Origin of the sequence: Lysinibacillus capsici, from assembly GCF_003367505.1 — a bacterium.
GTDB lineage: Bacteria > Bacillota > Bacilli > Bacillales_A > Planococcaceae > Lysinibacillus > Lysinibacillus capsici.
This window is the reverse complement of record NZ_PXXX01000013.1, coordinates 1-57,671: the sequence shown is the minus strand read 5'-3', so window position 1 is coordinate 57,671 and position 57,671 is coordinate 1. Positions and strand designations below refer to the sequence as shown.

General features: G+C 38.2%; 58 protein-coding genes and 1 other annotated feature (1 of these 59 running past the window's edge). Of the genes, 52 read left to right on the top strand and 6 right to left on the bottom strand.

What is annotated here, in order from left to right; translation table 11 throughout:
- Positions 1 to 27: the final stretch of a YlbF/YmcA family competence regulator gene (locus C7B89_RS11900; protein ID WP_004224800.1), read on the top strand. The gene continues 420 nt to the left of window position 1, outside the view; only the last 27 of its 447 coding nucleotides appear in the window; the start codon falls outside the window, past its left edge; its stop codon occupies positions 25 to 27.
- 104 nt (positions 28 to 131) lie between these two features.
- Positions 132 to 1,184 carry a tartrate dehydrogenase gene (locus C7B89_RS11895; RefSeq protein ID WP_048394686.1) on the top strand — a complete coding sequence of 351 codons (1,053 nt, stop codon included), beginning with the start codon at positions 132 to 134 and terminating at the stop codon, positions 1,182 to 1,184.
- A gap of 90 nt (positions 1,185 to 1,274) precedes the next feature.
- On the opposite strand, the gene C7B89_RS11890 is transcribed toward C7B89_RS11895, so the two are convergent.
- The gene (locus C7B89_RS11890) at positions 1,275 to 2,186 is read right to left on the bottom strand and encodes a glycerophosphodiester phosphodiesterase family protein (RefSeq protein ID WP_048394685.1); all 912 of its coding nucleotides are present in this window, start codon (positions 2,184 to 2,186) and stop codon (positions 1,275 to 1,277) included.
- Between the two features lie 399 nt (positions 2,187 to 2,585).
- Between C7B89_RS11890 and C7B89_RS11885 the strand changes: the two genes are divergently transcribed.
- Positions 2,586 to 2,858 carry a YlbG family protein gene (locus C7B89_RS11885; RefSeq protein ID WP_004224806.1) on the top strand — a complete coding sequence of 91 codons (273 nt, stop codon included), beginning with the start codon at positions 2,586 to 2,588 and terminating at the stop codon, positions 2,856 to 2,858.
- 2 nt (positions 2,859 to 2,860) lie between these two features.
- Here C7B89_RS11885 and C7B89_RS11880 read toward each other — a convergent pair whose 3' ends face one another.
- The gene (locus C7B89_RS11880; RefSeq protein WP_036077099.1) at positions 2,861 to 3,250 is read right to left on the bottom strand and encodes a DUF7147 family protein; all 390 of its coding nucleotides are present in this window, start codon (positions 3,248 to 3,250) and stop codon (positions 2,861 to 2,863) included.
- A gap of 56 nt (positions 3,251 to 3,306) precedes the next feature.
- Between C7B89_RS11880 and C7B89_RS11875 the strand changes: the two genes are divergently transcribed.
- The 3 genes from C7B89_RS11875 to coaD all read left to right on the top strand — a co-directional run bounded on the left by C7B89_RS11875 (position 3,307) and on the right by coaD (position 5,859).
- Positions 3,307 to 4,728, top strand: coding sequence for a hypothetical protein (locus C7B89_RS11875; RefSeq protein WP_048394682.1), 1,422 nt, complete (start codon positions 3,307 to 3,309; stop codon positions 4,726 to 4,728).
- A 71-nt stretch (positions 4,729 to 4,799) separates the two neighbouring features.
- Positions 4,800 to 5,366 (top strand): 16S rRNA (guanine(966)-N(2))-methyltransferase RsmD, encoded by a 567-nt coding sequence (gene rsmD / locus C7B89_RS11870; RefSeq protein ID WP_115673798.1) that lies wholly within the window; start codon positions 4,800 to 4,802, stop codon positions 5,364 to 5,366.
- Position 5,367: 1 nt separating this feature from the next.
- Positions 5,368 to 5,859: a pantetheine-phosphate adenylyltransferase gene (coaD, locus tag C7B89_RS11865; RefSeq protein WP_004224812.1), complete on the top strand. Its 492-nt coding sequence runs from the start codon at positions 5,368 to 5,370 to the stop codon at positions 5,857 to 5,859.
- 59 nt (positions 5,860 to 5,918) lie between these two features.
- Here coaD and C7B89_RS11860 read toward each other — a convergent pair whose 3' ends face one another.
- Entirely contained in the window at positions 5,919 to 6,818 is a 900-nt protein-coding gene (locus tag C7B89_RS11860) for a hypothetical protein (protein ID WP_231595723.1), read from the bottom strand.
- 118 nt (positions 6,819 to 6,936) lie between these two features.
- Here C7B89_RS11860 and C7B89_RS11855 point away from each other — a divergent pair, with 118 nt between their 5' ends.
- Positions 6,937 to 7,983: a SepM family pheromone-processing serine protease gene (locus C7B89_RS11855; protein WP_048394679.1), complete on the top strand. Its 1,047-nt coding sequence runs from the start codon at positions 6,937 to 6,939 to the stop codon at positions 7,981 to 7,983.
- Positions 7,984 to 8,027: 44 nt separating this feature from the next.
- Here C7B89_RS11855 and C7B89_RS11850 read toward each other — a convergent pair whose 3' ends face one another.
- A complete protein-coding gene (locus C7B89_RS11850) occupies positions 8,028 to 9,239 on the bottom strand; it encodes a nucleotidyltransferase (protein ID WP_103117539.1) in 1,212 nt (403 codons plus the stop codon).
- A 167-nt stretch (positions 9,240 to 9,406) separates the two neighbouring features.
- Between C7B89_RS11850 and C7B89_RS11845 the strand changes: the two genes are divergently transcribed.
- From C7B89_RS11845 to ileS, 31 genes are all read left to right on the top strand, one after another.
- Entirely contained in the window at positions 9,407 to 9,940 is a 534-nt protein-coding gene (locus C7B89_RS11845) for a YceD family protein (protein WP_004224818.1), read from the top strand.
- Between the two features lie 24 nt (positions 9,941 to 9,964).
- Complete coding sequence (rpmF, locus tag C7B89_RS11840; protein WP_004224819.1) at positions 9,965 to 10,138, top strand: 50S ribosomal protein L32; 174 nt, start codon at positions 9,965 to 9,967, stop codon at positions 10,136 to 10,138.
- Between the two features lie 163 nt (positions 10,139 to 10,301).
- Positions 10,302 to 11,069 (top strand): enoyl-CoA hydratase/isomerase family protein, encoded by a 768-nt coding sequence (locus C7B89_RS11835; protein ID WP_115673797.1) that lies wholly within the window; start codon positions 10,302 to 10,304, stop codon positions 11,067 to 11,069.
- Between the two features lie 111 nt (positions 11,070 to 11,180).
- On the top strand, positions 11,181 to 11,558 hold the full coding sequence (locus tag C7B89_RS11830) for a transcriptional regulator (RefSeq protein ID WP_004224822.1): 378 nt from the start codon (positions 11,181 to 11,183) through the stop codon (positions 11,556 to 11,558).
- Between the two features lie 367 nt (positions 11,559 to 11,925).
- Entirely contained in the window at positions 11,926 to 12,828 is a 903-nt protein-coding gene (locus tag C7B89_RS11825) for a ketopantoate reductase family protein (RefSeq protein WP_115673796.1), read from the top strand.
- The gene (locus C7B89_RS11820) at positions 12,825 to 13,220 is read left to right on the top strand and encodes a DUF3397 domain-containing protein (RefSeq protein WP_048394673.1); all 396 of its coding nucleotides are present in this window, start codon (positions 12,825 to 12,827) and stop codon (positions 13,218 to 13,220) included. The genes C7B89_RS11825 and C7B89_RS11820 overlap by 4 nt, the downstream gene beginning before the upstream one ends.
- A gap of 396 nt (positions 13,221 to 13,616) precedes the next feature.
- On the top strand, positions 13,617 to 15,233 hold the full coding sequence (gene bshC, locus C7B89_RS11815) for a bacillithiol biosynthesis cysteine-adding enzyme BshC (protein ID WP_115673795.1): 1,617 nt from the start codon (positions 13,617 to 13,619) through the stop codon (positions 15,231 to 15,233).
- Between the two features lie 254 nt (positions 15,234 to 15,487).
- Positions 15,488 to 15,919, top strand: a complete 432-nt coding sequence (gene mraZ / locus C7B89_RS11810; RefSeq protein ID WP_115673794.1) for a division/cell wall cluster transcriptional repressor MraZ — start codon at positions 15,488 to 15,490, stop codon at positions 15,917 to 15,919.
- 62 nt (positions 15,920 to 15,981) lie between these two features.
- Positions 15,982 to 16,932, top strand: a complete 951-nt coding sequence (gene rsmH / locus C7B89_RS11805) for a 16S rRNA (cytosine(1402)-N(4))-methyltransferase RsmH (protein ID WP_115673793.1) — start codon at positions 15,982 to 15,984, stop codon at positions 16,930 to 16,932.
- A complete protein-coding gene (gene ftsL, locus C7B89_RS11800; protein ID WP_004224836.1) occupies positions 16,933 to 17,304 on the top strand; it encodes a cell division protein FtsL in 372 nt (123 codons plus the stop codon).
- A complete protein-coding gene (locus C7B89_RS11795) occupies positions 17,301 to 19,523 on the top strand; it encodes a penicillin-binding protein (protein ID WP_115673792.1) in 2,223 nt (740 codons plus the stop codon). Before ftsL ends, C7B89_RS11795 begins: the two co-directional genes overlap by 4 nt.
- Before the next feature lie 57 nt (positions 19,524 to 19,580).
- Positions 19,581 to 21,497, top strand: coding sequence for a stage V sporulation protein D (locus C7B89_RS11790; protein WP_048394665.1), 1,917 nt, complete (start codon positions 19,581 to 19,583; stop codon positions 21,495 to 21,497).
- Between the two features lie 125 nt (positions 21,498 to 21,622).
- Positions 21,623 to 22,594 (top strand): phospho-N-acetylmuramoyl-pentapeptide-transferase, encoded by a 972-nt coding sequence (mraY, locus tag C7B89_RS11785; protein WP_048394663.1) that lies wholly within the window; start codon positions 21,623 to 21,625, stop codon positions 22,592 to 22,594.
- Entirely contained in the window at positions 22,594 to 23,943 is a 1,350-nt protein-coding gene (gene murD, locus C7B89_RS11780) for a UDP-N-acetylmuramoyl-L-alanine--D-glutamate ligase (protein ID WP_048394660.1), read from the top strand. The genes mraY and murD overlap by 1 nt, the downstream gene beginning before the upstream one ends.
- A 40-nt stretch (positions 23,944 to 23,983) precedes the next feature.
- Positions 23,984 to 25,063, top strand: coding sequence for a putative lipid II flippase FtsW (gene ftsW / locus C7B89_RS11775; protein WP_115673791.1), 1,080 nt, complete (start codon positions 23,984 to 23,986; stop codon positions 25,061 to 25,063).
- Positions 25,064 to 25,084: 21 nt separating this feature from the next.
- Positions 25,085 to 25,918 (top strand): cell division protein FtsQ/DivIB, encoded by an 834-nt coding sequence (locus tag C7B89_RS11770; protein WP_048394656.1) that lies wholly within the window; start codon positions 25,085 to 25,087, stop codon positions 25,916 to 25,918.
- A complete protein-coding gene (locus tag C7B89_RS11765; RefSeq protein WP_048394654.1) occupies positions 25,896 to 26,624 on the top strand; it encodes a DUF881 domain-containing protein in 729 nt (242 codons plus the stop codon). Before C7B89_RS11770 ends, C7B89_RS11765 begins: the two co-directional genes overlap by 23 nt.
- A gap of 123 nt (positions 26,625 to 26,747) precedes the next feature.
- Positions 26,748 to 27,467, top strand: a complete 720-nt coding sequence (locus tag C7B89_RS11760) for a DUF881 domain-containing protein (protein ID WP_036077135.1) — start codon at positions 26,748 to 26,750, stop codon at positions 27,465 to 27,467.
- Between the two features lie 3 nt (positions 27,468 to 27,470).
- Positions 27,471 to 27,842 carry a small basic family protein gene (locus tag C7B89_RS11755; RefSeq protein WP_115673790.1) on the top strand — a complete coding sequence of 124 codons (372 nt, stop codon included), beginning with the start codon at positions 27,471 to 27,473 and terminating at the stop codon, positions 27,840 to 27,842.
- Between the two features lie 95 nt (positions 27,843 to 27,937).
- Positions 27,938 to 29,221 (top strand): cell division protein FtsA, encoded by a 1,284-nt coding sequence (ftsA, locus tag C7B89_RS11750; RefSeq protein ID WP_004224856.1) that lies wholly within the window; start codon positions 27,938 to 27,940, stop codon positions 29,219 to 29,221.
- Positions 29,222 to 29,274: 53 nt separating this feature from the next.
- Complete coding sequence (gene ftsZ, locus C7B89_RS11745; protein WP_004224858.1) at positions 29,275 to 30,432, top strand: cell division protein FtsZ; 1,158 nt, start codon at positions 29,275 to 29,277, stop codon at positions 30,430 to 30,432.
- A 182-nt stretch (positions 30,433 to 30,614) separates the two neighbouring features.
- Positions 30,615 to 31,448, top strand: coding sequence for a sigma-E processing peptidase SpoIIGA (locus C7B89_RS11740; protein ID WP_115673789.1), 834 nt, complete (start codon positions 30,615 to 30,617; stop codon positions 31,446 to 31,448).
- Positions 31,449 to 31,461: 13 nt separating this feature from the next.
- The gene (gene sigE, locus C7B89_RS11735) at positions 31,462 to 32,169 is read left to right on the top strand and encodes an RNA polymerase sporulation sigma factor SigE (RefSeq protein WP_009373518.1); all 708 of its coding nucleotides are present in this window, start codon (positions 31,462 to 31,464) and stop codon (positions 32,167 to 32,169) included.
- A 114-nt stretch (positions 32,170 to 32,283) separates the two neighbouring features.
- The gene (gene sigG, locus C7B89_RS11730; protein WP_004227313.1) at positions 32,284 to 33,057 is read left to right on the top strand and encodes an RNA polymerase sporulation sigma factor SigG; all 774 of its coding nucleotides are present in this window, start codon (positions 32,284 to 32,286) and stop codon (positions 33,055 to 33,057) included.
- 131 nt (positions 33,058 to 33,188) lie between these two features.
- Positions 33,189 to 33,431: a PRC-barrel domain-containing protein gene (locus C7B89_RS11725; protein ID WP_225340754.1), complete on the top strand. Its 243-nt coding sequence runs from the start codon at positions 33,189 to 33,191 to the stop codon at positions 33,429 to 33,431.
- Positions 33,432 to 33,550: 119 nt separating this feature from the next.
- Positions 33,551 to 34,255 carry a YggS family pyridoxal phosphate-dependent enzyme gene (locus tag C7B89_RS11720; RefSeq protein WP_054549893.1) on the top strand — a complete coding sequence of 235 codons (705 nt, stop codon included), beginning with the start codon at positions 33,551 to 33,553 and terminating at the stop codon, positions 34,253 to 34,255.
- Positions 34,239 to 34,736, top strand: coding sequence for a cell division protein SepF (locus tag C7B89_RS11715; RefSeq protein ID WP_004227319.1), 498 nt, complete (start codon positions 34,239 to 34,241; stop codon positions 34,734 to 34,736). The genes C7B89_RS11720 and C7B89_RS11715 overlap by 17 nt, the downstream gene beginning before the upstream one ends.
- 20 nt (positions 34,737 to 34,756) lie before the next feature.
- On the top strand, positions 34,757 to 35,038 hold the full coding sequence (locus C7B89_RS11710) for a YggT family protein (RefSeq protein WP_004227322.1): 282 nt from the start codon (positions 34,757 to 34,759) through the stop codon (positions 35,036 to 35,038).
- Between the two features lie 170 nt (positions 35,039 to 35,208).
- Complete coding sequence (locus tag C7B89_RS11705; protein WP_004227327.1) at positions 35,209 to 35,997, top strand: YlmH family RNA-binding protein; 789 nt, start codon at positions 35,209 to 35,211, stop codon at positions 35,995 to 35,997.
- Between the two features lie 95 nt (positions 35,998 to 36,092).
- Complete coding sequence (locus C7B89_RS11700; RefSeq protein WP_004227329.1) at positions 36,093 to 36,617, top strand: DivIVA domain-containing protein; 525 nt, start codon at positions 36,093 to 36,095, stop codon at positions 36,615 to 36,617.
- Between the two features lie 96 nt (positions 36,618 to 36,713).
- Positions 36,714 to 36,937: a binding site (T-box leader), on the top strand.
- Positions 36,938 to 37,050: 113 nt separating this feature from the next.
- Complete coding sequence (ileS, locus tag C7B89_RS11695) at positions 37,051 to 39,819, top strand: isoleucine--tRNA ligase (RefSeq protein WP_103117547.1); 2,769 nt, start codon at positions 37,051 to 37,053, stop codon at positions 39,817 to 39,819.
- Between the two features lie 99 nt (positions 39,820 to 39,918).
- On the opposite strand, the gene C7B89_RS11690 is transcribed toward ileS, so the two are convergent.
- Positions 39,919 to 41,124 (bottom strand): helix-turn-helix transcriptional regulator, encoded by a 1,206-nt coding sequence (locus tag C7B89_RS11690; RefSeq protein ID WP_115673788.1) that lies wholly within the window; start codon positions 41,122 to 41,124, stop codon positions 39,919 to 39,921.
- A gap of 202 nt (positions 41,125 to 41,326) precedes the next feature.
- Between C7B89_RS11690 and C7B89_RS11685 the strand changes: the two genes are divergently transcribed.
- From C7B89_RS11685 to pyrE, 14 genes are all read left to right on the top strand, one after another.
- Positions 41,327 to 41,662, top strand: coding sequence for a DUF485 domain-containing protein (locus C7B89_RS11685; protein WP_115673787.1), 336 nt, complete (start codon positions 41,327 to 41,329; stop codon positions 41,660 to 41,662).
- A gap of 24 nt (positions 41,663 to 41,686) precedes the next feature.
- Entirely contained in the window at positions 41,687 to 43,255 is a 1,569-nt protein-coding gene (locus C7B89_RS11680; RefSeq protein ID WP_004227344.1) for a sodium/solute symporter, read from the top strand.
- 164 nt (positions 43,256 to 43,419) lie between these two features.
- Complete coding sequence (gene lspA, locus C7B89_RS11675; RefSeq protein ID WP_004227346.1) at positions 43,420 to 43,899, top strand: signal peptidase II; 480 nt, start codon at positions 43,420 to 43,422, stop codon at positions 43,897 to 43,899.
- The gene (locus C7B89_RS11670) at positions 43,896 to 44,807 is read left to right on the top strand and encodes an RluA family pseudouridine synthase (RefSeq protein WP_054549866.1); all 912 of its coding nucleotides are present in this window, start codon (positions 43,896 to 43,898) and stop codon (positions 44,805 to 44,807) included. The genes lspA and C7B89_RS11670 overlap by 4 nt, the downstream gene beginning before the upstream one ends.
- Before the next feature lie 240 nt (positions 44,808 to 45,047).
- Entirely contained in the window at positions 45,048 to 45,596 is a 549-nt protein-coding gene (pyrR, locus tag C7B89_RS11665) for a bifunctional pyr operon transcriptional regulator/uracil phosphoribosyltransferase PyrR (RefSeq protein ID WP_004227349.1), read from the top strand.
- A 14-nt stretch (positions 45,597 to 45,610) separates the two neighbouring features.
- A complete protein-coding gene (locus C7B89_RS11660) occupies positions 45,611 to 46,921 on the top strand; it encodes a uracil-xanthine permease family protein (RefSeq protein ID WP_054549867.1) in 1,311 nt (436 codons plus the stop codon).
- A 194-nt stretch (positions 46,922 to 47,115) separates the two neighbouring features.
- The gene (locus C7B89_RS11655) at positions 47,116 to 47,994 is read left to right on the top strand and encodes an aspartate carbamoyltransferase catalytic subunit (RefSeq protein WP_048394636.1); all 879 of its coding nucleotides are present in this window, start codon (positions 47,116 to 47,118) and stop codon (positions 47,992 to 47,994) included.
- A 1-nt stretch (position 47,995) separates the two neighbouring features.
- The gene (locus C7B89_RS11650) at positions 47,996 to 49,273 is read left to right on the top strand and encodes a dihydroorotase (RefSeq protein ID WP_115673786.1); all 1,278 of its coding nucleotides are present in this window, start codon (positions 47,996 to 47,998) and stop codon (positions 49,271 to 49,273) included.
- Complete coding sequence (gene carA, locus C7B89_RS11645; RefSeq protein ID WP_115673785.1) at positions 49,273 to 50,373, top strand: glutamine-hydrolyzing carbamoyl-phosphate synthase small subunit; 1,101 nt, start codon at positions 49,273 to 49,275, stop codon at positions 50,371 to 50,373. The genes C7B89_RS11650 and carA overlap by 1 nt, the downstream gene beginning before the upstream one ends.
- Positions 50,366 to 53,563, top strand: a complete 3,198-nt coding sequence (carB, locus tag C7B89_RS11640) for a carbamoyl-phosphate synthase large subunit (RefSeq protein ID WP_115673784.1) — start codon at positions 50,366 to 50,368, stop codon at positions 53,561 to 53,563. Before carA ends, carB begins: the two co-directional genes overlap by 8 nt.
- A gap of 1 nt (position 53,564) precedes the next feature.
- A complete protein-coding gene (locus C7B89_RS11635) occupies positions 53,565 to 54,338 on the top strand; it encodes a dihydroorotate dehydrogenase electron transfer subunit (protein ID WP_004227355.1) in 774 nt (257 codons plus the stop codon).
- Positions 54,335 to 55,246: a dihydroorotate dehydrogenase gene (locus C7B89_RS11630; protein WP_115673783.1), complete on the top strand. Its 912-nt coding sequence runs from the start codon at positions 54,335 to 54,337 to the stop codon at positions 55,244 to 55,246. The genes C7B89_RS11635 and C7B89_RS11630 overlap by 4 nt, the downstream gene beginning before the upstream one ends.
- On the top strand, positions 55,246 to 55,950 hold the full coding sequence (pyrF, locus tag C7B89_RS11625; RefSeq protein WP_115673782.1) for an orotidine-5'-phosphate decarboxylase: 705 nt from the start codon (positions 55,246 to 55,248) through the stop codon (positions 55,948 to 55,950). Before C7B89_RS11630 ends, pyrF begins: the two co-directional genes overlap by 1 nt.
- Positions 55,951 to 55,953: 3 nt before the next feature.
- Positions 55,954 to 56,583 carry an orotate phosphoribosyltransferase gene (gene pyrE, locus C7B89_RS11620; protein ID WP_048394623.1) on the top strand — a complete coding sequence of 210 codons (630 nt, stop codon included), beginning with the start codon at positions 55,954 to 55,956 and terminating at the stop codon, positions 56,581 to 56,583.
- A 77-nt stretch (positions 56,584 to 56,660) separates the two neighbouring features.
- On the opposite strand, the gene C7B89_RS11615 is transcribed toward pyrE, so the two are convergent.
- Positions 56,661 to 57,449: an MBL fold metallo-hydrolase gene (locus C7B89_RS11615; RefSeq protein ID WP_115673781.1), complete on the bottom strand. Its 789-nt coding sequence runs from the start codon at positions 57,447 to 57,449 to the stop codon at positions 56,661 to 56,663.
- Positions 57,450 to 57,671 lie beyond the last annotated feature (222 nt).

Sequence of the window (57,671 nt, the reverse complement as noted above, 5' to 3'; positions counted from 1 at the left end):
GGCGGTTCATGCTCTTGCTCAGCGTAAATAGGATGTGTATATAACATATCTCTTCTAGACTGTAGACAACTCGAAGGCAACTGAGTTAGTTTACAGTCTTTTTTATAATTAAATTCAAGGAGGAAGCATTAATGAAAACTTATCGAATTGCCGTAATACCTGGGGATGGAATAGGAAAAGAGGTTGTGCCAGCTGCAATAAAAGTTCTTGATCAGGCAGCTTTGTTAGATGGACGCTTTCAATTTGAATGGACAATTTTTCCATGGGGCTGTGAATACTATTTAGAGACAGGAAAAATGATGCCTGATAATGGCATAGAGCTGTTAAAACAGTATGACCAAATATTTTTAGGTGCAGTTGGTATGCCTAACTTGGTTCCGGATCATGTATCATTATGGGGCCTTCTCATTAAAATTCGACGTGAGCTTCAGCAATCTATTAATGTACGACCTGCAAAGCTACTTCAAGGGTTACCATCACCTTTACGACAACCAAATGATTTTGATTTTATTGTTGTAAGGGAAAATTCTGAAGGGGAGTATGCTGAAAGCGGAGGAAGAATACATAGTGGTCAAGAAGAGGTGGCAATCCAAAATGCTGTTTTTACAAGAAAGGGTACAGAACGGGCGATGCGCTATGCATTTGAATTAGCCAAAACACGTAATGGACATGTGACAAGTGCTACAAAATCAAATGGGATTACATATAGCATGCCTTTTTGGGATGAAGTGTTTACTCAAGTAGGAAAAGAATATGAAGAGGTAGGTCAAGCATCTAATCATATTGATGCACTAGCGGCATTTTTAGTGATGAAGCCAGAAAATTTTGATGTTATCGTAGCATCGAATTTATTTGGGGATATTTTGACAGATCTAGGCGGTGCCATTATGGGAAGCATTGGTATTGCACCTGCAGCAAATTTAAACATTGAAGGGCTATATCCATCAATGTTTGAACCTGTCCATGGTTCTGCACCAGATATAGCTGGTCAAGGAATTGCCAATCCTATTGGACAAATTTGGACAGGTAAGATGATGCTCGATTTTCTTGGTTATCAAGATGTGGGAACAAGGATATTGAATGCTATAGAGCAAACATTAGCGCGGGGTATAAAAACGCCTGATTTGGGTGGAGCTGCCACACTACAAGAAGTAACTGATGCAATCATAGATTATTTAACTTAAGTATTACTGTAATGGGAAGTAATAATGGATCTAACATTTACATGAAAGGGAAGCACATCAGTTCAGTGTGCTTCCCTTTCATTCCTAGTCTTATTTAGACTCTTGAACTTGTAATAACTCAACTGCAATATCCGGACGATCTGTAATAATGCCCTTTGCTCCATTATTGAGTAATTTTTTCATCGTATCTAGGTCATTGATTGTCCAATAGTGGACAGGAATATTGAGGTTGTTTAAAAACTGAATAAATTTAGGAGAATCTAATGCAATAACCCCTGACTTTGGAGGGATTTGAAAAACATCCACTTTAGGGTGATATAAATGTCCAAACTGACTTGAGAAAGAAGCAAATGCTTTTCTGACATCTGATTCACCTGCACCAAGTGCTACTTGATTTTGAGCATATAAATTAAAACGATCTATTTGCTCACCATAAAAGCTTGTCACAACAACACGATGTTCAGCTTGAAGTTCTTCAATTAAGCGCCAAAGTTTAGAAGGCATCAGACTCCCTTCGTACGTATCAGGAGCATCTTTGATATCAATGTTGATTAACATATTTGGATAGGCTTCAAGCAACTCTCGTAAAGTTACGACTTTTAATTTATCCTCTCGATATGGGAAATTTCCCTCTAAATCTTCAAATTGGTAGCCGTGGTTCAAGGCATTGATTTCTGCCAACGTCATATCTGCAATGAGACCATAGCCATCCGTTGTACGTTCAACTGTCTCGTCATGGAAAACAATAATTTCCTCATCTTTTGTTAGGCGAATGTCGATTTCAAAGCCATCGACACCTAGCTGTGCAGCTTTTTCAAATGCAACCATTGTATGTTCTGGTGCTAAAAGAGCTCCGCCACGATGTGCAAGAATTATGGGGCGTTCGAATTGTAATGCTTGTTTACCTTCGCGTTGCTGTGGTTTTGAAATAGCTTTACTGCCTGCCCAAGCTGCTGCACTTGCTGCTGCAATTGCAAGCGCAATTTTTGTTTTCTTACCCATATTCGTCCTCCTTAACAATTATCCTCATATAAAAAGTAGTAGTGAATTCATTGTTTAATCAATAGTAGTAAGTACAGGGCCTACTATTAAAATTAGTTATATAAGTGAATGATGATTTTTTATGCCGATTTTTGCCATCCTATTTGAAAAACAATCATTATGGAGGTGCAAATGTCTTGTAAAGGGTTCATTTGAGGCATGATCATCTTTCAGCATTCTTCTGTTCCTGTAATGATGCTACAATTGAATTTAATTAAAACAACTGATTCATCTTCACGATGTTCAACGTCGTATGCTTTTCCATTATAACGGAAAATTGAGCGTTCTGTCAGCTAAACTCTGTTGCTATCATTTTCTGGTCTATGGTATTCTTTTATGTAAGAAATGAGGGAATCCACTATGAACGAACGACAAGGGCTAATCGTTTACGTCCATCAATTAAAACATGCGAAGTCACTTCGGAAATATGGTCATGTTCTTTATATTTCTAGAAGGCAAAAATACGTAGTGCTTTACTGCGATCGTGAGGATATTGACATGATGACAACAAAACTACAACGCCTTCCATTTGTGAAAGACGTTGTGGCGTCTTATCGTCCTTTTGTAAAAACTGAATATGAAAATGCAAAACCAGATAAAGCAAAGGAATATGACTACAAAGTAGGTCTATAAACTTATGTTAATGCAGGTATATAGTTATTTAGTCTTAATATACCTATTAAGTATTGATAAAATAGTTTTGATTCCGAAAATATAGATGAGTGCTTTATTTCTACAACTACTGCTTTTCGACCGAGTTGTTCTATTTGTGCTTCAAACATTTTTTGTCGCTGTGTTGGCTGTTCTTCATTGTATGGGATGCCTTCTCGACAAATATAAATAGGCATGAACTTACTTTCGCCGACTGGTTTAAGGGCGACAGCTAAAGAAATCACCTTCTTGTCTTCTTTTGTAGATGTTAGTAAAAAGGCTTGATGAAAACGTTCCTGGTTGGTTTTAATAATTTCGAGTAGCTCGTAAACATCACCATAGCCTTCACCTAATTCTATAAATTGTTGTGGCATAATAATTGCACATCCTTTCCAATATTCATAGTATCATGCTGCGGGAGGTCAAGCACATGAAATTTGCATTAAGCTTTTTTTCTATTTTAGCACTAATCATTACAGGAACGGTATTTTTCCAATACCATGCTTATTCATCTGATTTAGAAACAGGCATAGGGGATTTTCATTATTCTCAGGAAATAGAAATTGTCTATCGCGAAAATAGCTTAGATATTCGTCAACATTTTAAAAACCTACCAAATCAAAAGGTGAAAATTAAATGGCCTGAAAAAGCAACAAACGCTAGTTGCTTTATTGAAAATGAAAAAAGCTGTGATCGTTTATCAGATGAAGTTTCTTACTTTGCAAAAGGGGAGACAAAATCACAATCTGTGTCATACATAATTCCAATTGAGGGTGGCTTAAAAAATAAGATGCTCCTTCAAAATGTTTTTGCTACACTAATAAATGGTGAAGCATCGTATTCAATTGTTTCAATTTCTACAGACAGTAAGGTGAAAGGACAATGGGTTACGGGTTTGCCCCTAGTAGGTCAACAACAACTTGTACTTGTCAATTACACCATGTTTAGAGGAAACGGTACTGTTCAAGATTTATATTGGCAAGCCGGGGAGCTTAAAGCGCAAGAACAGACACCGGTGTTATCAATTTATGCCCAGCAAGAAGTCCCTAATGATTTTCTAAAGTCATTAAAAAATTTACAGCTTCTAAGTGATGAGCATATTGCAATTATTCAAGAAAAAAGTCCAGTAGCAGTTCATGACGAAAGATTGTTATTTTTACCAACACTTACTGCACAAGCTGTAGAGCAAGAAGTAATTTTATCACAAATCAAATCACAATATAATTTTGTAGATTCCCCAGAATGGTTGCCTGAGGTTGTGGCATCCTATTTAATAAGCGATCCAATTGGTGGAGAAAAAACAAAGAAAATCATCAAGACATTAAATGATTACATGACGGATGCTCAACAACAAGCTTGGCAGGAAACATTGAAAAAGCTTGGAGATGAATCGATTTCACCAGATACAATGGACAAGTACTTATCACAGGTATTAGATGCCAAGACATCTTATTTTACATTAAATGCAGCTCAGCAAAATGGAACCTATCCACTTTTATTTGAGGATGCACGTGATGTCTATGTGGATGATACATTGAAGGAAGATGTTCATGTTATTCTCTATGAGGGACAGGTATTGTATACGGCAGATACATTATTGCCTTACCTCGGCTACTCAGCTGCGGAAGGAAAGAATGGCTATTATGTAAATAGTGAGCATCGTACATTCCGTTTCCCTAAAGAGCCTGGATTTTATGTATTCAACCAGCGTAGGTATTCGACTATCTCTGAACCAATCATTAAGATTGCTGATCATTATTATGTAGAAGAAGCTTGGTTACAGCGATTATTCCTAGTTGAACTACAAAAAAAGGATGAGCGTATTCAAGTATTAAAACAAGAGCAACAATAACTTTTGCAGCGGAGGGCCAACCTTTCGCTGCAAAATACTTTATATAGACGAAAGTACGGTGAGATGCTGATATGAGAGTTGTAGCAGGAGAGCGCAAAGGAATGCCGCTTAAAGCAATAGCAGGAAATACGACAAGGCCTACAACTGACAAAGTAAAGGAGTCCATTTTTAATATAATTGGGCCATTTTTTGATGGAGGTTTAGCGTTAGATCTGTTTGCTGGAAGCGGTGGCTTGGGGATTGAATCATTAAGTAGAGGAGCAGAACGTGCTATTTTTATTGAGAAAGATCCTAAAGCATTCCAGGTGCTACAAGAAAATATAAAAAAATGCCGTTATGAAGAATATACAGAGCTTTTTCGTATAGATGCAAAGCGCGCTGTGAAAGCGCTATTAAAGCGTGATATTACATTTAAACTCGTTTTTTTAGATCCACCTTACCATCAGCAGGAATATTATGACCTCGTACAGATTTTGGTCGATAACCGTAAAATACAACAAGATGGTATTATTTTATGTGAACATGCAAAAGAGATAGGATTACCTCAAAATTTTGGGGAGTTTGCTTTAACAAGACAAGAAACCTATGGCGGAACAATTATTTCTGTTTATCGCTGTACAGAGGAAGAGGGAGAATAAGTTGTCTGAAAAAATTGCTGTAGTTCCTGGAAGTTTTGACCCTGTAACATTCGGCCATTTAGATATAATTAAACGTGCGGCTGATGTGTTTGATATCGTATATGTAGCAGTATTAAACAATTCAGCAAAGAATCCTTTGTTTTCTGTAGAGGAACGTATGGCTTTGATGGCTGAAGTGACAAAAACCTTACCTAATGTTCGTATAGAGAGTTCTTCAGGCTTATTGATTGATTATGCTAAGGAAAAAAAGGCGAAGGCAATTGTTCGTGGCTTACGAGCAGTTTCAGATTTTGAATATGAGATGCAAATTACATCTATGAACCGTTTCCTTGATGAAACAATCGAAACATTTTTCATCATGACGAAAAATCAATATTCATTCCTAAGTTCTAGTATAGTAAAAGAGGTTGCGAAATACGGTAGTGATGTTAACGAGCTAGTCCCTACATGTGTCGTAAAGGCTTTAAAAGAAAAATATGGTTTTACACAATAAGGATGCAGAGGATGTCAAAAGAACGATGACATCCTCTTTTTTGATATTTAGAGCGATTGTTATTTTAGAAAAAATAGAGCATAAATAGTTGGTACAATGATTATGCTAAGGAGGCGGAATTTAATATAAGGTCGTACAGAAAGTTTTGCAGATTTGGCGATAACAAAAATTTGTAAGTGAATACTTATACTTTGCATCGTTAACAAAATCACAACAAGTAAATGGATATAGGGGAGATCTGGAAATGCTGTAACTGTCATTTTAAGACCGTTCGTTACCTCCAGAACAGCTGCTATGGAAAGCTCAATCGTATAGGGGAGCTTTGGTATCAGCTGATCTAAGCCCTGTTGTACAATGGTTTGAATCGTTGTGAAAAAGATGATGGTTGTACCAACTAGTAGAATGGTTGGGGCTGTTTCTTTAATACTTTCCGAAAATGGAGCACTATAGAGTGGTGTGTTGTGTACGGAGATATTAGGTGAATCAGTTTTGCGAAAGAAAAAGTAGCCAGTTACTAGGCAACAAATATTAAACGTATGTAGTAAACATAAAAACAACCATCCAAACGTATTACTGTGTAGTAAATCAAGGCTTACAAAACCTAATACAAAAAGTGGACTAGGTGCATGACAAACAGCTAGCAAGAAATTTGCCTCTTTAGGGTGTAATTGACCACTATTTTTCAAATAAACAATAGTGGTTGCGCCAGTTGGATAGCCTCCAAGAGCACTAATAATATAGGCTTGTACGTATAAAGAAGCCCTTTTTGTTTTGGTACGCATAGGGGCTGTTAAACGCAGAAGCCATTGTGTTAACACAAGATACGGCAATAAGTACGGAAAAAGTGCTTCCATGAAAAGATTTAAGCCTAAATCAGTACCACTGTGAGCGGTTTGTGGGAATAACAAGAGTAAGAGAATTAGAATTACGCAGAGCACTATTTGAATTGTAGCAAACATGTTATCATCTCGTTTCAACTTTTTGTCATTCACATAGGCAAATGCTAAAATCAATATATGTGAGAAAGGCAAAAACATGAACGTATGGTTTTGCAAGCGTCCTAGGAGGTGTTTTCAAGTGAAGAAAAAAATTAGTATTTATGCAGTGTTGATAGTCGTGATTTGTTTTATGATGTTATACCGACTAGACGCGTATATTATGAAACCTGGAAGTGCCTATGATGTCAGTAAATTTGTTACTGTGGATAGTAAAGAGGCAGATAGTGAGGGGTCTTTAAGTTTAATGACAGTTGCTATGCAGCAAGCCACACCATTTTCGTATTTGTGGGCGAAAGTTCAAAAATATCAAAAGCTCATGGATATTGAACAAGTACGAAATCCTTTAGAGGATGATGAGGAATATAATATTCGACAGTTAAAGTTAATGTCTGATTCACAATTTAATGCCAAATATGTAGCCTTCCAAAGAGCAGGGCTAGAGACAAAGGTTCTTTTTAATGGTGTATTCATATTAAACGTTTTAGACGGAGGAGCTTCGGACGGTATTTTAAAAGCTGGTGATGAAATTGTCGAGGTTGATGGACAAAGAATAACCAGCCAGCAAATGCTTGTGGATCTATTAAAACCTAAGCAGCTTGGCGATAAGGTAACCATTCAATTTATACGTAATGAAGAACAACACCAGGAGACTATTACACTACAGGAAATTCCTAACGCCCAAGAACATAGAGCGGGTTTAGGTATTTCTTATACTGAAAGCAAATCGATTGAAACTAATCCGAAAGTGACGATGAAAACAGAGGATATAGGGGGACCTTCTGCTGGACTGATGTTTACACTTGAAATATTAGACCAATTACTTGATGAAGATTTAACAAAAGGCTATGCAATTGCTGGAACAGGTGAAATGCTAATAGATGGATCTGTTGGAAGAATTGGTGGAATAGACTATAAGGTTATTGCCGCTGATCGTGACGGCATGGAAATCTTTTTTGCACCAGATGATGAAATCTCTCAAGAAATGAAAGCGAAGTACCCAGAGCTAGAATCGAATTATGCAACGGCTGTCAAAACGGCCAAAGAGATTAAAACAAAAATGAAAATCGTTCCAGTGAAGAGCGTTGACGATGCTATCAATTATTTAAAGCAACTTCAACCTAAATAATATAAAGGGATGCTAAAAGGACTTTAGCATCCCTTTTGATGTCTTTAGCAACGAATAGGTGGTGTTTGATAATCCTTCGGCAGCGTAAAATCCTTTGTTCCTTGCTCGATACTTAAATTATAAAGCTCTGCTGCATGTATATCGATAGCTAACATCGCATCATTTGTAGCTGCAACTCGACTGATTAAGGGTAATTCTATATTCTTTTTTTGCTGACCTAAATAAGCTTGTCCTGTCGAACTCATACCCAATAGCCGAATAAAAGAGGGCGCGTTAAAACTTTGAAGCTGCTTTTTGGTAAACCCTGTATAGATATGTGTTATCATCCGTTGAAGGCGGGTCCAAGTATAACGCTTAGATTTTATTTTTTCCATAAAGCTATAAAATGTAGAGCTGCTTTTGGCTGCCTTTACAATTGCGTTTTCTATGCCCTCTGTTACTTCTGCATAACGAGTAAGTTCTGAAGGGGTATGTCTTATAATGGTGAACTGTAATAACGGCCAAAATGTTTCCCAGCTTGCAAATTGGTTATACTTTGTATGCCAGTCTGTTAAATAATCAAAAGTAGCTGTAGGAACAACATTTTGTACACTTTGTAAAGAATTTGTAGAGGCAAGGGCTTTACGTATGCCAGTGGCACTGGCGATCGATGCATCTTCCTTTAATGCATCATGATATCCTGCTGCAACGCGAGGAATTGTTAATGGTTTAATGTTGCTGTTAAGTGCCCTCGCTGCTTCAAGATAATGAAAGCCCAATATATTATTTGGTTGTGCAAGATCGATGTATGGAGCAGGGTACATCTGAGAAAGCTGTTCATAGGCGTAATGTAGGCTTTTTGGGTAGCTGGCACCTGTTTTAAGGCTGTCTTTAATGAACAGGTCATATTCTGCACGGTGGCTGTCAATCAGCTCGAAAGTGTTTAGAAAGGGCTGTATAGAGCCGTCTTCACTTCCAAAGGCAAAAGAGTTGCAACCAACAGCACTTAATAAGGAAATGGCACCTTTTGCGAAATCTGTAGCAGGTGCTGTACTATAGACATAAGGCAGTTCAATAACAATATCTACACCGCCAGAAAGCGCCATTTTAGTACGTGTCCATTTATCTACCATGGCAGGTTCTCCACGTTGTAAAAATGTGCCGCTCATAACAGCGATTACGAGATCTGCCTGTGCTGCTTTTTTAGCCTGTTCTAAATGATAAGCATGTCCGTTGTGAAAAGGATTATATTCAACAACAATTCCAACTGCTTGCATGCTTCTCCCCCTTATAATTTGTGTCTTTATTTTAAACTGTTAGGAGTAAATACACTTCTTATAGTATATAATTATAGGTGGGTTTTAAAGTGGTGACAAGAAATTATCTTGACATCTATTTTTACACATTATATAATCAACAGTGTTGTCTCGAGGTGATTAAACGAATGAAATGGTCAATTCATCAATTATCTAAATACCGCCAAAACGGGATGCCAATCGATGCCTTTGTCCAGCTGGATGAAGTGATGGAGCGAAACCAGGATATTCGAGCAATTTCGCCCGTTCATGTAAAAGGGCTATGTACTTTTGGTGCATCGCAAATGACATGTCAGTTAACTGTGACAGCAACGTTAACACTACCATGTGCTCGCACATGGGAGGATGTTGAGTTTCCAATTGAAGTTGAGACAGTTGAAATTTTTAGCTGGATTGACGAAGATAAACGAGGAGACGATGACGGAGACATTCACTATATTGACGGTGAAGTCATCGACATGAAACCGGTTCTTGAGGAATTAGTTTTGCTTGAGGTACCAATGCAAGTGTTCAAGGAAGATTCTGAAGGACAAGTGCATGGTGGTAAAAATTGGTCTTATGCAACAGATGAAGACGTAGAGCTACACAAAAAAGCTGACGAACAAAAAGTGGATCCAAGACTAGCTGCTTTAGCTAAGTATTTTGATCAAACAGACGAATAGACGATCTGTAAGGAGGTGCCATCAATGGCTGTACCATTTAGAAGAACTTCTAAAACTGCAAAAAGAAAGCGTCGTACGCATTTCAAATTATCTGTACCTGGTATGGTAACTTGCCCTAACTGTGGTGAGGCTAAATTATCACACCGTGTTTGCAAAGCTTGCGGACAATACAAAGGTAAAGAAGTAGTAAGCAAATAATACAGTGTTTGCTCACTTAAAAGGCTAGTAGAGAGACCATGGCTCTTTACTAGCCTTTTTGTTTGCTTAAAAAGACGGAATATTTCGTTGATTATGAAGTTCTTTACAATAGTGAAATAATTGTGTGATACAATTTATTCATTGTGACAAAGGGGGTAGTAATATGTCTTATACGATTGACAATCATGATGGCATTATGACGTTTACCATTAACCGTGAAGAGAAACGGAATGCTGTCAATGATGAGGTGATGAACGGTCTTCAAGAAGTCATTACATATATTCGTGTGCATGAAGATGTGCGTTTCTTAGTAGTGACTGGTGCTGGCGATAAATCGTTTTGCTCAGGAGGGGATTTATCTGAGTTTCATTCTTTGGAAACAGAGGATGAGGCATTTGGTATGTTAAGTAAGATGGGGAAAATATTATATGACCTTGCTACGCTTCCTGTACCAACTATAGCACTTATAAATGGTACCGCTGTTGGAGGGGGCTGTGAGATTGCAACAGCTTGTGATTTTCGTTTAGTAGCTAGCCATGCGAAATGTGGATTTATCCAAGGAACACTAGCCATTACAAGTGGCTGGGGTGGCGGTACATATTTATTTGAACGAGGTTTGCGTCATGATCGTGCGATGAAGATGCTTGTGGATGCGAAGCCTTACCCTGCGCAATTATTATATGAGATAGGATGGGCTATGCGTGTTTTTGAAGGCTCAAAAGAAGATGCCTTGAACGATTTTATTGAACATATGCGAAAAATTCATCCTTCTGTTCATAAAGCTTATAAGGAGATTGAGCTTAGAAAGTGGCGTGAACGAAATATGTATGAGCGTGTGATGGAAGAAGTTCGTACCTGTGCAAAGTTGTGGGAAAGTGAAGCGCACCATCAAGCGGTTAATAATTTCTTGACAAAGAAGAATAATAAGTAATGTATAAAGACAGTGTTGAGAGTAAAAACATCATCACTGTCTTTTTTCATGCAATGATTCTATTTTGCTTGCTTTTGCATATAGTAGTAAAAAATGCGAGGGTGATAGATTATGGAATTGAAAAAAAGAAAAGATCAATGGACAAAGGAAGATGATGAAAGACTAGCAGAAATCGTATTGCATAATGTGCAAAATGGCAAAACACAGCTAGAGGCCTTTGAGATGGCGGCCATAGAACTAGGTCGTACAAAACAAGCGTGTGGCTTCCGATGGAATAAAACATTGCGTGGTCAATATAGTCAGTCACTACTAGCTGTGCGAAATCAGCCCCAACAATCTATGCGAAGTCATTTGAAATTAGCGTTGACAAGTTTTGACGAATTAACGGAGGCTTATCAAACGCTTGAAATGAAGCATCGGGAATTGCAAAATGAGCATGAGAAGCTAGTGAAATGGCTTCAGCAAGGTTATTCATTAATGAAAGATTAAAATTATGATTACGTGGTTTTTGGAACATGAATTACATTGCTTTTCTTTTATGGACATAAAACCCTTTCTGTATATCGTCAATAATCAGTCTATCCTGTATAATAAAAGAACCTGCGTAGAAGGTGCCTTAGATGTATTCTAAGGCACCTTATTCTTATAGTTTTATGAAAGTATACTATTCAGAGGTGAAGCATCAGATGGGGGTTTTAAAGTCTGCTGTTATAGGAGGCACGCCAAAAAGTGCTTGATGGTGTGAATAGTATCGTGTTGCTTCAAAGTATCACAGAGTGTTTTGAGTATTTTGGAATAATATGGATGTGGTGACATCGAGGAACATTGATCAGTAAAGATGGAGAGGGTGTAGACAATGAAAGTAGCGATAATTGGAGCAGGGGCAGTTGGTCAATTAACAGCAAGTTTTTTAGCGGAGTCTGGTGTACCAGTAACGTTGGTTGCCAGAAGGCAGGAACAAGTAATTGAACTAAATGCCAAGAAGTTAACACGTATCAACGTTGATGGGACTAAAACTGTGCAAAGGATTGTTGCTACTACAGATTTGGCTAATCTACCAAAGCAAGATTTACTAGTGATTGCTGTTAAATACGGACATTTGCAAAAGCTCTACAATCAATTAGCCTTATTCTCAAGTGAAATGCCGTTGCTTTTTATGCAAAACGGCTTAGCGCATTTTGAGGAGGCACTACTCTTGCCACAAAAAAATATCGCCTTTGGTTCAGTGACCTTTGGAGCTCAATTGTTGGACCATTCAACGGTTCAGCATAGAGGAGTAGGACTATGTAAAATAGCAATAGAACGAGGAGAACACCAGGCTTTTCAACAGCTACTACAATTACAACGTTCCTTATTTCCTATTGAATTGGCTAGTAATGCAGAGCAAATGCTTTTTGCAAAAGCGGTACTTAATAGCTTAATTAATCCATTGACAGCTGTATTGCAAGTAAAGAACGGAGAGTTAGTGACTAATCAACAAGCATTTTTACTGCTAGAAAATATTTATCGAGAGCTTACGGAAGCTTTTGAAGATATTGAACACACCATATCTTTTAGTGATGTGATAGACTTATGTAGGAAAACGGCCAACAATACTTCATCTATGCTAGCGGATCGTCTGCAGGGGAGAAAAAGTGAAATCGAAACAATTGTTGGTGTCATTCTAAATAAAGCTTTAGCAAACGGTCATAATTTACCTACTTTGCGTACTTTATATCATCAAGTGCTTGCAATAGAGGAGAGCGGTGAAAGAAGTTGAAAGACCTTTTACATATAGTTATTAGTATCATTATTTTTTGTCCAATTGTTCTTTTCGTAATTGTTTATCTGGTTGGCAGGAAAGTTAAAATTCGAGGCACACATGCTTTTGGAGCAGCCTCTGATGTTACGACATTGTGCTTGTTTTTTTCTGTTCCGTTAGCTATCGGTGTGCTTTGGCGTGTGAATGTTGGGGCGCTTTTAGTGATCCTCGCGATAATGATGGCCATGATTTTTACATATATTGATTGGCGGACTAAAAAGGAAATAGAAGTAAAGCCGTTATTAAAGAAAATTTGGCGTTTTTTATTCTTAATACTTAGTACAGCTTATCTGGTGATATGTATCGTGGGTGTTATCCAATCCATTATGGAATATTTACAGGTTGTCTAAGCATTTTCTTTTCATGTTGAAGCTTTAAGCGTTAAAATAATAGCATTAAAATAGTTATAAAAATCATTCTATGGGGATGAGAATATGGATTGCATTCATAAACCTTCGTAACTAGAAGCGTAGTTCAGTGATATGAGGAAGTGAACCAGCGCATGTTTTTTTGTACCGAAAGCAAAGTTAGGTATAGAAAATCCTTCTCGAGGAAGAACGATGGCTTTAAATCGAAATGACTGCTGCAACATTGTTGCCTAAAAGCCGCTAATAGATGCCGCGGATTTTTTTGAGCAATTTGAATGTCAAGGCAACATTGAAAGCCTCATGTGCATAGTATGAATGAAATTCAATTTCTTGTTATGAGTAAGGAAATGATTTAGTGAGTAGAGGAGTTTATGTTAAATGAAACTGGAGTCAATCCAAGTACCTATAAAAAATCATGTACTAGCAGATTACTGGTCGCCAAATACTGCCATTCATCAATTTTTTGAGTATGAATACAATGATCAAGCTTTTGAGAAAAGAGCGGAGCATTTAGCCCGAAATTCCCGTGATCAAAAAGAGTTAACAACAATCATCCGTCAATTTATGGAGCCGCTGGGGTTATCCAAAAAAGCGAATGAACATTTAGAACAACTAGAGCAAGGAGCTATGGTAATAGTTGGTGGACAACAAGCAGGTATCTTAACAGGCCCTCTTTACTCCGTTCATAAAGCTATTTCAGTTATTGCATTAGCGAAAGAGCAAAGTACGAAGCTTCAACAGCCTGTTATTCCTGTTTTCTGGATAGCTGGAGAAGATCATGACTTAGAAGAAATCAATCACACCTATACGGTACATGGGGAATTGCTGAAAAAAAGAGCTTATGGGGAGCGCTCTAGACGTAAAACGATGGCTTCTGCAACAGCCCTCAACAAAGAGTCGATGACGCAATTAATTAATACAATTATTCGTGATATTGGAGAAACAGAGTATACAGAAACGCTGATTAAGCAACTAGTTGACGCATTGAACAATAGTGAAACATTTACAGATTTCTTTGCCTGTCTAATGAATCAATTATTCAAAGAGGAAGGCTTATTATTAATCGATGCCGCTAACTTTGAATTCCGTCAATTTGAACATAAATATTTTGCTCAAATCATTCAATCCAATGAAGAAATTGCTAGAGTAGTAACGGAACAGGAGCAAGAGCTTGAACGTGCTGGCTATGGTAAGCCTATTTTAGCAACATATGAAGCAGCCAATTTATTTTACGTAGAAGATGGGGAGCGACATCTTTTAGAAAGAAAAAATGATCTGTTTGTTAATTTAGCGGCAAACCTTAAATTTACACAAGAAGAGCTATTAGAAGTGGCGCATAATCATCCTGAACGTTTAAGTAATAACGTAGTAACTCGCCCATTGATGCAGGAGATGACATTGCCAGTATTAGCGTTTGTTGGAGGTCCAGGAGAGCTAGCTTATTGGGCGACACTGAAAAATGCATTTTCAGTATTAGATTTACAAATGCCGATTTTTGCTCCGCGCCTACATATAACTATTGTCACTCGTCATGTAGAGCAATTATTACGCGAGCATCAACTAACTGTTACTGACGTATGGGAAGGGAAAGCATTACACCTGAAAGAACGTTTTATTGCAGATGTACAGGACAGTGAAGCCAAACGCCAAATTCAAGCTATGCAGCAGTTGTTAGTAGAAAAATATGAAGAGCTAGCCTCCTATTTAGAGAAACAGCATCTGCAATTAGATAAGATTCTTGAGAAAAATCAAGAAAATCATGCGAAGCAATTTGACTATCTACAGCAAAAAATAGAACAAACTGTATTAGGTAAGCATGAAACGACGATTCGTAAATTTATGACATTGCAAAATGAATTATATCCTAATGATGGTTTCCAAGAGAGATCCTTTAATCCGTATCAATATTTCAATGAGTTTGGACCTATGTTAATTACTGAAATGCTGAAGCAAAATTATAGCATCGGTAAACACCACTATTTACTTTATTTATAAAATTAATAAACAGATACTTTTTACCTAAGTAGTAATTTGATATCCTGTGAATTTGATGAATAATGTCGAGATAAATAGTATTTAAAGAGCTATCCTACCAGGGGTGGCTCTTTTTTTGTATCATTTAGCACATGTCAAAAAAATTTCTAAAGGTCTAATTGCATATTAAGTGATAAAATGTCAAGTTTTTTTTAAAAAAAGTGGAGGAAAGTGGGGGGATGTGGTACATTATTTAATAAAGTGGGGTGAGTAGTATGTTCATGGGAGAATATCAACACTCCGTTGATGCGAAAGGGCGATTAATCGTACCGGCAAAATTTCGTGAAGCTTTAGGCGAAACGTTTGTTGTCACAAGAGGTCTCGATAACTGTCTATTTGGCTATCCTATGAATGAATGGCGAAAACTCGAAGAGAAATTAAAAGGTTTACCAATGACCAAAAAAGATACACGAGCATTTGCGAGGTTTTTCTTTTCTGGAGCAACAGAGGTAGAGATAGACAAGCAGGGGCGTATCAACATCCCAGCTCCCCTTATGCAGCATGCGCATCTAGTAAAAGAATGTGTGGTGTTGGGTGTTTCAAATCGAATCGAGATTTGGGCTAAGGATGCTTGGGAAGCTTACTTTAGTGAGTCTGAACAATCTTTTAATGAAATTGCAGAAAATATGATTGGCTTTGATTTTTAACTTGTAATAGGCATTACAACGTGATAGTTGAATGAGGTTAAGGCCTGAGAGGAGCGAGTGGTATGTTCGATCATACAACCGTGTTATTAAAAGAAACTGTTGATGGGTTGAACATAGATCCTGATGGTGTATATGTGGACTGTACACTAGGTGGTGCGGGACACAGTGAATATCTAGTACAACAATTATCAGATAAAGGCCGCTTAATTTGTTTTGATCAAGATATGACGGCTATTGAAAATGCGAAAATTCGATTAGCACCTTTTATAGAGCGTGTTACATTTATCCATTCGAATTTCCGTTACTTAAAAGAAGAACTATTAGCTCATGGCATTAAGCAGGTTGATGGTATTTTATATGACTTAGGCGTATCTTCTCCACAATTAGATACACCTGAGAGAGGCTTTAGTTATCACCACGATGCACCACTTGATATGCGTATGGATCAAACTGCAACACTGACAGCATCAGATGTTGTTAATCAATGGGCATACGAAGATCTTGTTCGTATATTTTTCCGTTATGGAGAAGAAAAGTTTTCTAAACAAGTTGCCCGTAAAATTGAAGAGGCTCGAAAAACAGCACCGATTGAAACAACTGGTCAACTTGTAGAATTAATTAAAGAGGGTATTCCAGCAGCGGCACGCCGAAAAGGTGGACATCCGGCAAAGCGCATTTTCCAAGCAATAAGAATTGCTGTTAATGATGAGCTAGGCGCAGCAGAGGATTCATTAGTCGATGCGATTGATATGATTAACGTAGGGGGGCGCATTAGTGTCATTACGTTCCATTCATTGGAGGACCGCCTATGCAAGACAATCTTTAAGGAAGCGTCATCATTACCGGAATTACCGCCAAATTTACCTGTAATTCCTGATGACATGAAGCCAACTTTAAAGCTTATTACACGAAAGCCTATTATTCCTTCTGATGAAGAATTGGCAGTTAATAATCGTGCGCGTTCAGCGAAGCTTAGAGTGGTGGAGAAAATTAACGACAAAGGGCGTGAGTAAATGGCAGCAGTTCGTGTAAGGCAACAGCACCAACATCAACAAGTGCAACAACCGATAACACCACCTAGTCCACAACCCACTATCATACGTCGTAAAAAAACGAACCAGAAGTTTGAAAAGACAATGCTAATTGTTTTAATTGGCATTATTGCTGTACTAGGAATTCTTGTATTAAATAAACAAGCAGCGATTCAAACAACAAGTATAGACATTCAAAAAATCGAATCAGAAGCAGAAGAGATTGCGAAACAGAATGTTGACTTAACGGTTCGTGTAAGTGAACTTTCTACATACGAAAACATATGGAAAAAAGCCAAAGAACTCGGTTTAACTCAAAATGAGAAAAATGTAAAGGTAGTGCCGGGAGAATGAAAAAAAAGAGATTTCGATTCCAATGGGGAGCCTTTCTATTATTAATTTTTTATGGAGGGCTCTTTTTTCTATTATTCACAAGAATGGTGACATTACAGGCTACAGGTGAAGTGGAAGGACAAGAGCTTGCAGCGAGAGCAGCAGCTAAGTATGGTAAGGAAAGTGTAATTACAGCTAATCGTGGGAAGATTTATGATCAAAATGGACAAGTAATTGCAGAGGATACATTGAGTTATCGCATGATTGCCATTGTAAGCGAAAAGGCTACAACAGATCCAAAGAATCCTCGTCATGTAGTGGATTCGGAGAAAACGGCAAAAGTACTAGCGAAATATATTCCAGCGATGAAGGAAAAGGAAGACGAGATTGTTAAAAAATTGAACAATCGATATAGAAGTGATGGTGAACCTTTATATCAAGTTGAGTTTGGTAGCGCAGGCCGTGGCATTAGTCACGAGGTCATGAGTAAAATAAAGGAAGAAAAATTACCAGGAATTCTCTTTGTGAGTGACTTAAAACGGTATTATCCAAATGGTGTATTTGCCTCGCATTTAATTGGCTATGCTCTCAAAAAAGATAATGAAGATGGCACGGTTACAACCAAGGGAGAAATGGGTCTAGAATATACGTATGATAAAGAATTAACAGGCGTTAATGGCAAGGTGGAATATGAGACAGATGCTTTCCGCTATTTGCTTCCAAACAGTGAGAAAATGATTACACCTGCAAAAAATGGGGACGACATTTATTTAACACTTGATAAAACAATCCAAAGCTTCTTAGAGGAAGCAATGACAAAGGTTGAACAGGAATATAATCCTGAGTCCATGACCGCGGTAGTAGCAGATCCGAAGACTGGAAAGATTTTAGCAATGTCACAGCGTCCTACATTTAACCCAGAAACACGTGATAGTCAAAATATGAAGTGGCTGAATGAGGTGATTGAGGAGACAATTGAGCCTGGCTCAACGATGAAAACTTTCACGCTTGCTTCAGCTATCGATACGGGAAAATGGACACCGAATGACTCATTTAAATCAGGATCATATACAGTGTTTGACCGTACGATTCGAGATCACAATAGATATGGTTGGGGTTATATCACTTATTTACAAGGGTTCCAACGCTCTGCCAATACTGCTATGGCCCATTTATTAACAAAGATTGGCGATGATGTATTTATTGATTATCTAGACCGCTTTGGTTTTGGGCACAAAACGGGTATTGATTTACCGAATGAAGCAACAGGTACTATTTTATCGAAGTACCCTATTCAAAGAGTAACAACAACTTACGGCCAAGGTTCTACAGTAACACCTATTCAGTTAATCCAAGCGATGACTGCTATTGCGAATGATGGCAAGATGATGCAACCGTATGTTATCGACCGTATTGTTGATTCTTCTACTGGGAAAATTATTCAAAATCATGAGCCTGTTGAAAAAGGACAGCCGATTAAAGCTGATACAGCGAAACAAGTACGAGAAATCCTAGCTTCAACGTTAACATCAGAATATGGTACAGCTAAGGATTTTATATTGGAGGATTATGAGGTTGCAGGGAAAACGGGTACTGCCCAAATTCCGAAAGCTAGTGGTGGATATCTTTCAAACCAATACCTTTATTCATTTTTAGGTTTGGCTCCTGTAGATGATCCACAGCTAATTGTATATGTCTCAGTGAAAAAACCTAAGCTGAACAATGAGCTTGGATCTGTACCAGTATCAAAAGTCTTTAATCCAGTTATGTTAAATAGCTTAAAGCACCTTAATATCAACCCAGACGATGTTCAACATGTCAATAAAGTCAGTATTCAGGACTTTACAGGTCAAAGTGCTGAAGCGGTTGAAGTAGAATTAGCCAATGATGGTTTACAACCAATTGTTGTTGGTAGTGGTGGTAAAATTATTGAACAATATCCAACGAACACTCAAAAGCTGGTAAAAGGTAGTTTTGTATTTTTAAAGACAGATGGCGAGGTAACATTGCCTGACTTTACGAATTGGTCATTACGTAATTTACTAGTCTTCAAATCTATGACTGGACTAGAGATGGAAATATTCGGCGAAGGTTTTGTAGCAAGTCAAAGCGTTTCAGCTGGAACCGTCATCACTGATAGTTCCCCGATTGTTGTTAAGCTCAAAACACCTGCTGAAAGCTTTGTACAAGACGTTGAAGCTGCCTCTGAGGGTGAAGTTGAAGAAGTAGAGGATGAATAATACTGAATAGAAGTCCACTTTATTTCATACGTTGTAAAAAACAAGGTGTGATGTCGAATGAAGTGGATTTCTATCCATTCTAAAAAGCGTTTACGTATTTTATATGTGTTATTTATGTGTGTAGCAGTGGCAATTGTTGTTAGGTTGTTCTTTTTGCAAGTGTTAGATCAAAAAGAATTGACTACTAAGGCAGAGGAGAACTGGGACAGGGAAATTCCATTTGCGAATGAACGAGGGCATATAACAGATCGAGATGGAGAGAGTATTGTAACTAATAAGCTAGCGCCTACTTTATATTTCATGCCTTCACAAAGTGATGATATTGAAGGAGCTGCTGAAAAAATTGCCCAGGTTCTAGAAGTGGATAAAGCGAAGCTATTAGAGAAAATGCAAAAAAAAGCGTACTTAGTGAAACTAGCACCTGAAGGCAAAAATATACCTTATGAAAAAGCAGTAGAATTACAAGGCATGCAAATTGAAGGATTGTATAGTGGTGTTGATTATTCTAGGGATTATCCTTATGGCACGCTATTATCTCGATTTTTAGGTTTTACGGGGTATGATGCCCAAGGATTAGCTGGGATTGAATATGAATATGATAAATTTCTGCAGGCTAATTCTTCTGCTATCCGTCTCTTTACAGATGCAAAAGGTAATAATTTACCTAATGTTTCAAGTGCTTGGAAAGCAGGAGAAGATGGTGCTACGATCGAGCTAACAATTGACGTTGATGTACAGCAAGTCGTAGAGCGCGAAATATCGCAAGCAATGAAGCGCTATGAAGCTGACCAAGCACTAGCGATTGCGATGAATCCAAACACTGGCGAAATTTTGGCATTAGCCTCTTATCCTACTTTCCACCCAGCGGAATATCAATTAGTAGAGCCAGCCATCTACAATCGAAATTTACCTGTATGGATGACGTATGAGCCCGGTTCTACTTTTAAAATTATTACCCTTAGTGCTGCGTTGGAAGAAAACTTAGTGGATTTGGAGCATGAAACCTTTTATGATCCAGGTTATACGATGGTGGCGGGAGCAAAGCTTCGCTGTTGGAAACGTGAAGGACATGGGCATGAAACCTTTTTAGAGGTGGTTGAGAACTCCTGTAACCCAGGCTTTATAGAATTAGGTCAGCGTCTAGGCAATGAGCGATTACTACAATATATTAAAGACTTTGGTTTTGGAAAAAAGACAGGGTCTAATATAGCTGGTGAAGCATCGGGTATTTTATTTTCTAAGGATGCCTTTGGCCCTGTTGAGCAGGCCACCACTTCATTTGGGCAAGGGGTAGCCGTGACACCTATTCAACAAGTTCAAGCTGTAGCTGCTGCCATAAATGGAGGCAAGCTTTATACGCCATATGTTGTGAAAAAGGTATTTAATCCAAATACAGGTGAAGTCATACAAGAAACGCAACCAGTTGTTAAAAATCAGGTAATTCGTGAAGAAACCTCTGCTAAGGTTCGAGGTGCTTTGGAATCAGTAGTAGCGAATGGTTCAGGTCGACAAGCCTTTCGTGATGGACTGCGAATTGGTGGTAAAACTGGAACAGCGCAAAAAGTTGAAAATGGCCGTTATAAAAGTGGAGAATACATCGTATCCTTTATTGGCTTTGCACCAGCAGACAATCCGCAAATTGTTGTCTATGTAGCTGTTGACAATCCGAAAAAGACAACCCAGTTTGGTGGTGTTGTAGCAGCACCTATAGTGGGGCAAATTATTGAGGATGTTGCGCCTTTTGTAGGTATTGAAAAATCGAAGGAACAACTGGAAAAGGATTATCGTTATGGTGACCCAATTACTGTGAAGGTACCGAATTTTATTGGTCAAACAAAGGATGATATTGCCAAGCAGTTTTATCCATTCCGTATTGAATGGCATGGAGAAGGGACTAAAATTGGTAATCAATTACCTGAAGTGGATAGTGTTATCAAACAAGATGGTACCATTCATTTATATTTGGAGAACTAAAATAACTTTACCTTTAAAAAATGGGAAAGAACCACTATTATTATGAAGGGTAGTAATAATAAAATGAAAGTTAATGCTTTTTTCTTAAAGAAGAAAGTGAAACAAGATTTAAAGGAGATTTTTCAATGAAACTCGCAACAACACTTACCATTTTAGCTCTTGCTTTTATAGTAACAGTTATCCTGGCACCAATTAGTATTCCACTTCTTCGTCGTCTAAAGTTTGGGCAAAGTATTCGAGAAGAGGGACCAAAATCACATATGAAAAAAGCTGGTACACCAACAATGGGGGGAATCATTTTCTTAATATCCATCCTCGTAACAACTGTTGGTGTAGGTAGCTTTTTAGATTTATTAACGACACAGACCGTAGTACTTTTGTTAGTATTAGCAGGATTCGGCTTAATAGGTTTATTAGATGATGGTTTAAAGGTTGTATTTAAAAGAAATTTAGGTTTAACCTCTCTTCAAAAATTGATTGGTCAAATTGTTATTGCTATTCTTGCGTATTTCCTTCTACATGTAGGATCGTTTGATACAACGTTAGCTATTCCATTTACGGAGTGGACCATTGATCTAGATGTATTCTATGTAGCCTTTTTAATTTTTTGGTTAGTAGGCTTCTCCAATGCAGTGAATTTGACAGATGGACTAGACGGGCTAGTGGCGGGTACTGCCTCCATTGCCTTTGCAGCATTTGGTGTTATTGCGCTATTCCAAAGTCAGGCAGATATTGCACTATTTTCGTTTGCTGTAACAGGTGCTTTATTAGGCTTTTTATTATTTAATGCAAATCCTGCAAAGGTATTTATGGGGGATACGGGGTCATTAGCATTAGGTGGAGCATTAGCTATGGTATCTGTCTTAGTAAAAGAAGAATTCTTGCTTTTACTAGTTGGCTTAGTGTTTGTGATCGAAACACTTTCCGTTATTTTGCAGGTAGGTAGCTTTAAGCTTCGAAAAAAGCGTATTTTTAAAATGAGCCCTATTCATCATCATTTTGAATTATCGGGTTGGTCAGAATGGAAAGTAGTGCTTGTCTTCTGGTCAACTGCCTTAGCAGTAGCATTAATTGCAGTCTTATCGGAGGCGTTCTAATGAAAAACTATACAGATTTACAACATAAAAAAGTACTTGTGTTAGGTCTAGCAAAAAGTGGTGTGGCCGCTGCTGAAATTTTACATGAGCTTGGTGCATTTGTAACAGTAAATGATTCAAAACCATTTGATGAAAGTCCAGATGCACAAGGGCTCTTACAGAAGGGGATTACAGTTATCTGTGGTCGCCATCCTGAAGATTTACTTGATGAAGGCTTTGAGTTAGTGGTAAAAAATCCAGGTATACCTTATAGCAATCGAATTGTGGCTGATGCCCTTAGTCGAGAGATTCCAGTCTGGACAGAGATTGAGCTAGCTTTTTTAATTAGTGATGCACCATTTATTGGTATAACAGGCTCAAATGGCAAAACAACGACGACAACTTTAATATTCGACATGTTAAGTAACGGAAGTAAAAATCCTTTAATTGCTGGAAATATTGGGACAGTTGCTTGTGGCGTCGCAAAAGAAGCTAATCAAGATGACATCATTGTAACAGAATTGTCTTCTTTCCAATTGATGGGGATTAAAACGTTTAAGCCTAAAATTGCTATTTTGACGAATCTTTATGATGCGCATCTAGACTATCATGGAACATTTAATAACTATGCTGAAGCGAAGTTTGGCGTAACTCGTAATCAAGATGACAGTGATTATTTTATTTATAATGCCGACCAACCGATAGTGGTTGGATATGCAGCACAATCTCATGCACAGAAGATTCCATTCAGTTCGAAGGGGCGTACTGCAAATGGAATTAGTGCAGATGATACAACAATTTATTGGCAAGGTGAACCATACATGGATCGCGCGAACATTGCCTTGCCTGGTAAGCATAATTTAGAAAATATCCTAGCAGCCGTGGCAGCCTGTATTTTAGTTGGCTGTGACAAAGAGAAGATGGAAGAGGTTTTAGCGACATTTGGTGGAGTTAGACACCGTACACAATTCGTACGTGAATGGAACGGTCGTAAGATTTACAACGACTCTAAGGCAACCAATTGCTTAGCGACAAAGAGTGCTTTAGATGCTTTCCAAGCTCCTGTCATTTTACTCGCAGGTGGCTTAGATCGTGGACATTCTTTCGAAGAGCTTCGCCCTTGTATGAGTCATGTAAAGGGTGTTGTTGCGTTTGGAGAAACTGGCTTACGATTTGTAGAATTTGCAAAATCGTGTGGTGTCCAACATACCGTCATTGCTCAAAATGTAGAAGACGCTGTTCAATATGCAGCACCGATGTCTGCAGAAGGAGATGTTATTTTACTATCTCCAGCATGTGCAAGTTGGGATCAATATGACAGCTTTGAAATACGTGGAGATGTTTTTATTGATGCTGTAATGAAGCTGTAATGAGCCTGTAACTATTTTAGAATATACTTGACTTGGAAGGATGGCATTACTGAGAGGTAAAGAAAGCTACTTATTGCTCGTCACAACTTTGATGCTATCAATAATCGGCATTATTTTCGTCTATTCTGCAGGTACCTATTGGAGTGCCGTTCATTATAGTGGAAAAATGCCGTTTTATATGAAGCAAAGCGTATACTTTGTGGTAGCCATTGTCGTATTTTTAATCACGATTCGATTAAATATTTTGAGAGAGCAGTCCTTTTGGAAAATGGCCTATATATTTTCGTTAATTTTACTCGTTCTCGTCCTGATTCCTGGTATAGGATTGGTGCGAAATGGTTCGCAAAGCTGGATTGGTGTGGGTCCATTAACAATACAGCCGGCAGAGCTAACGAAAATTACCGTCATTGTGTACTTGAGCCATATATTAGCCCAACATAAAACGGGCACTCCTGTTGTTAACTGGCGACATGGTTTTATCCTGTTACTTCCTGTTGTTCTTATCATGTTGCAGCCGGATTTTGGCTCAGTATTTATTCTCGTTGTATCTGTGTTTTTATTGTTTTTTGTCGCTGGCTATCCTCTAAAATTATACGCCATGATTATGCTAGCTGGTGTCGCTGGATTAGTAGGTCTCATAGCGACAGCGCCATATCGTCTAAAGCGTATAGAAGCATTTCTTGATCCATGGGCTGATCCCTTGGTTAGTGGGTTCCAAGCGGTGCAATCTTTAATGGCTATCGGTCCAGCAGGGATTTTTGGGCATGGCTTTGGACAAAGCCGACAAAAGTTTCTGTATTTACCAGAGCCTCAAAATGATTTTATTTACGCCATTATTTTAGAAGAAGTCGGATTGATTGGTGGCCTCGTTATTTTACTGCTTTTTGTACTAACGATCTATGCAGGCTATAGATTTGCTGTACAGGCTAAAAACCGAACGTCCTATTATGCGATTATCGGGCTAGTCACAATGCTTATGGTGCAGGCTTTTCTAAATATAGCCGTAGTAATAGGTTTAGTGCCAGTAACGGGTGTCACATTACCTTTTATTAGCTATGGTGGAACATCTTTAGTAACAATGTGGTTAATAATAGGTATTATTTATCAATTAGCGAAATAAATATAAAGGAGGAGTACTTTTATGGAGAAAGTAATTGATATAGAAGAACGCATACCTACGCTAAAAAAGCGACGAAAAAAGCGTACAAACCGGAAATTTATAGTGCTAATATTACTTTTCTTTATTGTGTTAGCAGTACTCCTTTATTTTCAATCTCCATACAGTAACATCAATAAAATCACTGTCAATGGTGCGAAGCTAGCGAATGACCAATATTATTTGGAGGCAAGTACTCTTGCGCCAGGAAAATCAATGTGGAGTTTCAAAGTGGAAGATATTGAACAGATTTTATTAAAGGATAAATGGGTAAAAGAAGTACAGGTTAACCGTAACTGGTTACAGGGCGTAACAATTGATATTAAAGAATGGAAAAAAGTTGCGTACTTAGCTGGGGATGGGACTTATTATCCTTTGCTAGAAAACGGCAAGCGCTTTGAACAAACGGGAAATGATACACCCATTGATGCACCTGTTTTTATCGGGATAACTGGTGAAAAGACAATTAATAAGCTTGTTGAACAGCTAGCACAATTAAAGCCCGAAGTATTAGCTTTAATTTCACAGGTTAACACGAATAGTAATGAAGCTAATCCAAATGCAGTCAAGCTTTATATGAATGATGGCTACGAAGTACGTGCTGTTATTCAGACACTAGCGGAAAAGTTAAATTACTACCCCTCTATCGTCGCACAAATTGCTAACTTAGAAAAAGGTGTGATTGATTTAGAGGTCGGTTCATACTATCGTCCTTTTAACGAGGAATACAACAAGATTAGTATTGACATGGAAGTAAATGCAGATGGTGAAATGGTTAACCAGGAAGTGACAGAAGATGAACAACAAGAAGACGAATAGCAAAGGTAGTTTTTTTACTAGAAAACAATTCGAATTACTAATTGTTTGTGTAACAACAGGATTTATCATCGGCTATTCATACAACCAGGCGAAAGATAATCGAGAAGCAGGCACTATTAATTCTGAGCTTTTTGAGCAAGAAGATTCTTATCGTGAGGAGCTAATCACTCAACAAGAGCGCAATAAAGAACTTACGGAAGAACTAAATCATTTACAAGAACAAATTCGGAAGTATGAAAAATCCTTTGCTTCAAACGAAAAGGACTACAAGAAGCTTGTTGAGCAAGCAGAAGATTTACGGCTTTTACTCGGTGAACTAAAGAGTGAGGGGAAGGGCATACGCATAACCCTTCAAGATGGAGACTATGATCCAAAATCCTTAAATCCAAATGACTATATTGTCCATGAAAGTCATGTATTTAAATTGTTAAATGAACTAAAAATTTCAGGCGCGCAAGCTATTGCTATTAATGGACAACGTGTATTAGCGAGTTCTTATATTCGCTGTAATGGCCCAGTAATAACAATTGATGGTACACAACATCCAGCTCCGTTTGTAATCGAAGCGGTTGGTGATTCAGATACATTAATAGCTTCTTTAAACTTAAACGGGGGCGTGGTGGATCAATTACTAAATGACAATATTGTTGTGTCACTTGAAGAAAATCAGAAGCTTACCATGCCAAAAGTAAAAATAGAAAGTTAGGACAAGTTCTATACTTTAAACTTCATGTTTAATTTAGCCTTCAGTTATATAGTCGATTGTAGAAAATTATACAATTCAAAGTCGTATTCTGAGGGGCATACGATACGTCTAGGAGGGGCTATTTTGAAAAGAAATATGTACACCCGAATAACGATCGTGCTATTTATTATCGGTTTGATGATAGCGGTACAATACAATACCATACAAAAACCAGCTGAGCGAGATACACGAGATATTTGGGCAATAAGAGAGGAATTAGCACAAGAAAAACAAAGACATTCCGCACTACTGGCAGAAATTCGCTCACTTCATGAAGTAGTGGATCGCTATGAGCAATCTGAAAAAGTAAATCAGCAAGCAGCTTTAAATGAAACATTAAATCGTTTAAAGCTACAAGCAGGATTAACAGAAGTTATAGGGCCAGGTGTTGTACTTCGAGTTGAACCTGCACCTGAACTGATAGAAATGGGCTATGAAATTAAAGAGATTTCACCCGATTTGTTAACTCAATTATTGAATACCCTTTTTAAGAACAATGCTACTAATGTCTCAATTGATGGTAATCGGGTAGTACAAACAACAGCCATACGGGATATTAATGGTAAGACAACAGTAAACAGTATACCACTGTCTTCGCCTTCATTTGAGATATTTGTTGGGACAAGCGATTATAAAGCAGCACAAAAAATGTATAATTCCTTGCAGGCCTCAACATTTATAGACTCATTTTATTTAGACAATTTTAATTTAGTAATTGAAGAACCAATTGAACAGTTACAAATTCCAGCATTTGATCAGCCGTTGACAAATGATTATTTAGCAGAGGTAAAAAAAGGAGATTAATATATGTGGCTACCATTTTTAGGTTTGGTATTTGGACTTGCCCTTGGCTTGTTAACAAATATACAAATCCCCTCTATGTATGAAAATTATCTGTCAATAGCTGTTTTAGCAGCTTTAGATACATTATTTGGAGGTATTCGTGCTCAATTACAGCAAGTTTACGATGATAAAGTTTTTGTATCAGGATTCTTTTTTAATATAGTTCTAGCAGCAGGATTAGCTTTTATAGGAGTGAATTTGGGGATAGATTTGTATTTAGCAGCGATTTTCGCTTTTGGAGTACGTTTATTCCAAAATATAGCAATTATTAGGCGTATATTACTAACTCGGTTAGATGAGAAACGTCACAAGCGGACAAAAACTTCCATAGAATGAGAGAAAAATTGACCAAAATACTCGATTTGCTTAGACATTATGCCAAATTTACAATAGAATGAAAACAAGAGCATTTTTCAAGGAGGTGCAGCGAATTGAATCAGCAAGATTTATACATTTCCCTTGATATTGGGTCCTCCTCTGTCAAGGTATTAATAGGTGAAATGAGTGACGGGCAATTACATGTAATTGGCGTCGGAAATGTAAAGTCGAATGGAGTTCGAAAAGGTGCAATTGTTGATATTGATGCAACAGTACAATCTATTCGAAAAGCAATAGAACAGGCCGAACGAATGACTGGTTATCAAATCCATGAAGTCGTTTTAGGCGTTCCAGCTAACCAGACGATGTTACAGCTAGTTAAAGGTGTTGTCGCTGTAAATAGTGAAAATAGAGAAATTACAGATGATGATTTAGACAGAGTGGTAGAATCTGCACAAGTCATGTCAATACCTCCTGAACGTGAATTAGTTAACATCATTCCAAGACAGTTTATTGTGGACAACCTTGATGAAATTAAAGATCCTCGTGGTATGATTGGCATCCGTCTTGAAATGGATGCAACAATGATAACGACATCCAAAACGCTTTTACACAATGTTCTTCGCTGTGTTGAGCGAGCGGGTTTAAGTATACGAGAAATATATTTGCAGCCATTAGCATCAGGCTACTTTGCATTAACAGAAGATGAAAAAAACCAAGGAACTGCCTTTATTGACTTAGGTGGCGGATCTACAACAATTGCAGTTTTTGAAGAGGGATTATTAACGCATACGGGTGTCATACCAGTTGGTGGTGATCATATAACGAAAGATATTTCAATCGTTTTAAAAACACCAACAGAACAAGCAGAACAAATTAAACACCAGTTTGGACATGCCTTTTATGATGACGCATCAGATGACGAACTCTTTGAAGTGCCTGTCGTGGGTACAGATTCTACTGATCAGTACAGCCAACGTTATATATCGGAGATTATTGGTGCTAGATTAGAAGAATTACTAGAGTTAGTTATAGATGAATTAGCACGTTTAGGTGTTAGAGATTTACCAGGCGGTGTAGTTTTAACTGGTGGTGTTGCAAAGCTTGAGGGGATTGCCCAATTAGCACGTCAAATTCTACAAACGCGTGTTAGAATCTATACACCCGATTATATCGGTGTTAGAGAGCCTTCATTTGCGACGGCAGTTGGACTTATTCGTTACGCCTATTTAGAAGATGATTTTTACGGTAAAAGTACGAATACGCAGCCTGTTGAATATGCAGTTGTAGGGGCTCAACCAGCTATAAGCAAAAAGCAAGAGTATTCTGCACCTTCAGAACCAAAAGAAAGCGTAATTGGGAGAGCAAAAAAATTATTTGATAAGTTTTTTGATTAACTAGAATGCGTAATGAATGATACAGAGTCGAGTTACCGTGGGAGGAAAAAGAGATGTTAGAATTTGATACAAGTGTTGATGAACTTGCAGTAATAAAGGTCATAGGTGTTGGTGGCGGCGGTAACAACGCTGTCAATCGAATGATAGAACATGGTGTACAAGGTGTTGACTTTATCGCAGTTAACACGGATGCTCAGGCATTAAATTTATCCAAAGCGGAAGTAAGGCTACAAATTGGGGCTAAATTAACGCGTGGATTAGGTGCAGGTGCAAATCCAGAAGTAGGAAAAAAAGCTGCTGAAGAGAGCAGAGAACAGCTAGAAGAGGTTTTACGAGGCGCCGATATGGTATTCGTGACTGCTGGTATGGGCGGTGGAACGGGTACTGGGGCAGCTCCAGTGATTGCACAAATTGCACGTGAATTGGGAGCCCTAACAGTAGGTGTTGTCACACGTCCATTTACTTTTGAAGGTCGTAAACGTCAAACACAAGCAATCGGTGGAATTGGCGGTATGAAAGAAGCAGTAGATACACTGATTGTGATACCAAACGACAAGCTACTACAAATAGTTGATAAATCAACACCAATGTTAGAAGCCTTTAGAGAAGCCGATAATGTATTACGTCAAGGTGTACAAGGTATTTCAGATTTAATTGCTACACCTGGTCTTATTAACTTAGACTTTGCAGACGTGAAAACGATTATGTCCAACAAAGGTTCAGCCTTAATGGGAATTGGTATTGCAACAGGTGAAAACAGAGCTTCTGAGGCTGCAAAGAAAGCTATTTCAAGTCCATTGCTTGAATCATCCATTGATGGTGCTAAAGGTGTCCTTATGAACATTACAGGTGGTTCAAATCTTAGCTTATTTGAAGTACAAGAAGCAGCAGATATCGTAGCTTCTGCATCAGATGAAGAGGTAAATATGATTTTCGGTTCTGTAATTAATGAAAATCTTAAAGATGAAATCATTGTTACAGTTATTGCGACAGGCTTCACAGAGGAAGCTTTACAGCAACAACGACCTACAGCAAAACCGACACTTAATATGAACAGACAATCTGCTCCACAGCAACAAGCACCTATTCGTGAACAACGACAAGAAATGCATGTTCAACATGAGCAGCCACGTCAAAATCAGCAAAATTATGCACAGGATGACATGCTTGAGGTTCCGGCATTTTTACGTAACCGCAAAAATCGTGGTTAATTAACTTCTAAAAAGCTCGTATTTTACATATGTAAAATACGAGCTTTTTATATTGTCTGCCATGATGTTCAAATGTGTAAGGAAACCATGTTTTTTGTCAAAACATTTTTAGGAAATGATGCGATTGTTTGACAATATTTGTGGGAGTAACGTGCTAACTTTGTAAGTAGGAGGCGGCTGTTATGTATGGAGAATGGCTGGTGCTCATTAATACGCTTTTTAATCTAGCGATACTCACGTTTACGGCAAGAGTAACAGGAGTCCTTGTAAAAAATTCAAGATTATTAATGAGTTCTATTTGTAGTAGTTTTGTAGCTGTCATTGGCGGTCAAATGCTGTGGACGACAATTCTTAGTTTTATATTGTTAATTGGTATAGCGTTTCACTTTAAGATTCGAAGCTTTCAGAAGCAAGGACCTATTGTGTTAACAGCAACGATCGTTATTGGCGGATTGTTAACAGCACTACAACCTTTATTAAAAAATCTTTCTTCCACCCATTTCATTATGATTTGCTTTTTGCTTGCAGTTTTAAATCTTATTGCATTTTATAAGCAATGGGGTTTTGTAAAATTAGAACGCTTAAGTGGTCAATTTGTATTTGATACAACTTTAACAATCTTTGGGGCAAGGATACCACTTTCTGCCTTTGTAGATACAGGAAATCAAGCCATTGAGCCATTATCAGGAAAGCCGGTTCATTTTGTTTCCTATACTGCTTTGAGACCACATTTACCTTCAGCGTTCCGGGAATCATTAATGGAATGGCAAGAAACAGATCCGTACAATGTATCTATGTTTTCAGAAGATTATCAGCGTTATATACGATTTATTCATGTCAATACAGTACAGCAGCAAACCGTTGTCCTTGGTTTTCGCTTTGATGAGTGGCATATAAAGGGGGAGCCTTCGCAAGTGAAAATGAATGAATATATCGTATTAACCAAAAAAGCTAAAAATTTTCCACATAGCACAGCAGCAATTTTACATTTTTCAGCGCTTTCAAATAACTCATAGAGGGGGAGAACTATTGCTTCTTAGGCTACTTGCTAGCTTGAAAAAATTATGGAGTAAGTTTCGGAGTCGTGAAACGTACTATATAGGGGGAAATGATTCATTGCCAGTGCCATTAAGTCGAGAAGAAGAAGTTACAGTCATTGCATCCTTTATGAATGGTGATTTACGAGCTAGAGACACACTAATTGAACGTAATTTACGTCTTGTTGTTTATATTGCTAGACGTTTTGATAATACGGGAACGCCAATCGAAGACTTAATCAGCATTGGCTCCATTGGTTTAATAAAAGCAATTGAGACGTTCAATACGGATAAAAATATTAAGCTTGCAACATACGCATCACGCTGTATTGAAAATGAAATTTTAATGCATTTACGAAAAACAAGTCGTATGAAGGGTGAAGTATCCTTAGATGAGCCACTAAATTCTGATGCAGATGGAAATGAATTATTACTGTCAGATATTTTAGGAACAGAAGAGCATATTATTTTAGATAATGTGGAGAAAAAAATTGAACGTCAGCATATGTTCCACGCTATTAATTTACTAGGTGCGCGTGAACGTTATATTATGGAATGTCGCTTTGGTCTCAATGGAAAAGTTGAAATGACACAAAAAGAAGTTGCAGATCATTTAGGCATATCGCAATCATATATTTCCCGTTTAGAAAAGAAAATTATTCAAGATTTACGTGAAAATTTAAATCAACCAATTTCTTAGAAAGGGAAATTTATCCTACCTAAAATTGGTCGCAGCTTTTGTGCATATTCTTGTTTCTCTCGGACAAACTGATGTCACGGTTTAGTCAGAGAATAACATCCGGAGGAATCGAATATGCGAACAAAAGTAGATCTTTGCGGCTTAGATACATCGACTTTGCCAATTCTAAAGCACGAGGAAATGAAGGAACTCTTTATCCGATTACAAGCTGGAGAAACAGAGATTAGAGAAGAGCTTGTGATGTGCAATTTAAGGTTAGTGCTTAGTATTGTCGGTAGATTTGCCTATAGAGGTGAACAGGCAGATGATTTATTTCAAGTAGGCTGTATTGGCCTCATGAAAGCCATTGATCATTTTGATTTAAAGCATAATGTACGATTTTCGACATATGCTGTACCAATGATTATTGGTGAAATTCGTCGCCATCTGCGTGATCATCATGCATTACGTGTATCTCGCTCTCTAAGAGATATAGCTTATAAGGCAATGCAGGCAAAAGAGCAATGGATAACCGATAATTTGCGAGAACCAACGATTGAAGAAATTGCCGAGATGATTGACATGAAAAAGGAAGACGTTTTATTTGCTTTAGATGCCATTCAAGATCCAGTTTCATTACAGGAACCCATTTATTCAGATGGCGGAGATGCTGTTTATATGATGGACCAATTACGTGATGATGATGTATCAGAAGATCAATGGGTTGCCTATGTGTCGGTAAAGGAAAGCTTGCAAAAGCTAGATGAACGTCAGCAAATGATCGTTGCCAAACGATTTTATTATGGAGAGACCCAAACTGAGATTGCCAAAGAACTTGGGATTTCTCAAGCACAAATTTCACGTCTTGAAAAAAATGCAATTGAAACAATGCAAAAAGATTACAAATAAAAAAATGCGCATCGTATAATTCGGTGCGCATTTTATCTTCATTCAATGAACAAATGATACATAAATATAAAGTAACAGCAAAGTTTGATGGTAGTAGAAATGTTTATACGAAAGTAAACAATAGAGGAGGTATGTCATTGCGTTTTTCGATGTTACAACAAAAAGAAGTCATTGAAGCAGGAAATGGACGATTTATAGGCTTTGTCATAGATGCTGAAGTATCAAAAGAAACAGGCTATGTGACAGCATTTTTGATTGCAGAGCCTCGCAAATATCTTGGTTTTTTTAAAGGTGAAGAGTCTGTGAGAAAAGTGTATATGAAGGATGTGCTTGTTGTTGGTAAGGATGTCATTTTAGTCAAAGCCCTTTCCTAAGACATAGGCACATTAAAATTGTGAGAATTGTATGCTGACATAGGTCAGGCTATTCATTGATAAATCAAGCATTGCTTGTTACAATAAAGGAAACTATTGTTGTAAAGTTGGGAAAAACAGTGACAAAAATCTTAACAAATTTAAACAAACTAAATGATTTAATAACAGCAGCAGAAAAAAAAGGGAATCGTGAGGGCGAAAAAGTCCAAATAATTGCCGTGACGAAGGAAGTTTCTGTTGAAAGAACACAAGAAGCAATTGAAGCAGGGCTCACTCATTTAGGAGAAAACAGACCAGAGGGCTTACATCGTAAAATTACTGAGATACATGCTGATGTTCATTGGCATTACATTGGGTCGCTTCAAACACGTAAAGTAAAACAAGTGATTAACAGCATTGATTATTTACACTCCTTAGATCGTTTGAGTTTGGCAGAAGAAATTGAAAAAAGAGCCGAACAACCTGTTAAATGTTTTGTACAAGTAAATATTTCTGGTGAAGAATCAAAACATGGTTTAACTATCGAAGAAGTTTTGCCTTTTGTAGAAGCATTAAAAGGTTTTACTAAGATTCAAGTTGTAGGTTTAATGACTATGGCACCAAACACCGAAAACGAAGCAATTATTCGCTCTGTTTTCAAGCAATTAAAACAATGTCAACAGCAAATAGCCGAGCAAGGATTCGCACACGCACCTTGTACCGAGTTATCAATGGGCATGTCTAATGACTTTGAAATTGCGGTAGAGGAAGGGGCTACTTTTGTTCGAGTCGGAACGGCTCTTGTTGGAAATGAAAGAGGGGAACAGGATGAGCATGAAAAATAAGATTAAAAACTTCTTTTACCTTGAAGAAGAATTAGAAGAAGAAATCACGCAAGCTCCTATTCAGCAACAACAACCCATACAACAACAGCAACCGATTCATTCAGTTAAGCCAAAAAAAATGATGAAAGAACGCAAAGCACCTATTCATGAAATCATGCCACAAAGCACAGCAACTCCTAATAACATTGTCAGTTTGCAGGCAGCTATGAGTTCTAAGGGAGCAAAAGTTGTTTTAATAGAACCGAGAGTTTATGCAGAAGCACAAGATATCGCAGAGCATTTAAAAAATAAACGTGCAACAATTGTCAATTTGCAACGTATCGAAAGAGAACAAGGTAAACGCATTATTGATTTTTTAAGTGGCACAGTCTATGCTCTTGCTGGAGATATTCAACGTATTGGTAAAGATATCTTCCTTTGTACGCCAGATAATGTAGAAGTGACTGGTGAAATTACAAACTTTATTTTAGACGATAATTAATAGCGAGGATTGTAGTTTATATGACTTTTTTTATTATACTTGGTTATGTATCATTAGCATTTAAGATTTACTCATTCATGCTAATTGCATATATCTTAATGTCTTGGGTGCCTGCCGCTCAAAATTCAGCAATTGGTCGCATGCTTGAAAAAGTTTGTGAGCCATATTTAGGTATTTTTAGGAAATTCATTCCGCCTCTTGGTATGATTGATATTTCGCCAATTGTAGCCATCTTTATGCTGAATTTTATAGAAAGAGGGCTTTATATAGTCATTCAGAAAATATATTTTATGTTCGCTTAGAAGTAAATCCTCACGTTTTGGTGGGGATTTTTTATTTATTTTAATTTTCTATGCTACTAAAGCGACTAATAAAAAATTTTAAAACAATGACGTCCAAACGTCATTAATTGGGAATACTAAGTTTCCAACTAACAAAGCAAAATGGAACTAGTGAAAGAGGAGACAACAAGATGGAACACTTAATCCAGCATTTTCGAAAAGATGAACAGCCCTTTATTGAACAGGTAATAAGCTGGCAGCGTGAGGTTGAAGATCGTTATGCGCCTAAGCTGACAGATTTTCTTGATCCAAGACAACGTTTTATTGTGACATCGATTATCGGGCAAAATGATACCCTAAAAACTGCATGCACAGGTTTATTTGAAGAGGCGGAGAGGCAGCGTATGCTTATTTTTCCTACTTACTATGAAGCAATAGAAGAAGACTTTCAGTTAGTGGCATTTACGATTCAATATCCAGTGAAATTTGTTCAATTACGACATCCTGATGTTTTAGGTGCGTTGCTTTCATTAGGTTTAAACCGTGGCAAATTTGGTGATATTCGTGTAAATGATCAGCAGGTGCAATTCGTTGTAGCTCAAGAGGTAGCAGAATATGTTCGGTTACATTTAACAGGTATTGGTAAAGTTAAGGTGCATATTGAGTCTTTAAAAGAAGCGGATTCCCTTATTGTAAATGAGGAAGAATGGTTGGAGGAATCTCATACAGTATCTTCCATGCGCTTAGATGTAATTATTGCGACTGTATTAAATGTATCACGCCAAAAAGCTCAAGCTTTAATTACTGGGAAAAAAGTTCGTGTAAATTGGACAGAAAGAGATACAGTTGCTTTTGAATTACAAGAGGGAGATATTTTATCGATACGTGGAAGTGGTAGGGTGAAAATTATTATGACTGAAGGCCGAACAAAAAAAGATAAAATCCGTCTTCAAGTCGGTCGATTGGCCCAAAAAAGCTGAAAGTGAAGTAAATTTCATTAATTTTTACTGCTAAGTTGTCGGAACAATTGTATAATAGGAATTACGAATGTACATGTAAAGGAGAGAAGGATTGTATGCCATTATCACCTATTGATATACATAATAAGGAGTTTACAAAAGCCTTCAGAGGTTATGCTGAAGATGAAGTAAATGAATTTTTAGATCAGATTATTAAAGACTATGAAATTCTGCTTCGTGAAAAAAAAGAGGTTGATAAGCAATTAGAGATGGCTTTAGAACAAGCGAGACATTTCAACACCTTAGAAGAAACTTTGCAGAAGTCTATTGTCGTTGCACAAGAAGCGGCTGATGAAGTGAGAAGAAATTCTCAAAAAGAGGCAAAGCTCATTGTAAAAGAAGCTGAAAAAAATGCTGATCGAATTGTCAATGAAGCTTTGACGAAGGCTCGTAAGGTGACGATTGAAATTGATGAGCTTAAAAAGCAATCTAAGGTATTTCGTAATCGTTTCAAGATGCTTGTAGAAGCACAGCTGGATTTACTTAATGCAGATGACTGGGATCATTTGCTGCAATATGATATCGATTTAACAGAAATTCAAGCATCTGTTGAAGAAGCACAGGATTCTGAGGATATTTAACATTTCTTTTTAATTGCTGTAATTGACAAATGAAACTTGACGCGATTGTTTGAATTTCATATACTTTGTAATAGTAATTATTTTGAACAGATATGCATAAAAGCAGAGACGAAGACAGTATTTGTTAGGCGTTGTTAAGCGATTTGGGGACAGTGAGAGCCCAAACATACAACTAGCATTGAACATCACTTCTGAGCTAAATAACTGAAAAAAGTAGGTTATTTCGTGATGCACGACGTTAAACGTGCTTTTAAGAGGTAGTGCAAATTTTTGTACTACAATTAGGGTGGTACCGCGAGTAGAAGCTTCTCGTCCCTTAGTGGGATTGAGGGCTTTTTTTTGTTTGTTTCCGAATCGTTTTAGATAATTTTGCCAATAACTGTCTTATGAGAAAAATGTCTACCTGTTTGTGTAAAATAAAGGAGGAATTTTAATGGTTGAATACAAAGATACTTTATTAATGCCAAAAACAGATTTCCCAATGCGTGGAAATTTACCGGCAAATGAGCCAAAAATGCAAGAAAAATGGAATGGCATGGATATTAACAAATTACAGATGGAGCGTACGGAAGGTCGACCAGAATTTGTTCTACATGATGGTCCTCCCTATGCAAATGGTGATATCCATATAGGCCATGCTCTAAATAAAGTATTGAAGGATATGATTACACGTCATCGCTCCATGACTGGCTACCATGTCAATTATATTCCAGGTTGGGATACACATGGTTTACCAATTGAGCAAGCATTGACTAACAAAGGTGTAAAACGTAAAGAAATGTCAGTAGCAGCATTCCGCCAACTTTGTGAAGAGTATGCTTATGAGCAAATTGACAATCAACGTGCCCAATTCCGCCGTCTAGGCATTCGAGGTGATTGGGAAAATCCATATATTACATTAAAGCCTGAGTTTGAAGCTCGTCAAATTGAAGTATTCGGTAAAATGGCGGAAAAAGGTTATATCTATAAAGGGTTAAAGCCGGTTTATTGGTCTCCTTCTTCTGAATCTGCTTTGGCGGAAGCTGAAATTGAATATAAGGACATCAAATCTCCATCCATTTATGTAAGCTTTGCAATTAAGGATGCGAAGGGTGTTGTTCCAGCAGATGCTAAATTTATCATTTGGACAACAACACCATGGACATTACCAGCAAACTTAGGGATTTCTTTGAATCCTGAATTTATCTATGTAGTAGTTGCAGTGGCTAATAAAAAATTCATCATTGCCAAAGAGTTATTAGAGTCAGTGGCAACTACGCTTGGATGGGTAGACTATGAGGTTGTTCAAGAGGTAAAAGGAGAGGCATTAGATCGTATTGTAGCACAACATCCATTCTACGATCGTGAATCGCTTATTATGGTAGGTGAACACGTAACTGCTGAAGCGGGTACAGGTTGTGTTCATACAGCCCCAGGGCATGGTGAAGACGATTATCATATTGGTAAACAGTATGGTTTAGGTATTCTTAGCCCTCTTGATAATAGTGGCTGCTATACAGATGAAGCACCTGGCTTTGAAGGCGTGTTTTATAATGATGCGAATAAACTCGTCACAGAAAAACTAAAAGAAGTAGGAGCGTTAGAAAAGCTTGATTTCTTTACGCACTCCTATCCACATGACTGGCGTACGAAAAAGCCTGTTATTTATCGTGCGACACCACAATGGTTTGCATCTGTTGAAGCATTCCGTGGGGAGTTATTAGAGGCTGTAAAAGCAACAGCATTTACACCAGCTTGGGGAGAAACTCGTCTTTATAATATGATTCGTGATCGTGGAGACTGGGTAATTTCACGTCAACGTGCGTGGGGTGTGCCGATTCCGATTTTCTATGCTGAAAATGGTGAACCTATTATTACACCTGAAACAATTAGTCATGTCTCAGCATTATTCCGTGAGAATGGATCAAATATTTGGTTCCAAAAAACAGCAAAAGAGTTATTACCAGAAGGCTTTACACATCCAGGTAGCCCGAACGGCGAATTTACAAAAGAAAATGATATTATGGATGTATGGTTTGATTCCGGTTCATCACACCAAGGTGTACTAGTAGAACGTGGTATGAAATATCCAGCTGATCTCTATTTAGAGGGTTCTGACCAACATCGTGGTTGGTTTAATTCCTCTCTTATTACATCTGTAGCTATTAACGGCTATGCACCATACAAAGGACTTTTAACACATGGTTTTGTACTTGATGGTGAAGGACGTAAAATGAGTAAATCTTTAGGGAATGTGATTATTCCGCAAAAAGTAATGGATCAGTATGGAGCAGACATACTTCGTTTATGGGTTGCTTCTGTTGATTATACAGCAGATGTGCGCATCTCTATGGATATGTTAAAGCAAGTATCTGAAGTGTATCGTAAAATTCGTAATACTTTCCGTTTCTTACACGGCAATATTGCTGATTTCGATCCTACGAAAGATCGTGTAAGTTATGCTGAGCTTCGTGAAATGGATCAATATGTGTATATGCGCTTACAGGATGTCTTAAAAACTGTGCGTGCTGCCTATGATCGCTATGATTTTGCTGCTGTCTATCATGTAGTCAATAATTTCGTTGCTGTAGAGTTATCTTCATTCTATCTTGATATTGCCAAAGACGTAGTCTATATCGAGGGTCATGACAATAAGGATCGTCGTGCGATGCAAACAGTTATTTATGATACATTGATGACATTAGTAAAAATCATGACACCAATTATCCCACATACAACAGATGAAATGTGGTCTTATCTACATGCTCAAGGTATTGTAGAAGAAGTTTCTGTTCAATTAACAGATTTCCCAGAGGTAGATGTTCAAGCGAATTTTGACAGCCTACGTACAAAATGGGAAAAAATTATTGATGTACGCGATGATATTTTAAAAGCATTAGAGGAAGCACGTAATGCGAAAACAATTGGTAAATCACTTGAAGCAAAAGTCACTGTCTACGCGAAAGAAGATGTTGTCGCATTATTGAACGATGCCAACATTGACTTTGCACAACTTTCCATCGTTTCAGCTTTTGAGGTAGCTGCTATCGAGGAGGCACCTGCTGAAGCTTTAACACTTGAGCATGTTTCCATTGTTGTTGAGAAGGCTACAGGTGAGAAATGTGAGCGTTGCTGGTCAATTTCTGAAACAGTTGGTTCAAATGAAGCACAACCTACAGTATGTGCTCGCTGTGCAGAAGTTGTAGAAAAGTATTACGTTTAATCTATAAATAACAAGAATCTGCATTTTAATGTAGAGGATGTGCAAGTCTCCTTGTTGGAGGCTTGCTTTTTTCATGGAAGTTTTGCAGATTCTTTTCCATTATTTAAATAAAATTTCTGTCGTATTGCGATAGTCTGTTGGAGATATACCTACATATTTTTTAAAAGTTAAACTATAGTAATTTGGTGTATTGAAGCCACAGGTGGAGGAGATTTTTTCTATGGTGTAGTCGTACTTGCGTAAAAAAGGTAAGGTTTTGATAATGCGTGTATAAGCAACATAGTCAACAAAATTACGACCTGTTTCTTTTTTAAATAGTCTACTAAAATGAGTTGGGCTAAAGTTAATATATTTTGCAACATCACGAATGGTCAGTTGTTCGTCGTAATGTTCTTCAATATACTGAATAGCTTTTTGCAGCTGCTCATGCTTTGTTAAATCTTCGTAATATCGGATGTGTATATTATGGATAGGTGGTTTTCTACGTGCTTTTCTAGCCTGGCTATAGGATTCCTTCACTTGCATAGCATCCTGAAATACACCTCCAACCCCCATAAAAAGATGAATAGAACAATCCCTTTTTAGGGTCTCGATAACCTCTAATAAACAGGCTTCACCCTCAGTCCAATGTTTGAAAGAGTTGTAGTCAGTAGGAATTCGCATGAGAAGTAATAAATAGCGTTCAAAATGTAAAAAGGATAATGAGGCCTTCTCAGCAAAGTGCTGACGAAAAACAGTTGTAATACTACTACTTGCATCGTGTGGGACAGCTCTCTTATTAGCCCCATCAATATAGCCTTGAATTAAAAATACAATATTAGGAATACAGCTTGTCGATAAAAATGAAGCAGATTGTATTATTTCTTGTTCATTATCAATTTCTCCACGGATCAGGCGTTTTAAAAATGCCTCCCTAAATGGAGAGGTATGTTGTTGGGATACTTGTTGTGATAGCTCAAGCATTGTAAGTGTACTCGCCTTTTTTTCCTGATAGGACGTATACAGCTTTTTTACGATTCTTAAAAATTTTGATTTTTGTAATGGTTTTATGAGAAGTGCAGGTAAAGCTAATTCAATTGCTATACCAGTCGAGTAGGTAAGGTGTTCTGTAACAAACGGGACAATAATACTATTAGGATAATTTCTTTTTAATCGATTAATCTTTACCCAATCAAATAACCGATTGACTTCATAGACAATAATGACCTCATCTTCTGGCTTTGGCACTTTACATTCCTCTAAAGCGTTTGGTAAAACCTCTTTTAACCATTCACTCATTTGCTGCTTGTCAAATGAGCTTTCCATATACCATACCACCTTTAAAATGCTACCAGCCCCCTACGAATAAAAAGATAAAAATATTTTAACTTAAAATAGCAATTTTTTGTACTAATACAGCAATATTTTATATCTATATTGAAGTTGAAATAGAATAGAATAATTGTAGTGAATAATAATTTGAAATTTCAGACAATTATTCACTTACCAGAAAAGGGGGAGTTGGCTTATGGCGGAAGTAGGCAGTCATGATTATGACTATGTAGAAGCAGGAACAATTGATTTGAAAGATCTACCACCTTTAGATGCAACAACAAACAAAATTATGAAAGATGAATTTACAACAGGTTTAGGTTTATCGATATTTTACTTTATTTTGATTTTTAGTATCCCTGTTATGAATTGGTTTGCGCCAGCATTTGCGTTTAAGAAGATCTGGGGTGGTATGACAGTCACATGGTTTGTGACAACGATTGTAATGATGGCTATGGCATTTATTATTGCATATGTTCACACAGCCATGTACGAGAAACGTCTAAAGCAATATGATATAGCAAATAAGTAGTTGGAACAAAGGGGGAAATGTTGAATGATGGAAGCTCTATTAGAACCAAAGATGTTAATGACCATTGCTTTAATGGGAACAATTGTATACATTACGTATTTAACAAAAAGAAATGCAACAGCTTCGGATTTCTTTGTAGGTGGCCGAAGCTTCGGATGGTTTACAAATGGGTCTGCCATTGGTGGGGATTACTTAAGTGCAGCAACATTTCTGGGTATCGCAGGGTTAACATTTCAACTTGGATATGATGGTGCTTATTATGCTTTTTGCTTCTCCATTGGGTTAACATTATTAGCGATTTTTGTGGCAGGTCCTTTAAGACGTTTTGGTGCATTTACCGTTGCAGATTTTTTAGGCTATCGTTTTCATAGTAGACGAGCTCGGCTTGTAGCTGTGGCAGTGGTGTTAGCTATTTCAGGCTTTTATGCAGCTCCCCAATTATTAGGTGCTGCACAGATTTTAAGTATGTTTTTCGGTACTTCTTATGAATTCGGCATTATATTTACTTGTGTTGTTATGATTTTTTATGTAGGTATTGGTGGTATGAAAGGAACAACCATCAACCAAGCATTAGAGTTGTGGATTCGTCTTGGTGCGTTTATTGTGATGTTAATTGCAGCAGTTTATGGCGGTTTACATTATGATAAAATTTTAGCAGCCATCCATTCATTTAGCGGTCCAATTACAGGCACTTCACCGTATGCCTTAGATGGCAATGATATCAATTTTGATGGTGCTGCTTGGACAGGCACGGGCTTTTATTTCCCCACGTTCTGGCAAACAATTAGTATGACGATAGGATTAGCGCTAGGAACAATTGGCCTTCCTCATATTTTATTGCGCTTTTATACAAACCCAAGTGCTAAAGCAGCCCGTAAATCTGCACTCATGGCCATTGGAATTGCAAGCGCGTTCTTCTTGTTAGCTGTTTATTTAGGTGTTGTAGGTCGATCTATTTTCATTTCTGGAACAGCTAGTGAGGAAGTCATGCGTGATTTAGTGCTGGGTGGGAATAATATGGTCATTCCTACTACAGCCCTTGCACTAGGTGGCAAATGGCTACTTGGATTAGTTATAGCAGGAGCATTTGCAGCTATTTTCTCCAATCTTTCAGGATTGTTTATTACAAGCTCAGGTGCACTAGCTCATGATTTATATGCCAATATCATGAAAAAGGATATTACACAAAAACAACGAGTTATTGCTGGGAAAGTGGCTATTGTATTATTAGGTATTTTATATGGAGCATTGGGTTTACTTGTAAAGGATGCATCCATTGGCCATTTAGTGGCGCTCGCTTTTACTGTCGCTGCAAGTACATTTACCCCAATATTCATTTTAGGTATTTGGTGGAGAGGCATGACAGAAAAAGGAGCCATTGCAGGATTATTAATAGGACTTGGCGTGTCTATGTGGATGATCTTTTTACCAGGAACGTTACCAAGCTTCTTGCAGTTTAAAATTCCAGGTATTGTGACAGTACCTGTGGGCTTCTTATCTGTTATCATCGTGTCATTAATAGATCGCAAAGTTCCTGCTGATGTTAATGACTTCATGAAGCGAGTACATTCAAAAGAATCTGAAACTGTCTAACCAATAAGTTATGGCTATTTCTATTGCTTAAACGTAATAGGGGTAGCCTTTTTATATTTCTTGAAGAGATTTAGAATCAGCCATATTTAGATATGATATTAGTTATTGTGAATGGTACTGTTATGGTAGAATAGGTAAGATGTTGAGTGAACGGAGGAATGTCTGTGTATAAATATTATGGATTAGCTGCTTTTGTCGTTTTACTGGATCAATGGACAAAATGGCTGATTGTGAAAAATATGGAATATGCTGAACGCATTGCTGTATGGGACCCATGGTTTGGTATTTTGTCTCATCGAAATAGAGGGGCAGCATGGGGGATGCTAGAGGGGCAAATGTGGTTGTTTAGTATTGTCACAGTTGCTGTTATCTGTGCGATTGTCTATTTTTATCATAAAGAAGCAAAGGGAAAGCCTGTTTTTCAAGTCGGCTTAATGCTCTTGCTTGGTGGTGCAGTAGGAAACTTTATAGACCGTCTATTTAGAGGAGAAGTGGTCGATTTTGTAGATGTTTTAATTCCAATTATTAATTATGATTTTCCTATTTTTAATGTGGCAGATGCTGCATTAACAATAGCGGTTGTCGTGCTGATGATTGGCTTAATTATGGAAGATAAAAAAGAGAAGAAACAGGTGAAACAATGACGCAAGTAACATATACAATCGAAGAACAGCAGCAAGGAGAGCGCATTGATAAAGCACTTTCTAGCTTACAATCTGAGTGGTCACGCACGCAAATTGGGAACTGGATTAGTGAGGGAGTCATTAAAGTAAACGGTGATGCTGTAAAGGCAAAATATAAGGTTAAAGCTGGTGACATCATCGCTATTGATGTACCAGAAGTGGAAGAATTGGATGTTGTCGCAGAAAATTTAGATTTAGATATTGTTTATGAGGATGCAGATGTTCTTGTTGTGAATAAACCAAAGGGTATGGTGGTACATCCAGCACCTGGCCATATGGGAGGTACACTGGTAAATGGCTTAATGTATCATTGTAAAGACTTATCAGGGATTAATGGTGTACTACGACCAGGAATTGTCCATCGTATCGACAAAGATACATCGGGCTTATTGATGGTTGCTAAAAACGATACGGCTCATGAATCATTAGTCAATCAATTAGTGAATAAAACAGTTACTCGTAAATATATTGCTCTTGTCCACGGGCATATTGCACATGATAAGGGGACAATTGATGCACCGATTGGTCGTGACCAAAAAGATCGCCAAAAACAGGCAGTTGTCGATAATGGTAAACATGCTGTCACACACTTCCAAGTTGTTGAACGTTTTGGTGACTATACGCTGGTGGAATGTCGTTTAGAAACGGGACGTACACACCAAATTCGTGTGCATATGAATTATATTGGCTTCCCACTTGTTGGAGATCCAAAATATGGTCCGAAAAAGACAATCGACTTTGGGGGACAAGTTTTACATGCAGCGACTTTAGGATTCGATCATCCTTCATCTGGAGAATACTTGGAGTTTGAAACACCACTTCCAGCTGATTATGAACAATTATTAAATGATTTACGAAATAGGCATTGACGTATACGAAAAGAAAGTCTATACTAACGACAGTGAATGAACAACATAACTAAATATTCACCTTTAATGGCAGTCCAGAGAGGCTGAGAAGGGACATGTGATAGTGTTGTGGAAATTTGTGCTGCAAATTTTTCCAACATGCTTTTTCAACACGTATACAACCCTCTCAGGCTATTCGCCTCGAGAGGTTTTTTTATGGACACATGGCCGATAATAGATTGAAGAGAGGAGGATACGAATATGGCACAAAATGAATTATTAGATGGCCCATCAATGACACGAGCATTAACACGTATTGCCCATGAAATAATTGAACGTAATAAAGGAATCGATGAATGTATTTTAGTTGGCATTAAAACACGAGGTGCCTTTCTAGCCAGACGTTTGGCGCAGCGAATTGAAAAAATTGAAGGTAAACCGATTCGTACAGGGGAACTTGATATTACACTTTACCGAGATGATTTAACAACGAAACATGAAAACGAACAAGCACATGTAGAACAAGTTGATATCGAGTATCAAGTGAAAAATCAAAAAATCATCTTAGTAGATGATGTACTTTATACAGGTCGAACAGTACGTGCAGCTCTAGATGCTGTAATGGATTTAGGAAGACCTGCACAAATTCAACTAGCTGTTCTAGTAGATAGAGGACATAGAGAGCTACCAATTAGAGCAGACTATGTGGGAAAAAACGTTCCAACTTCTGGCTCTGAGCGCATTGTTGTCAATTTACAAGAAGTAGACGGAGAAGATTGCGTCATTATTTACAAAGAAGACGAACAATAAAGTGAGGAAACAGTATGTCAAATGCAGTTTTAGATATTAAGGATAAACCGACCCCGCTCCAGCTAGTGACATTAAGTTTCCAGCATATGTTTGCGATGTTTGGTTCAACGATTTTAGTACCGCAGTTAGTAGGTCTTAGTCCAGCGATTGCCCTTTTAACAAGCGGAATTGCTACATTATTCTTCCTATTAATTACGAAATTCCAGGTACCGGCTTATTTAGGCTCATCCTTCGCCTTTATTGCACCAATCCTACTTGCTGCAGGTGGTTTAAATGAAGACGGTTCGAGTGTAAACCCAGGCAATGCCATGATCGGTGCTATGGCTGTCGGCATTACGTACGGAATTGTATCCTTAATCATTTGGAAAAGTGGTTATAAGTGGATTATGAAAATCTTGCCACCGATTGTGGTAGGTCCAGTAATTATGGTAATTGGGCTTGGACTTTCTGGTACGGCTGTGAATATGGCAATGAACGTTAATGGAGAGTATAGCTTTTTACACTTCTCAGCTGCTTTAGTTACGGTCTTTACAGCTATCATCTTTACGATTTTCTTTAAAGGAATTTTAAGCACTATGCCAATTTTGATGGGCCTAATTGTAGGTTACATTTACTCCATGATAATTGACATAGTAGACTATACACCGATTGCCAAAGCAAAATTCTTCGCTATGCCTGATTTCTTAATACCGGGTGTGCATTATGAGTTTGAAATAACAACAAAAATTCTACTTATCATGGTACCGATCGTTATTGTAACAATTTCAGAACATATTGGTCATCAACTGGTATTAGGAAAAGTAGTAGATCGGGATTATATTAAAGAGCCAGGACTACACCGTTCGCTACTAGGTGACGGACTTGGCACATTTGTGAGTGCTTTAATCGGAGGCCCTCCGAAAACAACGTATGGTGAGAATATTGGTGTACTAGCCATTACTCGAGTATACAGTATCTACGTTATTGCAGGTGCAGCAGTGGTTGCTATCTTACTATCATTCTTCGGGAAAGCAATGGCCGTAATTGCAACGATTCCAACCGCAGTACTTGGTGGGGTTTCCATCTTACTCTTCGGAATTATCGCAGCAAGTGGCTTACGTATGCTAGTAGATAATCATATTGATTTTGGTAACAGTCGTAACCTAGTAATTGCTTCAGTGATTTTAGTCATTGGTATCGGCGGTGCCAAGTTTGTTATCTCAGAATCATTGAGTGTTGAAGGAATGGCCCTAGCAGCGATTATTGGTGTGCTATTGAATGCCATTCTACCAGGTAAAAAAGAAGCTGATATACCCGTACAATACAATCAAAATAAAGATTCATAGTAGTACCTTTTAATGAATTGTCCAGAGAGGCAAAAAAAGGGAAGTTGTGGACAGGCTGAAGTAGGATGTATGTCTTGCTGTAGTTTGTCACGCCTCCTCATGCCTCGTTGATGACATCAACGGGGCTTTTACTTTATATACAGAGAACGTCATACAAAGACGTTCACGATTCACAACCTAATGGAGGTCACATGATGAAGAACTTATTATCGATGGAACATTTAACAACAGAAGAGATTAACCAAATCCTAGATCTTGCGCAAGCATTTGAAAATGGTGAAACATCATCGTTATCTCGCACACACAAAGTGGCCAACCTATTCTTTGAACCAAGTACTCGTACAAAAACAAGCTTTGAAATGGCAGAATACAAAATTGGCTGTCATGTTATCCCTTTTGATGCAGGGTTTTCGAGTGTTACAAAAGGGGAAACGATGTACGATACTGTCAAAACATTGGAAATGATTGGTTTAGATGCTGTCATCATTCGAGCGTCAGAAGATGAGTATTACAATGAGCTGCTGAATGGTATCAACGTAGCGATTATTAATGCAGGAGATGGTGCTGGGCAACACCCTTCACAATCCTTATTGGATCTTTATACCATCAAAAAAGAGTTTGGCTATTTCGAAGGGTTGAATGTCACAATTGCAGGAGATATCTCTCATAGTCGAGTAGCGAAATCAAATGCAACAGCATTACAAAATTTAGGGGCAAATGTTCATTTCCTTTGCCCAGAAGAATGGTCTGGCGGTTTTGAAGCGCACCATTCATGGGATAATCTGATCGAAATAAGTGATGTCATTATGTTACTACGTGTGCAACATGAACGTCATAAAGTAAATAAAAGCTTCTCAAAGGAAGGTTACCATCAAGAGTTTGGTTTAACAATTGAACGAGAAAAGCAAATGAAAGAATCGGCCATTATTATGCATCCAGCACCCGTCAATCGTGATGTCGAAATTGCTTCTGAGTTAGTCGAGTGTGATCGCTCTCGAATTTTTGAACAGGTGCGGAACGGTGTTTACACACGGATGGCTATTATGGAAACCATTTTAAAGGGGAGAGAATAACATGACAAAGGTACTTCAAAATGTACAAATGCTAGATGAACAAGGTGAATTGAAGACAGTCAATATTGCAATGGCAGACGGAAAGATTACGGCTATTGGTCAAGATGTGACTGTAGCAGGTGCAGAACTGATTGAAGGACATGGTTTAATCGTAGCACCAGGCTTTATCGATGTTCATACACATTTACGAGAGCCAGGATTTGAGCATAAGGAAACCATTGCAACAGGTTCGGCATCAGCAGCAAAAGGCGGCTTTACGACAATTTGCGCAATGCCTAATACAAAGCCAGTACCTGATTCGGTTGAAAACATGCAACTTATCAATGGGCTCATTAAGGACAGTGCGGTTATTCGAGTACTCCCATACGGTTCCCTAACAAAGGATATATCGGGTGAGGTTCGAACAAATATTGAAGAATTAAAAGCATATGGAGCAGTGGCATTCTCAGATGATGGTGTTGGTATCCAGCTAGCCTCAACGATGTATGAGCAAATGAAAGATGCGGCCCAGCACGATATGGTCGTTGTAGCACATTGTGAGGACAACTCATTAATCTATGATGGTGTGATGCATGAAGGAAAGCGTAATAAAGAGCTAGGCCTCCCAGGAATACCTTCCATTTGTGAATCCGTACAAATTGCACGAGATGTACTACTTGCAGAAGCAGCAGGCGCTCGTTACCATGTTTGTCACGTATCGACGAAGGAATCAGTGCGTGCTGTAAGAGATGCAAAGGCTGCAGGAATCCGTGTCACAGCAGAAGTTTGTCCACATCATTTATTACTAGAAGAGATGGATATTCCATCTGATGATGCTAATTGGAAAATGAATCCACCATTACGTGCAACGGATGATAAAGATTCTCTACATGCAGCACTACTTGATGGCACAATCGACTGCATTGCAACAGATCATGCGCCACACACAGTAGAAGAAAAATGCTGCGGTATGGTTGGCGCACCATTTGGTATTGTAGGTTTCGAAACAGCTTTCCCACTACTTTATACACAGTTTGTAGAAACAGGAAAGTGGACGTTAAAACAATTAGTTGATTGGATGACAGTGAAAGCAGCTGAGATTTTTGATCTGCCATATGGCACATTAGAAGTAGGTGCTTCAGCGGATATGATTTTAATTGATATTAAAAAAGAACAAACGATTGATGCAGAAGGCTTTGTATCAAAAGGTCGTAATACACCATTCAACGGCTGGGTGGCAAAGGGTTGGCCAGTACTAACTATTTTTGAAGGCAATATCGTATATCAGGAGGCAGAGTAATGAAAAAACGTTTACTAGTTTTAGAAGATGGCACAGTATTTACAGGTACAGCATTTGGTAGCGAGCGCGCTTCACAAGGTGAGGTTGTATTCACAACAGGGATGACGGGTTATCAGGAAACGATTTCAGATCCCTCATTCTATGGACAAATTGTCACTTTAACTTATCCTTTAGTTGGTAATTACGGCATTAACCGTGATGACTTTGAATCGATTACGCCAGCCATTCGTGGATTTGTTGTGCGTGAATTAGCTAAAAATCCTTCAAATTTCCGCTGTGATTTAACTTTAGATGATTATTTGACATCAAAGGATATCCCAGGAATTGAAGGAATTGATACACGAAAATTAACACGTATTATTCGTAGTAAAGGTTCCGTAAAAGCGATTTTGACAGCTGCTGATGAAGAAGTAAATGTGGATGAAATAGTAGCACAATTACAAGCAACGCCAGCCATTACGCACCATGTTCGTGAAGTATCACCAAAAGCGGCCTATCCATCTCCAGGGCGTGGTAAACGAGTTGTCCTAATTGATTATGGAATGAAGCATGGGATTTTACGTGAATTAAACAAACGTGATTGTGATGTGCTAGTAGTACCTTATAATACGTCAGCTGAGGAAATTTTAGCTTGGCATCCAGATGGCATCATGCTGTCAAATGGACCAGGAAATCCTGAAGATGTTCAAGAAGGCATTGAAACAGTACGTAACTTAATTGGAAAAGTGCCAATGTTCGGTATTTGTTTAGGCCATCAAATCTTTTCTTTAGCAAGTGGTGCAAAAGCCTTTAAATTACCGTTTGGACACCGTGGTGGTAACCATCCAGTAAAAGATTTACGCACAGGTCGTACAGATTTAACATCTCAGAACCATGGCTATGCCATTGATATCGAATCATTAAAAGATACAGAGTTAGAATTAACACATATCGCGTTAAATGATGGAACATGTGAAGGTGTGCGTCATAAAAAATATCCAATTTTCACAGTGCAATATCACCCAGAAGCATCACCAGGTCCAGAAGATTCAAACCACTTATTTGATGAATTCATCGAAATGATGGAAGTAGAAGCAGGGAAGGGGAAACAACATGCCTAAACGTACAGATATTGAAACTATTTTAGTAATCGGCTCAGGCCCAATTGTTATCGGACAAGCAGCAGAATTTGACTATGCAGGAACACAAGCATGTCTTTCATTAAAAGAAGAGGGCTACCGCGTTATTTTAATCAATTCAAACCCTGCTACAATCATGACAGATACAGAAATTGCAGACAAAGTCTATATTGAGCCAATTTCTCTTGATTTTGTATCGCGTATATTACGTAAAGAACGTCCAGACGCGATTTTACCAACACTTGGTGGTCAAACGGGCCTAAATATGGCGATCGAATTAGACAAATCAGGTATTCTAGATGAGCTTGGGATTGAAATTCTTGGTACTAAATTAGATGCCATCCATAAAGCAGAGGACCGTGATTTATTCCGTAATTTAATGTATGAGCTAGGAGCTCCAGTTCCTGAATCTGATATTATTCATAACTTAGATGAAGCGAAAAGATTTGTTGCGAAAATTGGCTATCCTGTCATTGTTCGACCTGCCTTTACACTTGGCGGTACAGGGGGCGGTATTTGCTACAACGATCAAGACTTAGAAGAAATTGTGACATCGGGTTTAAAATATTCACCTGTAACGCAATGTCTATTAGAGAAATCAATCGCAGGCTATAAAGAAATTGAATACGAAGTAATGCGTGATGCAGCTGACAATGCCATCGTTGTATGTAACATGGAAAACGTTGACCCAGTAGGGATTCATACAGGTGACTCAATCGTTGTTGCACCAACGCAAACATTATCTGATCGCGAAAACCAAATGCTACGTAATATTTCACTCGATATTATTCGCGCATTAAAAATTGAAGGTGGCTGTAACGTACAGCTTGCACTTGATCCATATAGCTTTAATTACTATGTGATTGAAGTAAATCCACGTGTCTCTCGATCATCTGCATTAGCATCAAAAGCAACAGGTTATCCAATTGCTAAGCTAGCCGCTAAAATTGCAGTAGGCTTAACGTTAGATGAAATTAAAAATCCTGTAACAGGCTCAACATATGCTTGTTTTGAGCCTGCACTGGACTATATCGTAGCAAAAATTCCTCGCTGGCCATTCGATAAATTCGAATCTGCTAAACGTAATCTTGGTACGCAAATGAAAGCTACTGGTGAAGTAATGGCGTTAGGTCGTACTTTTGAGGAAGCTATGCTAAAAGCGGTTCGTTCTCTTGAGACAGGTCAAGTACACTTAGAGTTAAAACATGCTGAAGAAAATTCAGATTCTTGGATTGAAAAACGTATTCGCAAGGCTGGGGATGAACGTCTATTCTTCATCGGTGAAGCTTTACGTCGAGGTGTAACAATTGAACAAATTCATGAATGGTCAGCAATCGATCTATTCTTCTTAAATAAATTTAAAAATATTGTGGATATGGAACAAACGCTTGCTGACAATAAGAATGATAAAGACGTACTACGAACAGCTAAACGTTTAGGCTTTGCAGATAAGAAAATTGCTGAGCTTTGGGAAACAACACCAGAAGAACTGTATGCTTATCGTAAAGAGCATGGTATTATGCCAGTCTATAAAATGGTGGATACATGTGCAGCAGAATTTGAATCAGAAACACCATATTTCTATGGCACTTATGAAGACGAAAATGAATCGATTAAGTCAGAAAAACCTTCTGTGGTGGTACTCGGTTCAGGTCCAATCCGCATTGGCCAAGGGGTAGAATTTGACTACGCCACAGTACACTCAGTATGGGCGATTCAAGAAGCAGGTTATGAAGCGATCATCATTAACTCAAATCCAGAAACAGTGTCAACAGATTTCTCAATTTCCGATAAATTATATTTTGAACCATTAACAATTGAGGATGTTATGCATATTATCGACTTAGAACAACCAATTGGTGTTGTTGTTCAATTCGGTGGTCAAACGGCTATTAACCTTGCTGATAAATTAGCTGCTAATGGTGTGAAAATCTTAGGTACGTCTCTTGAGGATATTGACCGTGCAGAAAACCGCGATAAATTTGAGCAGGCGCTACGTGAATTAGATATTCCACAACCTCAAGGAGAAACAGCGGTTTCTACAGAGGAAGCTCTTGCCATTGGTGAGCGTCTAGGCTTCCCAGTGCTTGTCCGCCCTTCTTATGTACTTGGTGGACGTGCAATGGAAATTGTTTATAACCAAGAAGAATTACAGCACTATATGGAAAACGCGGTAGAGGCATCTCCAGATCATCCAGTATTAGTAGACCGTTACTTAACAGGACAGGAAATTGAAGTAGATGCTATCTGTGACGGTGAGAATGTGTTAATACCAGGAATTATGGAGCATATCGAGCGTGCAGGAGTTCACTCTGGTGACTCAATCTCTGTTTATCCACCGCAAAAATTAACACAGGCACAAAAAGATACATTAGTTGACTATACAACTCGTCTTGCGAAGGGGCTAGGCATCATCGGCTTAATGAACATCCAATATGTCATTTCACAAAACGAAGTATTTGTTATCGAGGTGAACCCACGTTCATCACGTACAGTACCGTTCCTAAGTAAGATTACAAATATCCCAATGGCTAATATTGCAACAAAAGCAATCCTTGGCAAATCCATTGTAGAGCAAGGCTATCCGACAGGCCTAGCAGCTGAGCAAAGAGGCGTATTTGTAAAAGTACCAGTGTTCTCATTCGCTAAATTACGACGTGTAGACATTACATTAGGACCTGAAATGAAATCTACTGGTGAAGTAATGGGGAAAGATGCAACATTAGAAAAAGCTCTTTATAAAGGCTTAGTTGCAGCAGGTATGGAAATACGAACAGAAGGTACAGTATTATTCACTGTGTCTGATAAAGATAAAGAAGAAGCGATTGCATTAGCAAAACGCTTCTCAACAGTAGGCTATCGCATTGTAGCAACTGAAGGTACAGCAAAAGCATTTGAAGCAGCAGGCGTACGAACTGATGTAGTAGGCAAGATTGGGGCGAAAGGACAAACATTGATTGACCTTATCCAAAATGGGGAAGCTCAGCTTGTTGTCAACACATTAACAAAAGGCAAGCAACCAGCTCGTGACGGCTTCCGAATTCGTCGTGAGTCTGTAGAAAATGGTGTTCCTTGTCTAACATCTTTAGATACAGCAGAAGCAATGGTACGTGTTATCGAATCTATGACATTTACAGCAGAACAAATGCCAAAAGCGGAGGTAGTACACTAATATGATACGTCAAGAGAAAATGACGGTCGTCTCTCAAAAGCAAATTGCGACAAACATTTTCGAACTGACACTTCATGGTGAACTGGTTCAGGAGATGACTCCTGGCCAGTTTGTCCATGTAAAGGTGTCGGATTCACTGGAGCCGCTTTTACGTCGACCAATTAGTATTGCAAATATTGATAAAGACAACAATGAGTTTACAATGATCTATCGTGCTGAGGGGCGTGGTACGAAAGTTCTGGCAACAAATCGAGAAGGTCAGCTGGTCAACGTACTTGGACCAATTGGGAATGGTTTCCCAGTAGAAGCGGTGCAAGAGGGAGGTACTGCACTACTAGTTGGTGGTGGCATTGGTGTCCCTCCATTACATGAGCTAGCCAAGCAATTGAATGCTCGTGGTGTGAAAACAATCCACGTCTTAGGCTTCCAAACAAAAGATGTCTGCTTTTATGAGGATGAATTTAGTGCACTTGGTGAAACGCATTATGTTACGGTGGATGGCTCGAAAGGTACAAAAGGCTTTGTAACAACGGTTTTAGAGTCGCATGCTCCTGAATTTGATGTTTTTTATTCCTGTGGACCCTTACCAATGTTAAGAGCATTAGAAGGCTTTTATCCTGAAAAAGAAGGCTATTTATCATTTGAAGAACGTATGGGCTGTGGTATTGGAGCTTGCTTTGCATGTGTATGCAAAACAACTGATCAGGTTGAAAAAGACTATGTTAAAGTTTGCTCTGATGGTCCAGTTTTCCCGAAAGGAACGGTGGCACTATGAGTCGTTTAACAATTCAAATACCAGGCTTAGATTTAAAAAACCCTATTATGCCAGCCTCAGGTTGCTTTGGCTTTGGTCGTGAATATGCACAGCTTTATGATTTATCTAAACTAGGGGCTATCATGATTAAGGCAACAACGGTCGAAACGCGTGCAGGTAACCCTACGCCACGTGTTGCCGAAACAGCAGCGGGGATGTTAAATGCCATTGGTCTACAAAATCCAGGCATTGAAAAAGTGATGAATGAGGAATTAAAATTTTTAGAGGATTATAATGTGCCCATCATCGCCAATGTTGCTGGAACAGAGACATCAGACTATGTAGAAGTAGCACGCCGTATTTCAACAGCCTCAAATGTTAAAGCGTTGGAGCTGAATATTTCGTGCCCTAATGTGAAATGTGGTGGTATTCAATTTGGAACAGATCCTGCTACTGCACGTGAGCTGGTCAAGGCTGTCAAGGCTGTGTCAGAAGTGCCAGTCTATGTGAAGTTATCACCAAACGTGACGAACATCGTTGATATTGCCCTAGCTGTTGAAGCAGGTGGAGCAGATGGTATTACCATGATTAATACATTGGTTGGTATGCGTTTAGATGAGCGTACAGGTAAGCCAGTCATAGCTAATGGCACAGGTGGACTATCTGGTCCTGCTGTAAAACCTGTAGCAATACGAATGGTTTATGAGGTGTACAAGGCTGTCAATATTCCGATAATTGGTATGGGCGGTGTAACGGAAGCACAGGATGTCATTGATTTTATGTCCGCAGGTGCTTCAGCTGTAGCAGTAGGAACAGCTAACTTTGTTGACCATTTAGTTTGCCCGAACATTATTGAAGAATTACCAGCAAAGCTGGATGCATTAGGTGTAGAACATATAACAGAGATTATTGGAAGGAGCCATCGTTGATGAATACGAAACCTATACTAGCTCTAGATTTTCCAGGAGAAAAAGAAGTATTCGATTTTCTTAAAAAATTCGATGAGCCTCTTTTCGTGAAAATTGGAATGGAATTATATATGCAAGAAGGACCTGATATCGTACGCAAAGTAAAGGATTTAGGTCATGATATTTTCCTTGATTTAAAATTACATGATATCCCAAATACAGTAGGCTCTGCGATGAAGGGGCTAGCAAAATTAGGGGTAGATTTAGTCAATGTCCATGCTGCAGGCGGACGTGCTATGATGGAAGCAGCTCTAGAAGGACTTGAAGCAGGAACACCAACAGGCAAAGAACGTCCTGCACTAATAGCTGTTACTCAATTAACATCTACAACAGAAGAACAAATGCAAGCAGAACAAAAGATTGCTCTTTCATTGCAAGAGTCTGTTCTATACTACGCAGGGCTGACAAAGGAAGCAGGCTTACAAGGTGTTGTTTGCTCTGTCCATGAGGCTAAGGCGATTGCTGAGGTGTGTGGAGATGAATTTCTACGTGTCACACCTGGGATTCGTTTAGCTGGAGGTGCTGCACACGATCAAAAACGTATAGCAACACCTGATGGGGCAAAGCGTGATGGTTCATCACTCATCGTTGTTGGCCGTGCTGTAACAGGTGCACAGGATCCAGTAGCAGCATATAAAATCGTAAGTGAATTATGGGAGGCATAAATTATGACATTACAAAATGAAATTGCACACGCTATGTTAAAAGTTGGAGCAGTAGAATTAAATCCTACAGAGCTATTTACATGGGCATCTGGTATTAAATCACCTATTTACTGTGATACACGTTTAACAATTTCCGATCCAGTTATTCGTAAACAATTAGCAAATGGTTTAGCCTCTGTCATCAAAGAAAATTTCGGAGCGACAGAAATTGTAGCAGGAACAGCTACAGCAGGTATCCCACATGCGGCATGGGTAAGTGATATTTTAGAATTACCAATGGTTTATGTACGCTCTAAAGCGAAGGAGCATGGCCGTGGTAATCAAATTGAAGGAAAATACGTAGCAGGACAAAAAGTAGTGGTTGTGGAGGATATCGTTTCTACAGGTGGTTCTTCCATTACAGCAGTAGAAGCATTGCGTGCAGCAGGCTGTGAGGTGCTTGGAGTTGTTTGTGTTTACACATATAATCTTCCACGCGCTGAACAAGCATTTGATGAGGCTGGCATCCAATACGTATCATTAACAAATTTTGATTATCTGATTGAAGCAGCAAATGAATCCGGCGCTATTAAAGAAGAAGATATTCCATTCTTAAAAGAGTGGCATGGAAAATTAAAAGCTGGAGAGCTGTAATTGCAAACTGTTCCATAGGTCATAGTTGATGATCTATGGGACAGTTTTTTCTTCCTATTAAATAGGAAACAAATAAGTTAAAATTGGATACTAAAGCCATTAAAGTGGTGAATTCCTGTACCAAATCGTACAAGGTTATTTTTACGTAGCATTTTAACTGCCGTTTTCACTTCTAATAAGATAGAAGGATCAACTCCTAGTGTATGATGTGAGCCGAAAATTTTTGTTAGAGAAGATAAGTTAGCGATTCTTTCTAAAGACTGAACTAAGTCCTCTGGGCTAGTTGTCGGGAAAAAGGCATAGATAGGCGCTTGATCATATAGTAAATCTCCCGTGAATAAATAACCATATTTATAATCCAAAATCGCAATATGTCCTGGAGAATGCCCTGGGGTATGTAGTACAGTAAGCTTTCGGTTTCCTATATCCATAACATCTCCATCTTCTAGAACACCAGAAGGCTGCCCTTGAAAAGGTTGGTAGGTCGATGGATCGAACGCTATTGGTGTAGGTAACGTGATGTTACGGCCAACATCTCTTCTAATCTGGTCGATAGATAGTTTGGGTATTCCATTAATTAGCCAATCTACTTCATCTTTATGAACATAAATATCATCAAACTGCCCATGATTACCAATATGATCCCAATGAACATGAGTTGTAATAACTGTAATAGGCAAAGAAGTTAATTGTAGGATAATTCTATTAATATTATCAATTCCCAAACCTGTATCAATCAGAATCGCACGCTTGTCTCCTAACAATAAAAAGGAATGCACTTTTTCCCAATGTCCATACTCACTTATAGCGAATGTTTCATTGTTTATCTCTTCTACTGTAAACCAAACATCATTAATTTTTACCATAACTGACACACCCCTTTTCTATATCCGTAAACTGATACAATATTTGATAATACTATGTTATTGAAAATTTTAACATAAAAACATGTAATTGCCTCATATAATATTCTAAATAGTATTTCTATATTTGAAATTAAAGAAAAAAGTAAACAACTTGAGATATTAAGAAGTATGTAAGGTAGCAATAAATTATAATTGTTAAATTATTTTTTTAAAGTAATTTGA

Excerpts from the sequence above, each read along its gene's own strand:
- C7B89_RS11710 (WP_004227322.1), top strand. The coding sequence starts at position 34,757 with ATGACTTTTTTTATTATACTTGGTTATGTATCATTAGCATTTAAGATT.
- C7B89_RS11655 (WP_048394636.1), top strand. The coding sequence starts at position 47,116 with ATGAAGAACTTATTATCGATGGAACATTTAACAACAGAAGAGATTAAC.
- C7B89_RS11670 (WP_054549866.1), top strand. The coding sequence starts at position 43,896 with ATGACGCAAGTAACATATACAATCGAAGAACAGCAGCAAGGAGAGCGC.
- C7B89_RS11845 (WP_004224818.1), top strand. The coding sequence starts at position 9,407 with ATGAAATGGTCAATTCATCAATTATCTAAATACCGCCAAAACGGGATG.
- sigG (WP_004227313.1), top strand. The coding sequence starts at position 32,284 with ATGCGAACAAAAGTAGATCTTTGCGGCTTAGATACATCGACTTTGCCA.
- C7B89_RS11765 (WP_048394654.1), top strand. The coding sequence starts at position 25,896 with ATGAACAACAAGAAGACGAATAGCAAAGGTAGTTTTTTTACTAGAAAA.
- pyrF (WP_115673782.1), top strand. The coding sequence starts at position 55,246 with ATGAATACGAAACCTATACTAGCTCTAGATTTTCCAGGAGAAAAAGAA.
- C7B89_RS11875 (WP_048394682.1), top strand. The coding sequence starts at position 3,307 with ATGAAATTTGCATTAAGCTTTTTTTCTATTTTAGCACTAATCATTACA.
- C7B89_RS11835 (WP_115673797.1), top strand. The coding sequence starts at position 10,302 with ATGTCTTATACGATTGACAATCATGATGGCATTATGACGTTTACCATT.
- C7B89_RS11725 (WP_225340754.1), top strand. The coding sequence starts at position 33,189 with ATGTCATTGCGTTTTTCGATGTTACAACAAAAAGAAGTCATTGAAGCA.
- pyrE (WP_048394623.1), top strand. The coding sequence starts at position 55,954 with ATGACATTACAAAATGAAATTGCACACGCTATGTTAAAAGTTGGAGCA.
- carB (WP_115673784.1), top strand. The coding sequence starts at position 50,366 with ATGCCTAAACGTACAGATATTGAAACTATTTTAGTAATCGGCTCAGGC.
- ftsZ (WP_004224858.1), top strand. The coding sequence starts at position 29,275 with ATGTTAGAATTTGATACAAGTGTTGATGAACTTGCAGTAATAAAGGTC.
- C7B89_RS11880 (WP_036077099.1), bottom strand. The coding sequence starts at position 3,250 with ATGCCACAACAATTTATAGAATTAGGTGAAGGCTATGGTGATGTTTAC.
- mraZ (WP_115673794.1), top strand. The coding sequence starts at position 15,488 with ATGTTCATGGGAGAATATCAACACTCCGTTGATGCGAAAGGGCGATTA.
- C7B89_RS11890 (WP_048394685.1), bottom strand. The coding sequence starts at position 2,186 with ATGGGTAAGAAAACAAAAATTGCGCTTGCAATTGCAGCAGCAAGTGCA.
- ftsW (WP_115673791.1), top strand. The coding sequence starts at position 23,984 with ATGGCATTACTGAGAGGTAAAGAAAGCTACTTATTGCTCGTCACAACT.
- C7B89_RS11635 (WP_004227355.1), top strand. The coding sequence starts at position 53,565 with ATGATACGTCAAGAGAAAATGACGGTCGTCTCTCAAAAGCAAATTGCG.
- ftsL (WP_004224836.1), top strand. The coding sequence starts at position 16,933 with ATGGCAGCAGTTCGTGTAAGGCAACAGCACCAACATCAACAAGTGCAA.
- rpmF (WP_004224819.1), top strand. The coding sequence starts at position 9,965 with ATGGCTGTACCATTTAGAAGAACTTCTAAAACTGCAAAAAGAAAGCGT.
- C7B89_RS11755 (WP_115673790.1), top strand. The coding sequence starts at position 27,471 with ATGTGGCTACCATTTTTAGGTTTGGTATTTGGACTTGCCCTTGGCTTG.
- murD (WP_048394660.1), top strand. The coding sequence starts at position 22,594 with ATGAAAAACTATACAGATTTACAACATAAAAAAGTACTTGTGTTAGGT.
- C7B89_RS11660 (WP_054549867.1), top strand. The coding sequence starts at position 45,611 with ATGTCAAATGCAGTTTTAGATATTAAGGATAAACCGACCCCGCTCCAG.
- C7B89_RS11850 (WP_103117539.1), bottom strand. The coding sequence starts at position 9,239 with ATGCAAGCAGTTGGAATTGTTGTTGAATATAATCCTTTTCACAACGGA.
- C7B89_RS11615 (WP_115673781.1), bottom strand. The coding sequence starts at position 57,449 with ATGGTAAAAATTAATGATGTTTGGTTTACAGTAGAAGAGATAAACAAT.
- C7B89_RS11860 (WP_231595723.1), bottom strand. The coding sequence starts at position 6,818 with ATGTTTGCTACAATTCAAATAGTGCTCTGCGTAATTCTAATTCTCTTA.
- C7B89_RS11740 (WP_115673789.1), top strand. The coding sequence starts at position 30,615 with ATGTATGGAGAATGGCTGGTGCTCATTAATACGCTTTTTAATCTAGCG.
- C7B89_RS11650 (WP_115673786.1), top strand. The coding sequence starts at position 47,996 with ATGACAAAGGTACTTCAAAATGTACAAATGCTAGATGAACAAGGTGAA.
- C7B89_RS11690 (WP_115673788.1), bottom strand. The coding sequence starts at position 41,124 with ATGGAAAGCTCATTTGACAAGCAGCAAATGAGTGAATGGTTAAAAGAG.
- C7B89_RS11700 (WP_004227329.1), top strand. The coding sequence starts at position 36,093 with ATGCCATTATCACCTATTGATATACATAATAAGGAGTTTACAAAAGCC.
- C7B89_RS11895 (WP_048394686.1), top strand. The coding sequence starts at position 132 with ATGAAAACTTATCGAATTGCCGTAATACCTGGGGATGGAATAGGAAAA.
- C7B89_RS11830 (WP_004224822.1), top strand. The coding sequence starts at position 11,181 with ATGGAATTGAAAAAAAGAAAAGATCAATGGACAAAGGAAGATGATGAA.
- C7B89_RS11685 (WP_115673787.1), top strand. The coding sequence starts at position 41,327 with ATGGCGGAAGTAGGCAGTCATGATTATGACTATGTAGAAGCAGGAACA.
- C7B89_RS11885 (WP_004224806.1), top strand. The coding sequence starts at position 2,586 with ATGAACGAACGACAAGGGCTAATCGTTTACGTCCATCAATTAAAACAT.
- mraY (WP_048394663.1), top strand. The coding sequence starts at position 21,623 with ATGAAACTCGCAACAACACTTACCATTTTAGCTCTTGCTTTTATAGTA.
- pyrR (WP_004227349.1), top strand. The coding sequence starts at position 45,048 with ATGGCACAAAATGAATTATTAGATGGCCCATCAATGACACGAGCATTA.
- C7B89_RS11630 (WP_115673783.1), top strand. The coding sequence starts at position 54,335 with ATGAGTCGTTTAACAATTCAAATACCAGGCTTAGATTTAAAAAACCCT.
- C7B89_RS11770 (WP_048394656.1), top strand. The coding sequence starts at position 25,085 with ATGGAGAAAGTAATTGATATAGAAGAACGCATACCTACGCTAAAAAAG.
- bshC (WP_115673795.1), top strand. The coding sequence starts at position 13,617 with ATGAAACTGGAGTCAATCCAAGTACCTATAAAAAATCATGTACTAGCA.
- rsmD (WP_115673798.1), top strand. The coding sequence starts at position 4,800 with ATGAGAGTTGTAGCAGGAGAGCGCAAAGGAATGCCGCTTAAAGCAATA.
- C7B89_RS11795 (WP_115673792.1), top strand. The coding sequence starts at position 17,301 with ATGAAAAAAAAGAGATTTCGATTCCAATGGGGAGCCTTTCTATTATTA.
- C7B89_RS11680 (WP_004227344.1), top strand. The coding sequence starts at position 41,687 with ATGATGGAAGCTCTATTAGAACCAAAGATGTTAATGACCATTGCTTTA.
- C7B89_RS11825 (WP_115673796.1), top strand. The coding sequence starts at position 11,926 with ATGAAAGTAGCGATAATTGGAGCAGGGGCAGTTGGTCAATTAACAGCA.
- C7B89_RS11790 (WP_048394665.1), top strand. The coding sequence starts at position 19,581 with ATGAAGTGGATTTCTATCCATTCTAAAAAGCGTTTACGTATTTTATAT.
- rsmH (WP_115673793.1), top strand. The coding sequence starts at position 15,982 with ATGTTCGATCATACAACCGTGTTATTAAAAGAAACTGTTGATGGGTTG.
- C7B89_RS11715 (WP_004227319.1), top strand. The coding sequence starts at position 34,239 with ATGAGCATGAAAAATAAGATTAAAAACTTCTTTTACCTTGAAGAAGAA.
- carA (WP_115673785.1), top strand. The coding sequence starts at position 49,273 with ATGAAAAAACGTTTACTAGTTTTAGAAGATGGCACAGTATTTACAGGT.
- C7B89_RS11705 (WP_004227327.1), top strand. The coding sequence starts at position 35,209 with ATGGAACACTTAATCCAGCATTTTCGAAAAGATGAACAGCCCTTTATT.
- ileS (WP_103117547.1), top strand. The coding sequence starts at position 37,051 with ATGGTTGAATACAAAGATACTTTATTAATGCCAAAAACAGATTTCCCA.